Raw genomic sequence first — 57,671 nt, 5'->3', positions numbered from 1 at the left:
TGGTTGAAATACCGTGGTCACCTGGACAACATCTCCAACAACATGCTCATTGGTGCTATCAACGCCTTTAACGGCGAAGCCAACAAGGTGAGAAACCTGGGTGTGCAGGGAGAGGCGTATGACGAAGTTCCAAAAGTAGCCCGTACCTATAAAGCCGCTGGTATTGGAACCGTGGTGGTAGGAGACGAGAACTACGGTGAAGGTTCTTCCCGTGAGCACGCTGCTATGGAGCCCCGTCACTTAGGTGTGAAAGTGGTTCTGGTTAAGTCTTTTGCCCGTATTCACGAAACCAACCTGAAGAAGCAAGGTATGCTGGCGCTTACTTTCGCCAACAAAGAGGACTACGACAAGATTGAGGAGCACGACACCATCGACATCCTTGGCTTGACTTCCTTCACGCCAGGCGTTCCGTTGCAGGTGAGATTAACGCACAAAGACGGTTCTACCTACACCTTTGAGGCGAACCACACCTACAACCAAGGCCAGATTGAGTGGTTCAAGGCTGGTTCAGCGCTTAACCTTATCCGTCTGCAGCAGCAAAACGCATAATTCTATAATTGCCCATAAAACAGAAGCGGCGACCCATTAGGTCGCCGCTTCTGTTTTATGGGGTTTGCGTTTAGGGCCTGTTTTGCTTTAAACAGGCCCTAAACAACTATCTTGAAAGCAAGAGCTTCTGGGTTGAAACGCCCTTAGCCGAAACAAAACGGAGGTAGTATACGCCGGAGGCCAGGTTAGAGAAATCGAAACTGATTTTGTCTTTCCGCTCGTAGCTTCCCTGCGAGGTCACTATCCCTTTGCTGTCCACCAGTTGCACATTCACCAAGGTTTGCTGTAATTCCGAAGGCATTGTAATGGTCACCTGTCCTTGCGATGGGTTAGGAAACAGGGAGATGGCCTGGGCTTTCACTTGACCAGGGGTAGAGGTCACCGTTCCTGAGCCCATGATCTGCTTGTATTTCAACAGGGCCGCACTAGCGTTCTTCCTGATCTCAGTTCTGGTCTGGCCAGCCACCAACGCAAAGGCAACGGTGTCTGATTCCGTAGGCGCTAAGGTTCTGATGGCCGAGGAGATAATATAAGACACATCCTTACCTTCTCCCGCGCCGGCGCTGGCCCGCTGAATGCCGCCAGAAAGAGCCTTGTATTTTTCCTGAGTGGAGAATCCATCGGTCATGTTGATGGTTTCTGGGGCTACGGTGTTATCCAGGGCGTAGAAGCTAGGAGCCCCGGAGGTGAGAATCTGGATGCCGGCCCAGATGCTGGTATCTGTTTTATGCCGAACGATGCCCAACTTAAGGTCTTTGTCCCACTCGGCTACGTTTTTGGAAGCCGAGATAATATCCCAGTCTGCGAACATGCCCGCGTGCGCGGCCGCAATGGTGTCAGCGGAGCGGTTGGTGAGAATGTATTCCAAAACTACGAAATCCCGGTTAGGAGCATCGGCCCAGGCAAAGACGTTCTGCTGAATACGCAGGCTTTTCTTCTTGGTGGTAGTGAGGGAGTCTTCCATCACGTTGGAGGCATAGAAGCTGGCATATGGGGAGTTCATCTTCCGCTGCAGATTGCTGACGGCATAGAAATCATGGTCCGTTAATCCTTTCTCATTCCGGATGTTATCAGATACCTGCATCGCAGAATAACCAATGAGCAAACCTCCTTCGGCCAGCAAGGGAGCGCTGCCACGGTAAATGACTCCTTTGCCCTGGCTGTAATCAAGGCCGTTGTACCCGATATTGCCGGCGCTCATAGCAGAGACAGCCAGGTTGTTGACATCGGTAGTCAGGAAGTCCTGGTTAAGCACCAGGGAGATGTATTGGTAATCTGTATAGGACCCGCTGGTAAATCCTAGTCGTAAAGTGACCTGGGTGTTGGCAGGGGTGTTGGCGGCAATCTTGAACTTAAAGGGATTGCTCTGGTTGTCCGCACTGGCCAAGGTGCCCAAACTTGAAACGGAAAAGCTTTCCTGCACTATCTGGAGGTAGGGACTAGTTGAAGAAATAGAAATTTTCAATCCTGAGACAGGGCTCAGGTAATTGACGAATTTTCCAGAGAGGCTAACCACGGCTCCGGGCTCAAAGGTGTTGGAGCCTTCCATGTTCCAGGAAGTCAGCCTTACGGAGGTGGCATTTTCATCGGTCAGGGCCCGGTAGACATTCAGTCTGCCTTTGCCCAGTTTCTCAAGGTATGCTGCGTTTCCGGGTAATGCATAGATATTATCTGCGGTGGCCCGCAAACGTTCAGCAATCTGCAGAGCGGTAAGTGAAGGAAAATAACTCCGTAGTAAAGCCGCGGCACCTGCTACTATGGGAGAAGCATAGGAAGACCCCGTACCATATCCATAGTGGGAATCATTACCATTGGCAGTGGAATAAACCCCCACTCCCAGAGCACCTAAGTCAATGTTATTACTATAAGTGTGCGCACTGCCTTTGATGTCATTTTTATCTAAAGCAGCCACAGAAACCACGTTCTGATAAGAGGCAGGGTAGAAGTCCAGTTCAGCGTTAGTATTGCCGGCAGCGGCCACTATTACCACATCCCGGTCTAAAACCGCATAGTTAATGACGTCCTGCTCAAAAGCAGAAGGGAAACTTACCCCACCCCAGGACAGGTTGATGACTTTACAGCCATGGTCAGCGGCATAAACAATGGCTTCATAGCCTTTAAAAGAACCGGTAGAAGTGGAGGCGAATACTTTGATAGGTAGAAATTTGGCATGGTAGCCCAAACCTGAGATTCCTAAGCTGTTGTTGGCCTGGGCTGCCGCAATACCTGTAACAAACGTGCCGTGGCCGTTGGCGTCGGCGGTAGGGTCATTGTCACCGTCGGCCAGGTCCCAGCCTCTGAAGTTGTCTACAAAACCATCGCCGTCATTGTCTATCCCGTCAATTGGGTCCTGATAGTTATAATTAAGGTTGTTTTTAAGGTCTTCGTGGGTAAGTCTTACGCCAGTGTCCAGGATACCAATCACTACGCTGGAGTCGCCTTTGGTTACATCCCAGGCCTGGAAAGCGTTTACTGCCTTTAGGTAATTTTGCGCGCCGGAAACGGAATCTGCTTTAGGGTCATTTGGAATATGGAGAGGTTCATGCAAATACAGCGGCTCAACGTACTCTACCAAACCGGTGCGAAGCAGTTCTTTTTTAATTTGCGTGAAAGATTGGCCGGGGTTATACTGTAACTCATATATTAAGGAAAGATCCACTGATTTCTTCTTGCTGCTTTTTGCCGAAGGTCCAGCCGCAGCCGGAAACTTCTGCTGTGCCTTGCCAGAAGCTACCCGTTGTACCACCTGCTGTACGGGTGAAGGGCCCGCACTTTTGTTCATGGCCGTAGGTGCGGCAGATTTCAATTTGAAAATGAGTGTATAAGGTTCTGTTTTGGGCATGTTTTGCGCCCAAGCACATGAACCTGGAGAAACCCAGCTGAGCAACGCAAGCAGGGAAATTAGGTATAACCGGTATTTCATTGTATTAAAGGTATAATTTTTATCAAATTATCTGCAGTTTTTTCGTTTAAATTATTCTTTTACAAGACAAACAATAATCTAGTAGGGTAAGGTATTTTTGATTACGTTACCGTAAAAATTAAGTATATCCAATTTTATGTGTTTTGGTACTTTATAAAAATTATAATACTAATTTGTTGTTATTATTATAATAAGTTTTTCAGCTATGTTTTCATGTAGGATGTAAAATATAATAAAAAGTTATTATTTGCTATTTCTAAGCACTCTTGATTTCTTCATAGATGACTTGCCTTTCACTTTGGGGTAGATTCAACTTGTAAGGTTTAGATATGAGGGTTATTTGTTAGTTTGTGATAGATAAAAGAGAGGGGGAGGTTCATATAAATTCAAAGGTAGAATGATATTTTTTGGACAAGAACATATAACCTGTTAATTTTAAACATGCATTTTTTCTTTGCCTTTACAGAAGCTTGGTTCCATATGGAAGCTTGTTTTGTCTTTTGCATTTTGGTAAGGATTTGAGATGCCTGTCTGGCTCAGATGTCATTTGCTTAGTCTGGCCGAAATGAAATAGTTTGAACGCATGATATCGAATGCTGTGGCAGAAGGATTTTCGCCCCTTCCAGAGGGTGACTACCGCCTGTTTTTTGATTGCAATCCGCTACCTATGTGGGTGTTTGATACCGTTAGCCTGCGATTTCTGATGGTCAATGCTGCTGCTATAAAGCTGTATGGCTATACCGAGGAAGAATTTCTTCGGATGACTATCAATGATATAAGGCCAGAAAGCCAGCGCATGGAGATACTGCAGCTGGTGGCCAGTCCCCGGGCGGCCCTTAACCAATCAGGCGATTGGGTGCACCTAAAAAAAGACGGGACAGAGCTGTACGTAGACATCGTTTCCCATGAGCTTACGCCCATTGCTGGCAAACCCGCCAGGCGTCTGGTGGTGGCCCATGACATTACCGCCCGTAAACAAGCCGAGCAGCAGTTGGTCCAGGCAGAGCAATATGCCCGCTCCATTCTAAATAACATAGTAGAGGTGGTTTTCTCCTTCAATGACAAAATGGAGATGACCTATATCAGTCCCCAGTGCCAGGTAATCCTGGGGTACTCACCAGAGCAATTCTATGCAGACAAGTTCCTTTGGTTTAACCTGGTGCATCCACAGGACCGGGCGCTGTTTGAAGAATCTTTGCCCAAGATAAGGGTCTCAAGTCAGCAGTTTCAGCTGGAGTACAGGATCAAGGCAGTTACTGGGGAGGAAAAGTGGCTGATTACCCGCTGTACCGCCCAGCTCAATGACCAAGGCAAAATGGTTAGGATTGACGGCAGCGCCAATGATATTACCCGCCGAAAACTAATGGAGGAACGTTTACGCTTTGCTGACTTCTCTATTGAACGCGCCTCTGAGGCTTACCTTTGGACCCGCGCAGATGCCAGGATCATGCGGGTGAACCGAATGATCTGCTGCCTGCTGGGCTACCAGGAAAAGGAATTGCTGGCGCTCCGGATGCCGGACATTGTTCCGGGGATGGATGACCAGGAGTGGGAAAAACAGTGGGCCGAGTTTGTGGAGCAGAAGAGCCTGAACTTTGAGACAGTGCTTAGGGCCAGGGACGGACAACTGCATCCGGTAGAGGTGCACCTCAATTATTTCAGTTTTGGGCAGGAAACGTACAGTTTCTCCTCCATCAGGCAGATTGCCGAAAGAAAACAAGCTGAGGCGGAGATAGCCAGCTTTCACCAGGAGATAGCGCGGCAGAACGAGCACCTGCGCCAGTTCGCCTACATTGTATCGCATAACCTGCGCGCCCCGGTTGCCAATATTGTAGGGCTTACCAGACTCTATAACCACAAGAACCCGTCAGATCCCATGAATGCCGTGCTTGTGTCAAAATTAGAGCGAACCACCCATCGGTTAGATACTACCATCAAAGACCTGAACGAGATCCTAACCATCAGAAGTGGGGCTGAGCAGGAAATGGAGAACGTAGACCTGGAGCAGGTTTTCGCTGAGGTGAAGGAAAGCGTATCAGGGCAGCTGGGTAAGTATTCCTCGCGGCTGCTGGTGGATTTCAGCGCCGGAAAAAGGGTACTGGGAGTGAAAGGCTACGTGCACAGCATTTTTTTAAACCTGATCACCAATGCAATAAAGTACCAATCTAAAGACCGGTTCTTGGAAATCCATATTAATACTGTATTTTCAAACGGGTATTTGTGCCTGCAGATCCAGGATAACGGATTGGGGATAGATTTAGAGAAACAAGGGACCAAGATTTTTGGCTTGTACCGTCGGTTCCATCCGCATATTGAGGGTAAAGGATTAGGTTTGCACATGATCAAAACCCAGGTGGAGACCATGGGCGGATGGGTGGAGGTGCAAAGTGCGGAAGCTCAGGGATCCACATTTAAAGTATATTTTCAAGTAGCACCAAAAAATGACGAAATACCAGCGAGTCTTCTTAATTGACGATGACGAAATTCACAATTTTCTGTGTGAAAGTGTGATAAAAAGCCAGCAGTTTGCCCAGAAAGTGAACAGCTTTTTATGGGCAGAGGAAGCTTTAGATGCCTTGAATGGTATGGTGAAAGACGCCCCCCAGGATTTCCCGGAAATCATCTTCCTGGACATCAACATGCCCGGCATGGACGGTTGGGAATTCATTGAGGAGTATAAGAAACTGCCCCTTGAACTCACCGGCAAATGCCTGCTTTTTGTCCTTTCTTCGGCGGTAGATAAGAATGACATCACCCATGCCAGAAACCTCTCTGAGGTGAACGACTTCTTCTCCAAACCGCTTACCACAGATATCCTGCAGATCATATCGGAGCAATACACTGAGTCTTAGATCATCACAGTATAAGACATCAATAAAAAGGAGGCACAGCCCATTGGCTATGTCTCCTTTTTATTTTGAGGGAGGTACCTCGTCGTTTATGTAAGTTGGATTTCCAGGTCAACCATATTGCCAGAGGCGTTTTATGGCCGGTTTTATGAAAACAGGCTAAAAGATCTTTTTGATGCCATCTGTCAGGTCATCCAGGCCGCGTTTAATGTCTTGCCAGGTGCTTTCAGTGGCAGAGGAAGAGTTGTCCAACTTCTGGGCAATCAAGGCGCGTTTGGCTTCTAGGGCCGCAATATGCTCGTGGTAGGTATTCTGCGAATCTACGGTAGTGGCGTGGGCCCGGCCCTGCAGGACCTTTATCTTAGCATCCAACTCCTCTAAACTTTTGCGGATTTCCTTTTCGTTCAGGTGCTCAGGAGCCCGCATGTTCTCAGGTTTTAGGTTATAAGTATCCATAGTGGTAGGGTTAGTTGCTTTTAAGTACTTTGATGAGCCAAAAATGTTTTGTCTTAGCTCTAATTGTGCCTCTAAGATGGGGCAAAATAGAAGTTAAGGGCTTTTCCAGATCATTGAAAGGTTAAACTGGTTCTACCCCGGTTACCTATTGCTGATGAGGGAAGGTAGGTGGATGTGACACGGAAAGGGTAGCCCAACCGGTATGCTGATTTTAGCCTGTTTTTTGTGAAACGGAGGCAAAACACCTGCCATCGGTACACGGCCTGAAATGGGCATGTGCATATCCTTCAGCAGAGGCTTCTGCGTAAGAGGAGGAATCTTACTAATCCATTCCCTGATGAAGAATATGCTTTCCTGCTCTTTGCGGCCTTTAACCAGAAGCCTGGTTCTCTTTGTTTTCCTGCTATTCTGGGGCTGGTCTTACAATGGTCAAGCGCAATTCAGGCCGCATGAAGAACTGGGTGATCTGTTCAAGGAGGTGCAACTGGCGCCCGTTTTCCCCGATTCCAAAACTTTCCCAGATTGCATGCCTTTGGCTACCCCGGAGGTGATTTTGAAGGCGTATGCCCAGGAGAAAGGCAAAGCCGGGTTTGACCTGAAGGCCTTTGTGCAGCGCTATTTTGAGTTGCCGACCGAACCTGCCAATAGATTCAAGTCCAATGCGGCTTTGCCCGTGGAGCAACACATCACCCGTTTGTGGCCGGTGCTCACCCGGCAGCCCCAGGCAGAGCAGAGTTCCCTTATTCCGTTGCCCCACGCCTATGTGGTGCCCGGAGGCCGCTTCCGGGAGATTTATTACTGGGACAGTTATTTCACCATGCTGGGGCTGCAGGAAAGCCACCAGGTAGAACTTATTCAGAGCATGGTAGACAACTTTACCTACCTCATCAATACCCTGGGGCACATCCCCAACGGGAACCGTAGCTACTACGTGAGCCGGTCACAACCGCCTTTCTATGCCTTAATGCTGCGCGTGCTGGCCCAGGAAAAAGGCCCTGAGGTGCTAAAAACCTATGAACCCGCGCTTCAGAAAGAATACGATTTCTGGATGGATGGCCAGGAAACGCTTTCCGCCGTACAGCCAGCGCACAGGAGGGTGGTCAGAATGCCTGACGGAAGCTTGCTCAACCGGTATTGGGACGATGACCCATCTCCCCGCCCCGAAGCCTATAAGGAAGACGTGGAAGTAGCCCGCACCTCGGGCCGGAATCACCAGGAAGTCTACCGCGACATCAGGGCGGCCGCCGAGTCTGGCTGGGATTTCAGTACCCGCTGGTTCCAGGACGGCAAATCTTTGCAGACCATCAGAACCACCCAGCTGATCCCCGTGGACCTGAATGCCCTGCTCTACCACATGGAACTTACCCTGGCCCAGATGGCCCACCTGCAGCAAAACAAAACCCGTGAAAAGCTTTACCGGCAAAAGGCCGGGCAGCGGAAGAAAGCACTCCTTCGCTATTGCTGGAACCCTGAAGACAAGTTCTTCTATGACTATGACCTCACTGGCCAAAAGACAACTGGTATTCCCACCCTGGCTTCCGTTACACCACTGTTCTTTTGCATGGCTACTAAAGCCCAGGCCAAAGCGGTGGCCCAACAGCTGCAACGTGATTTCCTGAAGCAAGGCGGCCTGGCCACCACTTTGACTGCCTCGGGCCAGCAATGGGATGCACCTAACGGATGGGCGCCCCTGCAATGGATGAGCATTCAGGGGTTGCGCGCCTATGGACAGAATAATCTGGCCGATACCATTGCCAACCGGTGGATAAAGCAGAACACCCAGGTCTATGAACTCACGGGTAAGCTCACCGAGAAATATAACGTGGAAAAACCCGGGGCCGAAGGCGGGGGAGGGGAATACCCCAACCAGGACGGATTTGGCTGGACAAACGGCGTCTTACTCAAACTGCTGAAGAAACAACAGTCCACCAAAGGTAAATAGCCATGGAGCCATGAACTGGTTTTAAGCCTGTTTTCAGCAAATCAGGATGAAAGCAGGCCGGTGGTTATTTCTAATGCTCATTTTAGGTATCAGGCTTCTTTATGGGTATGAAAAGCGTGTTCCGGCTTAGCCAGGGTCCCAGATTGTATAGCTTCTTAAAAGTATTGGGCTAAGCAGAAAAGAAGGGAATTGTAGTTTTTTTCTGATTTGGGTTAAATTCTTGCCAAGCGTATAAGTATTTATTCGTGGTTTTGCCGTTATTTTACTCAGACAAAGACCCTACCCTGAAATAGCTTTCAAGTGAAGAGAATTAAATCGATCTTATTAATTGAGGATGATGAGATAACTAATTTCCTTAACCAAACGGTGATAGAGGAAACGGGGGTAGCCGAGGAAATCATAGTTGCCTTGAATGGCTTAGAGGGGTTGTCTTACCTGCAGAGTCTTAATAACCCGGCAGATTTCCCTTCCTTGATATTGCTGGACATCAACATGCCAGTGTTGGATGGCTTTTCCTTTTTGGAAGAGTACCGCAGACTTCCTTTGGTGGAGAAGAGTTCTACTAAAATAGTGGTGCTATCTACCTCCTCCAACGTCTCTGATATGAACCAAATGCGTTCTTTGGGCATCACTACCTGCCTGCAAAAACCCCTGAATGAAGCTGATTTCAGAAAAGTAGTAGCGGAACTGTAATCAAATCTCCAAACATTTTTCCGCTATAAAGCCAGTTTTTGGGTAGAATTTAAAATCATTTAATAGCCCTCTGCACAAGCCGAAGCACACAAAGCGACTCCTTTAACCTTCTCCCGAGGGTTTCTTTTTCGTCACATCACTTAAGCCCTTTGGGCAAATACTTTTAAGTCACCATGAGCAACTCATGGAGGGCCGCTGTTGCGCCATTATGGATGTGAGATAAAGTAGGTTTCGCCTGGCTATCAGGGAATTGAAAGCTTCTGCCCATGTTTCCTGTTTCTCTACTCCCAAGCCATAGAGGCGGAACTGTATAGGCATACAATCTTAAGGTGGAATTTCTGCTTTTAAAAATGCTATTTACTCATAAAGCCTCTGTAGGAGGAGGTTTTGATTTTATCCACTTTACACATCGTGTTAAATAGCATTTAGTGCTTATTTGTAATTTAATTGTATAATTTTCATTAATTCTATTGTTGTTAAGATAATGCTATTTATAGAGTTGAAATAATGTAAATTGCATCTTGGAAATTACTTGAAACTGCAAGCGGTGAGATCAAATAAAGTGGAGTCAACAAAAGTGCAGTGGGACCAAAAAGTCATTGAAAATATAATTGGTGTCTCGCCTGACCTTCTGTGTGTAATTGATGAAGTTGGAAATTTTATTCATGTTAGTGCCAGTAGTGAAGAGGTATTGGGTTATGAGCCTTCGGAATTACTAGATAAACCCTTTGTAGATTTTGTTGCCCCCATTGATAAAGCCACTGCCTGGGAAGAATTTAGACATGCCATCAATGGAACCCCGGTCAGGAACCATTACAACCGATACCTGCATAAGAGCGGCGCCATAGTCCCTTTGTCATGGTCAGCAATCTGGTCAGAAGAAGAACGGGTTGTTTACTGCATGGGCAGAGATGCCGCTGACCTCATCTTAGCGCAGCAGAAACTGGTGCAAAAAGAGGAGTTCCACAGTACTTTGCTGCAACATGGCTCAGATATGTTAGGTCTCCTTAACGAAGCAGGAGAGTACATTTATGTAGGTGGAGCGGTTTCAAGGTTGCTGGACTATGAACCCGGCCAACTGCTGGGGTGCAACGTGTTTGACCTCATCCACCCAGATGATGTGCCCATGGCTAGTGAAGCCTTGGCCCTGATTTTAAGATCAGAAGTGATTCAGGTGCCAGACTTTAGGTTCAGGACCGCTAATGGAGAATGGCGCTGGATTGAGGCCATTGTCAGTAACCAGTTGGAAAACCCCGCAGTCAAGGCACTAGTGGTTAGTTCCCGGGATATCACCGAAAGAAAGGAAGCTCTATTGAAGTTGGAGGAAAGTGAGCGGCGGTTCAGTTCCCTGTTCAATAACAACCCAGACAATGCTACTTATGAAAACCGCGAGGGAATCATTCTGGATGCAAATCCAATGTTCCTATCCTGTGTAGGCCTTCCCCTGGAAGAGGTGGTTTCAAAGAAAATCACTGATTTTCTTCCTCCTGAAGTTGAGCAGCTATGTACAGAGAATCTGGAAAGGTCATTCCAGGGCGAAAAAGTCAACTTCAATATTGAATTCCCTAAACAGAATAAGGGGGTAGTGCGCTTTAACGTAACCAAGATCCCTGTTATGGTTAAGGGAGAGGTGATTGGTGTGCATTCCATTGCCAAGGATTTGACTGAGGTATCCGCTGCCCAGGCCATCATCCAGAAACAAGCCGAGACCCTGCAGACCATATTTGAAAGCATTACAGATGCCTTCTTCATGTTGGGCAATGACTGGCGCTTCAAGTTGGTTAATGGCGAGTTTGAGCGGGTGCTAGGGCTTAGCAGGGATGAATGCCTGGGTAAAACCATCTGGGAGGTTTTCCCAGAGCTGGTGAACGGAAGTTTCTACCATCACTACAAATTAGCCATCTCTACCGGGCAAGCCGTTAAGTTTGAGTCCCTGCTGCAACCCTCCAGTATCTGGCTAGAAGTAAAAGCGTTTCCTTCTGAGGAAGGACTCTCAGTGTACTTCTCAGACATCACGGAGAGCGTGTTGGCCAAACAGGAGCGGGAGAAATTGTCTCTGGTGGCCAGTAAAATCTCCAACGGAGTTATTATCACCGATCCGAAGGGGCAGATTGAGTGGGTGAACAATGCTTTCACCCGCAACACCGGCTATACTTTTGACGAGGCCAAAGGCCAGCATTTGGCTACTTTCCTGGAAGGCCCGGAAACCGATCTGGAAAAAGGAAAGGAGATCACCGAGAAACTGACCACAGGTATCCCTTTCAACATCATGGTGCTGCACTATAAAAAGTCTGGGGAGAAGGTGTGGATTTCCATGGACTTTACGCCCATCATCTCTGAGTTGGGCCAGGTCTCGCAGCACATCGTCATCCAGAAAGACATCACTTTCAGAAAAGCGGCCGAAGAACGCCATCTGCAGATGACCCGCGACCTTTACCGTCAGAACCGAGACCTGCAACAGTTCACCTATATTGTGTCGCACAACCTGCGGGCGCCGGTAGCCAATGCCATGGGCCTCGCCGATTTCCTGACCAAGCTGGACAAGCACTCAGAGATGTATGACAAATCTCTGGCCCATCTCAAAACTAGTGTCTTCAAACTGGATACTGTGCTTCGCGACCTAAACATGATTCTTTCGCTCAGGGACCAGCAGGATATCCTTGAAAGGGAGTTGGTAAGCCTGGCGGATGTCTATGAGCAGGTGCGCCAGTATTTCATGGAGTCTCTGGCACACCACAAGGGAGAGGTTGTCGCATATATATCCCCTGACCTGAAAATCAATACCAATAGGGCGTATATCTACAGCGTGTTCTATAACCTTCTTTCCAATGCCATCAAGTACAGGGCAGAGGCGAGATCACTTAGGGTAGAGATCAAGTGCCAGGTGTGTCCAGCCGGTGGCCTCAGAATAGACTTCTGTGACAATGGTTCTGGTTTTGACATGGAAAAAGCCGGTGATAATGTGTTTAAGCTTTATAAACGCTTCCACAACAATAAGAAGGGAAGGGGCATGGGCCTATTCCTGGTGAAAACACACGTGGAAAGTATGGGAGGCACCATTCAAATGAAAAGCAAGATAAACGAAGGCACCCAGGTGGAGATCCATATACCCGGCGAAGTCTCTGGCAATTGATTCATACCGCTGCGTTTCAGGGCCGATTTCCTTAAAGGAGCCCTGATACGCAGTGGAATCATTTTCTGCCTTCTATTCAATTTAAGTCATTATTTGACCTAGTTTATAACAAATTATAGATAAGTATAGTATTTAGAAAGGTGCATAATAAGTGTACTTCTTTATGGGAAAAGCTGTGCTGCAGCTTGCCTTAAGAAGAGCTTATTCAATCAATTTTTCACCTAATTCTTTGTACTATGAAATTCAAAATTCTACTCCAGTTTGTATTTGTCTTCGTATTAGGGCAATTCCTGTTTTCCTGTAGCTCCGCTGAATATTACCGCTTTGCTTCGGTAAAGCCAGAGACTTACCAGAAGTCAGTTGCGAAAGCTACCCCAACTGAAGCCACCGCTACAGAGGAAACCGCTCCAGCCACTGCCCAGGCCATCACTTCCACAACCGAGGAATCAAGCGTTGCCGTAGAGGCAGAACCAGTACTGGAGGCTTCTACCAAGGCTCCGGTGCCTGTGTTATTTGAAACCCGGAAAGCTGCCTTTGAAAAAAGCTCGGTAAAAGCCACTAAGCCGGCAGTGGTTATGGATGAAAAGGCTGCCCTGGAAACAGTCAAAAGCAAGCTCTCCAGCATGACCAAAGCGGAGAAAAAAGCCTTTAAAAAGGAATTGAAGAATTCCCTGAGAGATGCCAAAGAAGCCTCTGACATAGTGGAGATTTTATTGGCTATTTTCATCCCACCCCTTGGTGTTTTCCTGCACGAAGGCGAGGTGAACAGCAGATTCTGGATCAGCCTTTTACTTACCCTCCTGTTCTTCCTGCCAGGGGTTATTTACGCCCTCCTGGTGGTGACCGACACTATTTAACCTCGCATATTTACCTGTAAATCACCACAAGAAAGGCCCCGGTAATTTGCCGGGGCCTTTCTTGTGGTGATTACTTTTTCAGACCTTGGTTGGCTGAATTTTTTGGTTTCTAAAACCTGTAAATGTGGAGCAAAGATCAAAAAGGAAGCTTAATCACTTGGTCTTACATCACCTTGAGCCAGTTCTCAGCGGAGGCTTTTTCCTCAAAAGTAAGGATGAGAATACCATTAATGGGGTATTTCAAGGTTTCCTGGGCGGAGCGTTGGCTGTAAAGCTCTGGGGAGAGCACCCAGGCAAAGTACTTCACGCCGGCCTTGTGCAAGGCTGGGAGCCAGATTTTCGCGCCCCACTCCGCCAGGCCTGACCAGTTGCCGGAAACCAGCGTGTGGTCATTGATGACTTTGGAGGTTTTGGTACTCACCACATGTTTCAACGTTTTTTCGCAGCCATCTTTCACCGTGTCCTCGGTCTGGTGCCCCGTCCAGGTCACGTGGAGAATGTCTGAAATCATGTCCAGGTGAATGGCTATGTGCGGCTCAGAAAGTAAGGTGCGTTTGTGCATTTCTTACGGAAGGTATCAGGAGATGGCTTTTAGCCAGGTCATGGCCTGGGCACGGTCTGTAAAGTTCTGCATCTCATAGTGCAGGTCCAGGCTGCGCTGGATCTTGTGCAGGTTTTCATCTGCTACCGATTCCCTTCTGAAATCAGTGGATGTGATTCGGGCTACCTTCCGGAGGCGGGTGGCGTTGAATTCCTGGGCTATCTTCAGCATGAGGGTAGTGTTTTCTTCGTCTGAGATAGAAATGGACGCTTTGCTGCCGTCTACCAACAGGTTCTTTACATCATAATCCCTGACGGTTTCTACCAAAGCCTGGAACGCTTGCCTGGCCTCTGGCAGGTATGAGGGCGCCAGGTCTGGCCAGTCCATTTCCAGGATATCCGTGGCCGGATCATACGTAAGCTGAAGAATACTGTCCTGGTAAAGTAGCATAGGCTGCAGCTGTTAAAAAGGACATAGATTTAACCAAATATACTATTTATTTGGCAGCCTTTATACTACTCTCCGATTAATATATAACCCTGAAATTTATTGATTTTGTAAATCACCAGAGGTTATCCGAGGTGCATAACCTAGTATAAGGTTCTGTTTGGAAAGACCTGAACAACTTAGGTTATAAAACTGATAGTTTAACTCACCCTGGTTCCTGGTGTTTGCCGGTGCTCCGACGTAAAGAGGGGGTAATGGCGAGCGTTTCAAAAGTATTTTCAGGAAAACAGACCGAAAATCAGAGTTGATCAACAAAGGCTTAAGCTTTAGGCTTTACCAGCGATTTAAGGAAAATGGATTAAAAACAGCAGCCCCTCCGGGAAAACCGGAAGGGGCTGCTGTGAAGTAAATAAGAAGGCAAAACTAATTCAGAAGAACCGGTTTCCCGAAGCCCAGTTGTTCCAGTTTTTTCAGTTGGGTAGCGGCATCGCCTACCACCAGGTAATACATTTTGTTGGGGTTCACGTACTGCTGCGCCAGCGTTTTGATTCTGTCCAGCGTCATACCCTGCACCTGGGCTTCGCGCTGCTTGGCGTAGTCGTGGGGTAGTCCGTACGCGCTGATGCTGTTCAGGAGACCCAGTTTGGCGGCCATGGTCTCAAAAGCCCGGGCATTGCTTTTCACCAGGAAGCCTTTGGTCACTTCCAAGTCCTGCGCCGAGTAACCCGGACCGTAGTTCTGCAGGATCTGCTTAATCAAATCGGTTGCCTCAAAGGTGATGTTGGATCGCACGCCACTCTGGATCACGAACGGACCCGGCAGGGTAGAGCCCGAGAAAGAAGACCCAATGCCGTAGGTATAACCCTTGCCTTCCCTCAGTTGCTGCGTCAACTGCGAGGCAAAGCCGCCACCGCCTAAGATGTAGTTCATCACCTGCGCCGGGTAGAAGTCTGGGTGCGTCACGGGCAAGGCCAGGTACCCAAAACGCAACACGCTCTGCTTGGCCCCGGGCACATCATAGAAATACACGGTTGATTTAGCAGGCGCTGCCGGAGTGGTGTACTGCGGGAAGCGCACCTCTTTGGCCTTCCAGTTCTGGTCCAGGCCGGCCAAAGAATTAATAACCTCCTGCTGGTCTACGGCTCCTACCACCTGGAAAGCCGCTACTGATGGGGAAAGATTGGCGCGGTAATAGTTCTGCAGGTCAGCCAGGGTAATGGCCTTCAAAGACGCCTCGGTGCCCAGGATGTTGCGAGACAGGATGTGGTCTTTGCCATAGAGTACTTTCCGGAAATTTATATCAGCAATGGAGTTGGGGTTGGCTTTCTGCTGTTTCAACTGGCTTTCCACTTGCTGCTTGGCCAGCTTGAATTCCTGCTCATCCCAACGGGGCTCCAGCAGAATCTCCTGCACCAGAGCCAGGGTAGGAACGAAATTGCGGGCCAGGGTGCGGCCGCTGAGGGTGAAGCTTTCCTCGCCGGCATTGATGCTGATAGAGGCGCCCAAGGCTTCCATGGCTTCTTCCAGTTCCTGGGTGGTCTTGTTTCTGGTGCCTTTCAGCAGCAGCTCAGACAACAGGTTAGAGACGCCCACCTTAGAGGAGTCTTCCAGCAGCAAGCCGCCGTTCATACGCAGGTTGAACATCACTAATGGCACCTCGCGGTCGGTGATGCCCAGCGTTTTCAGGCCGTTTTCCAGTTTTCCCTCCCAAACGTCTGGTACTTTGGTCTCGGGGGTTTTGCCGTAGGCCGGCTCCACGGTGCGGTCAAAGCTAGAGGGCGTGCGCGGGTAAGAGGCTTTGGCCGAGGCATCGAACTTCTCCTCGGCACCTTCCACTATTTTCTCCTCCACCACGCTGGCTTTCTGCGAGCCTTTGAGCACCAGGTTCACCTGTCCTTTGGGCACAAAGCTGGTTACTACGTAAGGCTTGCCTTTGAGGTATTGACGGTACACGCGCATCACATCCTCGCGGGTCACGGCCAGCATGTTCTGGATGTCTTTGCTGATGAACCCTGGGTCACCCGCGAAGATCTGGTACTGGGCCAGCTGGAACCCTTTGCCCTGCACACTGGAAAGCCCGTTGTAGAAACCAACCTCCTGCTGGGTCTTGATGCGGCTAAGATCGGCATCAGAAAAACCTTCCTTTTCAAAGCGCTGGAAAGCTTCTTCCACGGCCGCGTGGATCTGGTTCAGGTCCACTTTTTCATAGCCCCTTATGCTCACCATGAACTGTCCGGCCAGCTCGGCGCTGCTCTGGTACATGTTCACGCGGCCCGCCAGTTGTTTCTCGTCCACGATGAGCTTGTTGAACGGCGCCTTCTTGCCATCCGACAGCAAAGTGGCCAGGGTTCTGAGGGCGTAAGAGTCTTTGTGGTAAATATACACACTGGGCCAGGCCATGGTCAGTTCAGGCAAGCGGGCGAAGTTGTCCTCGTGGTAGAGTTTTTTGGTTTGGGCCAGCACCACTGGTTTCTTTTCCAGCGCCGGAATGTTCTGGCCTTTTTTGATCTCCCCGAAGTACTTCTGCACCCAGGCTTTGGCCTGCGCCGGATCAAAGTCGCCGGAGACCACCAGGGTCACGTTGTTGGGCACGTACCAGCGGCGATAGAATTCCTTCACGTCCTCCAGGGTGGCGTTCTGCAGATCATCCAAAGACCCGATCACCTGCCAGTGGTAGGGATGGTCCTTGGGGTAGAGGTTCTGGTCGATGACGTAAGAGGTGTGGCCGTAAGGAGCGTTGTCATAGCTCTGGCGCTTTTCGTTTTTCACCACCTGCTTTTCCTTTGCCAGCACCTGATCAGTAACCGTGTTGATGAAGAAGCCCAGTTTATCAGCCTCGGCCCAGATCATTTTCTCCAGTGCGTCGTTGGGTACGGTCTGGTAATAGTTTGTGCGATCGCGGTTGGTGGAGCCGTTGGCGCCGGAGCCGCCTATGCGGGCGCTCATTTTGTCCAGGCCGCCTTTGCCCAGGTTCTCAGACTCCAGGAACAGCAGGTGCTCAAACAAGTGGGCAAAACCGGTGCGGCCTTCTTTCTCGCGCGCCGAACCCACGTGGCTCGTAAGCGCCACCGCTACCACCGGATCAGATTTGTCTACGTGGAAGACGACGGTTAGCCCGTTGTCCAGGGTGAACTGGTCATAATCAACTTTAAAGGATTGGTTCTCGGTTTTAGACTTGCTCTGCCGCTGACAGGAGAGCAGCGCCAGGGAAAATAGGAACAGGAAGGAAAGGGACTTGTTAAATCGCATGAAAGGAATGTTTGTCTTTTGGTGGTTTTGTTTGTGAAAAAGAGAAAAATCAGGTGTATCAATCGCCTGATATGGGCAAAGGTAACACTGCAATTAACATGGTGAATACTTCGCTTTTAGAAGAAAACATTTTGGCCAGACAAGAACCGGAATGGGAATCGTATTGCGCCTGATTTTAAGAAAATAGGCTGGAAAAGAAGGCAGGTAAGCCGATGTTAAGGAAAGGCACTATCATGAAAAAGACGGATGTTCTTTCCCCGGTTTCAGAGGAAGAAAACACCCGTCTTGTGTCTTTGAAAGGGGGGATGCCTTACATTCTTTCCGCTATTTTCTGAAGTTCAGGCAGCACCCGCTCCCCAAAAAACGCGATGTATTGTTCCTGCTGAAGGTTTACGTTGTGCAGGTGCAGGTGCGTAAAGCCCAGTTCCAGGTCTTTGGCCAGCCATTCAATGTGTTCCTGGGCGCTATCCGAGATCCTGACGGCGGGTTCCAGTTCATCTGGTTTCACCATGCTGCCGGCAGCATCAAAACCTTTCACCGTAGGGATGTCTGAGAGCAGAGCCGAGGGGAAGACATTGTTTTTCCATTGTTCATGCGCGCCTTGCCGCGCTTTCTCCTTAGAAGTGTCATAAGACAACTGCACCTTCAAATGCATGGGTTTGCCCTCGCCGCCGCCTTTGTGAAAAGCATCAACCACCTTTTTCAGTTCCTCCGGCGAATTGGAGATCGTGATCAGGCCATCGGCCCAGCTGCCTACCCATTCGGCAGTTTCCGGGGTAATCGCGGCCCCGAAAACGGGTGGCATGTAATCAGGTAGGGTGTAAAGTTTGGCGTATTCCACTTCCACCAGGCCTTTGTGGGTCACGGTTTCGCCTCTCCAGAGAGCCCGCATGATGTCCACGCAGAGTTTCAGGCGGTCATTGCGCTCCTGTTTGTTGGGCCACTTCTGCCCGGTGATACGCTCGTTAAGGAACTGCCCGCTGCCGGCGGCAATAAAGAACCGATGGGGGAACATCTCGCACAGGGTAGCCACCTTCTGCGCCGCGATGGCCGGGTGGTAACGCTGCCCCGGCGCCGACACCACCCCGAAAGGCAGAGAGGTGGCCTGCATGGCGGCTCCCAGCCAGCTCCAGGCATATCCGCTCTCGCCCTGGTTCTCGCTCCAGGGATAAAAATGATCCGAGGAAAGCGCGTTCCCAAAACCGGCCTGCTCGGCTTTCTGTACTAAGTTTAGTAAATGGCTTGGCTTGAACTGCTCATGCGAGCAATGATACCCGAAAGAAAAGTCTTTATTTCCCATGTGGCTGCTGTTTCATGTGGTGATAAAGGAAGTGGGGCCTGTAGCCTTTTGTGGTCAAACTTCCATACGGAGCTGATGCGCTGTTCCCATTCTGTGCTGATGGGTTACCCTGGGTAACTACCGGCAGTTCCGGAACAATGCATTACTCATCCCTTTTGATTCCAAAGGTGTACGGCAGAGGTTGTTAGTAGTTCAAGGCTGTTTTCTGAAAAACGCGCTAAAAACAATTGTGCCTCCTTGAGCATCCGGGCAGGACTCTGTTTCAAAGCTGTTTGTCTGGAATAGCCTTGAAACGCCTCGGTTTTGAAAAGGGCCAAGGTTAAGTTTCTGCGGGGTAAGGCGGGAGTAAAGAGCAGGCAGGATACTGGAGAAGGGGTGTGGAAGGATTTTTCAGGCAAATGAGCAGAACTGGAATCCAGAAAGTACCGGCTTTCTCTTATTCTGGCTTTTGGTCCAGATCCTTGATTTCCTTCTTGTAGTCGGAAGGTAAAATGATGCTTTTGAGGAACCAGTCCAATTTGAATTTCCTGCTAGCCTTGTAGCCTTGTAGTAGCGGGGTGATCAAAGAGGTCTTCCGGAATCCCAGCAGCTCTTTCACCCGGTCTGGCACCACCAGAATCTGGGCTTCCAGGAGCAGGCGGTATCTTACCTGGCCCAGGTGTTTTTGGTATTGCTGAAACAGGTCCTGGGTGTAATGACTCATGGCCAGGTCTCGTCTTAAATGCTCTTCCCGGCTCACCAGCCATTCCTGGTAAGTAGCAGGGAGCTCTTTCAGGCCCATGCGGGAGCCTACGCGGTAAAAGACCTCAAACACCTCTGTTTTCTCGGTTAGGGAAAGCGGCCGCTCCAATACTTCAAATGATCTGATGGAGTAGTCAATGAGCATGAACAGAACATCGCGATAGGCCCAGTCTGGGATGGACATGCCGCGCTTGGCTTCTACGCCGGCGTGGATGCTGGCCATCCGGTCAATGGTCTGGTAGGCTGCGTCAAGAGGGGAGAAGACGATTTTCCGGGCGTAGGCGACTGTTGAAAATAGCCGCCCCAAAGGATCGGCTGGAAGCCGGCCCGTAAAGTACAGCCAATCCACGGCTTTGTTCAGGGCAAACTCCGCAGAAGAGCCCGCAAAAATAAAGAGCACGGTATCGCCCTTCCCCCAGATCTCCCGCACCACCGATCCCTTCTCTACAAAATACTGCATGGGTAACTTCTTTAAGTTTAGAAGAATAGGTTGCTAAGTACTTAAACTGCTATGTCCCAATGAAGAACGAAGAAGAACAGATTCAGATTCTTTTTGTGAAAAGCAAAATGTTTTAGCTCTGATAATAAGCCTTTTAAAAGGTGATTTGATGATTTCTGGTTCTTCTAAGGAGATTTAATTGTGAACCAATTTAGGCGGTTTTACCTTTGGAGAAGAAATAAAAGAAAATACCCCAGGCTATTTTATCCCAAAATATTAAATAACAAAATTCAATTACCTGTTTTGGAGCAAAGTACATCTGACGTAAAAGCAACCTTTGATATATGTGCCCTAATCCCTTGCTTTAACAACCGAGAGGGTTTATTAAAGTCATTGGATAGCATCAGGTATGATGTAGGAAAGCTTTTTGTGGTGGTGGTGGATGATGGAAGTCAGGTTCCTGTTAAGGAAGAAGATCTATTTTTATTACATGACTTTGAATTTCCAATTCATGTAATAAGAATTGAACAGAATGCGGGCATAACCAACGCATTAAATGCTGGTCTGCAGTGGATTGAGAAAAATGTTGCTGTCCAATATATAGCAAGATTAGACTGCGGAGATCTGTGCCACCAAGACAGATTCTACAAACAAGCATCCTTTCTCTCGCAGAATCCCGATGTTGGTTTGCTTGGTACCTGGTGTACCTTTCGCAATCCAGTGAACGGATTCAGTTATTCCTATACCACCCCTACAGTGCATGAAGCTATCCTGTCTGCCATGCACTTCCGCAATGTATTTATTCATCCAACGGTGATGTTTAGGTCAGAAATAATAGAGATAACAGGCAGGTATTCTTTAGATTATCCATTTGTAGAGGATTACGCCTTGTTTTTTAATATTTTGAATAAATCTAAGGGGGCTGTTTTAGATGAGTTTTTAGTGACTTGTGAATTAAACCCCAAGGGTATTTCCGTGTCTAACCGAAAACAGCAGTTAATCGGTAGAAAAAGAGTTGTTTCTGAATTCGGCAGCAATCCTGTTAAGAAGTTGTTGTCTGATTGTAAGTTGTTTATTTTGAGATATATACCTTATGGATTGGTGTTATCTCTTAAAAATAAGTGACGAATGCCGCAACGGAATGTGCTTGTTGAAAAATTGTTTAAGTGAATCTGTAATAAATTAGAAAATCTGTTACTAATAGGCGAGGTGCAAGATTAAGGTTGAATTTGGAGCTGCAGAATATTAATATTTAGTTTGTTTTTTAATAATGATAAAAAATACAAATAAAAATAGTTGAATATTTTTTGTTCAAATTTCTTATCAGCATAGGAATAAAATTTTTTAGTGATATTTAACATAAGAATAGTATTTCTTCTAATAATTTATTGTTCCAGAGAATAATAATTATCTTTGGAACATTACTTTTCAAAGTACCTTTAGTTGATTTTAGTTCTGTATCCCCCAGGCTAATGAAAATAGTACACGTAATTGAACCCTTTGCCTCTGGGGTGGCCGTTTTTGTAAAGTCACTTACAGAGACAATGCCTGAGGACTTGCATATCATTATCCACGGGGAGCGCAAGCAGGTCATGTCTGCCAAAGATGTGAAGCGAACTTTTCCTAAACAGAACGTGCGCTTCATCCGGTGGAAATCGGTTCAGCGTTCTATCAATCCCTTCAAAGATTTTCTGGCCCTTTCAGAATTACACAACATCCTTAAAAGACTCTCAAAAAAAGGGTTTGTAGATGCAGTGCACCTGCATTCCTCCAAAAGTGGTTTCCTGGGAAGGGTGGCCTGCAGATTGGCTGGCATAAAGAATGTTGTATACACTCCAAACGGTGCGCCTTTCCTCTCTTCTGGTAACCCGGTAACTAACTTTCTTTTTAAACAGATTGAAAGGTTTGGCAATGGAGTAGGGGGGAAGGTAGTATGTTGCTCAGCCTCGGAATTGGCCGAGTATCAGAAGATTGGGATTAATGCGAGTTTCATCAATAACGGTGTTTCCCTTAAGGAAACCTCAGTGTCAATAGCACCTTTAAACAAGAAGAGTAAGTTTCAGGTAATCACCACCGGCCGGATTGAGGACCAAAAGAACCCAACCTTATTCAATACCATTGCTTCTTTTTTTGAAGACTATGAACAGATAGAATTCATTTGGGTAGGTGACGGGAAGGAAAGAGGTGTTCTGAATTCTAAAAACATTATTGTAACTGGTTGGCAAGAGCCCAACACCATTAAGAAAATGGTGAGTCAAGCCGATGTATTTATTTCCACTTCCTTGTTTGAAGGACTGTCCTTTAGCGTTTTGGAAGCCTTAGCCTTAAAAAAACCGGTTCTTTTGAGTGATTGTGTAGGAAACTCAGACATTATCAAGACTGGCTTGAATGGTGATCTTTTCAAAAATGAAATAGAAGCTATTTCTAAGATTCTCAATTATTTCAACAATAAAGAGATGTTAGAGGTGATGGGAGATTATTCATTTGATATCTGTGGGTCCAAATTTAATGTTGATTTAAACTTCAAAGAATACAGATCAATATACCATGTTTTCGATAAGAAGAAAAAAGAGATTTCCTTGGCTGTTGCAAGTTGAGAGTTAAAAAAAAATTACTGAAAGATTGATATGAGAAATACTTTACTACTACAAGATTATATTACCCCAACCGACCATCTAGAAGAGATAAATAATTCATTAAGGAAGATCCAGACCCAATTACTACAAGAACTTTCCAACAAACAGGAGGTGCTTGAGTCAAAGAATCAAGAGATTCAGGAGTTGAAAGCTGCCCTTGAAAATAAATCTAAACTTGTTGCAGAATTAAAGGATGCTATATCTGCAGTTGAACGGAATAATGAAGGAAATAAGCAACTTAATAAGAAACTGATCAGCGAGATTGTTAGGAAGCAACAAGATATAGAATGGTATAAACGTACTTATGAAAGTAGAAGCCTTTTAGGTACTCTAAAAGAGAAGATACTTTGGAAGATCAAAACTAAATGATACCTAAAACAATCCATTACTGTTGGTTTGGGAATACCCAAATGCCAGCCGAGTATAAAGGCTATGTTGAAGAATGGAAAGCATTTCATCCAAGTTGGAATATAAAACTTTGGAATGAAGATAACTTTCATGATGATTCTATATATTTTAAAAATGCTTATGCTAATGGAAATTGGGCTAATGTAAGTAATTATGTTAGGCTAAAGGTGTTGCTTGAACATGGGGGGATTTATTTGGATACTGATATTAAAGTAGTTAAGGAATTTGATGATTTACTTGCGTATAATTGCTTCTTAGGATTTGAAACTGGAAGCACCTCCGCTTCAGATTTTTGGGTGAACAATGCGGTTATTGGAGCTTGCCCTAATCATTCTTTTGTATTTAAATGTTTAGAAAAGTTTAACACAGTTTTTGATGGCCTTGAAAAAGCAAATGAGTCATCTCCTCAACTTGTTACCAAGATTTTAATAGAAGACTATGGACTTAAATCTTACGGCAGGCAAGTGTTAAGAGATGAAATCCAATTATTGGAAAGTTCATTCTTTTATCCCATTCCATGGAATCATGTTAAGGCGACTCTAAATTATTTAGAATACATTACATCTGATACTTATGCAGTTCACATGTGGGGGAGAACATGGTTTACTAAAGATATGTTACTTGCAATGGTAGATGATCTCCAAGAATGGGTGATTATACAGGAAAAAACCATAAGTAAATTAAAAGAAGAATTAGAAGGTTATAAGAATGGTTTGGATGGGGTAGAAAAAAAATAAGTTAAGTTTTTTAGAAGGGTAACAAAAAGCACAATTGTAAAAAGGTTTGTTGAAAGCCTGATTTTTAATTAAAAATGAATTATTGGATCATTACTACAGAGTTTCCTCCATTCCATGGAGGTGGAATAAGTACTTATAACCTTCATACTGGTCTGATGCTGGTGGAAAAAGGCCACAATGTTAAAGTTATTGTACCAGACCATTCAATTAATGATGATAAGCAGGAAGATCAATATTTGGGTATTGATATTATTAGATTTAAGCCGGGAAATAGAGACTATTACAGTTACCTAGGGTATTCCTCCGCTTTAAGTATGCAATTTTCTGAAATTGTTCTTTCAGAAATGCAAAATTCTTTGTCGCCTGATTTTATAGAGACTCAGGATTACCACGGAATTGGGTATTATTTGATTTTGAAGAAAAGATTGGGTGAAAAACAATTAGTGGATATACCTATTGTTTTAACAGCACATGCACCATCTTATTATTACCTTGATTGCAATCAAGCACCAGTCTTTGCCCTTCCAGATTATTGGACAGGAGAAATGGAGAAATGGGTGATGCAAGCTGCTGATGTTCTTATCTCTCCTAGTCACTATCTGGTTGAAAATGTAAAACAATACTTAAATGGTAATCACAAAAACTATCATATTATAAGGAACCCTTACAAAATACCAACCCCAACAGTTTCAAATACTTTTCCAGAAGTAGAGGACATAGTTTTCTTTGGAAAACTTACATATCAAAAAGGTTGTTTGCAGTTGCTAAAATACTTAAGTGCTTTATGGGATGAAGGACTTGATAAGCGAGTGAGCTTTATAGGCGACGATCACTATTTTGAGCCGAAGCAGATTAACATGAAAGAGTACCTAATCACAAAGTTTAAAAAGCACTTTGAGAATGGTTACTTTACATTTGAGGGAAAATTAAACCCAGAACAATTAGAAAAGCGTCTAAATAAGGCATCTTTGATAATTGTGCCAAGTTTAGTAGATAATTTCCCTTATGCTGTAGTGGAAAGTATGTTGCAGGGGAAAGTTTTACTCATTTCTGACGGAGGTGGCCAAAGTGAAATGATTGAGGATGGTAAATCCGGGTTTGTGTACAAAGCCACGTGTTTTGAGAGTTTTAGACAAAAATTTAAAGTAGCTGCTGGAATTTCTTCTACTGAGGCGTTAATTATATCTGCAAATGCCAAGTCAAGAATCAATTCAATGTGTAATTATGAAAACGTATATGCTCAAAAAATAAAGGTTCTAAATAGTTTTACGAATAACAAAAAGGAGTTTTTTCCATTTGTAAATGTAATAGATAAAGTAGGTTATAAAGTTAAGTCTGAAGGATTGAAAGGAAAGCTTTCTATTGTGGTACCTTATTATAACACAGGTAAGTATATTAAGGAGACAATTGAAAGTATTTACCAAATTACCTATGAGGATTTTGAAGTTATTGTAGTAAATGATGGGAGTGATGATGCTGAGAGCATTTCTATATTAAATGCTTTAGAGAAAAAATACGAATTTAAAGTTATATCACAGAAAAATGCAGGTCTTTCTGCAGCAAGGAATACTGGGGTTACTGGAGCGTCTGGTGAATATATTGCATTTTTAGATGCTGATGATAAAATTCATCCAGAGTTTTATGTTCGAGCTATAAATATTTTAAAAAAATACTCCAACTTAAGCTTTGTTTCCAGTTGGGTAAAATATTTTGATGCAAGTGAAGGTATTTGGCCCGCCCAAAATCCTGAACCCCCATTTTTGCTTCTCCAAAATATGGTAAATGCAGGGTTTCTATGCAGAAAGATTGATTATTTAAACTTCGGTGTAAATGACAGCAAGTTTGAGTATGGAATGGAGGACTATGATGCAAATATGACCCTCCTTGAAAATGGTTGCAGAGGAGTTGTTCTTCCGGAGCCGCTCTATTACTATAGAATTCATTCTGCTTCTATGGCTCGTGGGTTTAACAAATTCAATAGACTATACTTATATCGGATTATGTCAAATAAGCATAAAGCTCTGTATCAGAAGTATGGATATGAAATTTTTAATTTGTTATTAGCTAATGGACCTTCGTATTTGTATGATAATCCTACCTTAAAGCCTGCAACTGATGTAATTGAGTATCAAAAACGAATCAAAGATTTAGAAGAGGCTGTTGGTTGGTATGACAGAACTTTAAAATATCATGAGCATACAATGAAAACGCAGGTTAATAGTAAACCTGAAGATCCATTTCCTACAGCCCATTTAGCACATAACGCTAATAGCTATGAAGATTTAAAGGCCTGGTATCACAAAGAATACGAAGTTTTACCATTATGGTACAAAAGAGCAGGCCATGTTGTAAAAGTTTTACAGGGTAATAGGTCATTAAAATCTTTATTTAAGAAAGACTAGGAAAAGATAGTTTTGAATGCTAAAAAATATCAAAAAACGTTTAGCATAATAAAGTTTAATTAAACAAAGAAGGCTACTGTTTTATAGTAAAAAATTTGAAGTTGCGGATAGTAGAAGAATGAGGTCTTCTCTTCCCTGGTTACAAAGATTAGATTGTGAAGTACTGGATTATAACCACAGAGTATCCTCCCTTTTACGGAGGTGGCATAAGTACATACAGTAAATACACCGCTGATATGTTTCAGGAAAAAGGGCATAAGGTTACAGTGTTCATCCCTGATTTTAGTATAAATAATTTAATTGAGGAGGTTGTAAATGGAGTAAGAGTTGTAAGGTTTTTGCCTCGGAGAACAAAAAGTCACCAATTCTTGGGTTACAATGCACATTTAAGTTATGAATTTGCCGAAATTTTACGCAAGTATTTGGAAGAGGAGGGTGTGCCTGATTTTATTGAGTCTCAGGAGTATGGTGGTATCGCTTACTACATGCAACAGTTCAAGTTGCTAAAATATCCATTATTTAAAGACTTAAACATTATCATTACTTGTCATTCTCCTGGTTTTCTTTGTCTAGAGTATAACCAAGTACCTATCTATCAGTTTCCTGAATATTGGACAGGGCAAATGGAGAAAGCTTGCATCATCTCAGCGGATTTGCTTATCGCTCCCAGCAAGTATTTAGTTGAGACTGCAAAGAAAAGCATGTCTTGGAAAACTAATAAAGAGGTTTACTTAGCAAACCCCATGCAAGTGGAAGATCATGCTGTGGGGATAACAACAGATTTTCTTTATGGTCAAATAATTTGTTTTGGGAAATTAGCGCCATTGAAAGGAACATTTGAGCTACTTTCCTATTTTGAGAAGCTTTGGAACCAAGACTATACATTCCAACTTCATTTGGTTGGTGGAATTGATCTTATATTTCATCCTGAGGGTAGAACTATGGGAGAATTGGTCAAAAAAAAATACTCCCAATTCATCGACAAGGGCTTTCTGAAGTTGCATGGTGAAATGGCGCCTGAACAAGCAAAGGCCTATATAAAGAATGCACATGTAGTAGTGGTGCCAAGTCTCTTTGACAACCTTCCATATACCGTTCTTGAAGCTATGAGTTGGGGAAAGGTGGTTTTAGCCTCAAAACAAGGTGGGCAGAGCGAAGTTATTGAAGATGGAAAAACAGGATTCTTGTTTGATCATAGAATTCCGGAAGAGTTTCAAAAAAAGCTGTTACATATTCTAGGGCTCTCTACCCAAGAGATAAGAGAAATAGGAGAAAAGTCTCAAAAGGCTATCCTTGAGAGGTTCCATCCTGAGGTGATATATCCTAAGAAGATGAAAGCGTTGGAACAATTTCTATCGTCAAAACAACTAACAGAATTTTTCCCTTTTGTTGAACCTGAAATTAAAATAGAAGATTCAACAACCTTTTGTTTTGGTTCTAAGGACTTGCTTTCTGTAGTTATCCCATTTCACAACATGGGATTATACATTGAAGAATGTATTAATTCTATATGGCTATCAGATTACCCCAATAAAGAGATAATAATAATTGATGATGGTAGTACTGACCATTCTAGCAAGGAAGCTCTTCGGCTCCTTCAGGAAAAGTATGCTATTACTGTTTACACTAAAGAGAACGAAGGACTTTCTGCAACCCGGAACTTTGGGGCTTCTAAAGCTAAAGGACAGTACTTGGCATTTTTAGATGCAGATGATGCCGTAGATCAATCATATTACAGCAAGGCAATATCTGTGCTAAGATCCTATCAAAATGTACATTTCGTAGGCTGTTGGGTTCAATATTTTGAGGGGAGTACAGGATGCTGGCCTTCATTTAATCCTGAGCCACCTTACTTGTTAATGCACAATATGATCAATAGCAGCGCTCTTGTTTATAAAAAGGAAGCTTTTATGCAAGGTGGGTTGAATGATTCTGCTTTAGTATATGGAATGGAAGACTGGGATAGCGTAATTAGTTTGGTTGAAAAGGGCTTTGGCGGAGTTGTCTTGCCAGAACTTCTGTTTCGGTATAGAGTCAGAAAAGACTCTATGACTAGGCGTTTTACCAGAACGAAAAAATTGTTCCTTCACAAGCATATCGCTGAAAAACATTCCAAGCTTTATAGACAGTATGGGCTTGAAATTGCCCAACTAAGTACAAATAATGGTAGTGGCCTTGATTTTGATAATCCTACTTTTGGAGGAAATAGTGCGCACTCTTTACAAATTCGTTTAAAAAAGAAATTTGGAGACAAATTAAAGCGAAGTCCCAAAATGCGCAAAATTGCTTATTTTTTTTACAAGAAAATTAATTGAGATTTTATGTTAGGACAAACTGTTAAGGGTTTTCTTTCTGGAACCAACAGGATGGAAAGATTATGGCTTTTAGCCAAAATAGAGTTCAAGCTTAGGTATTATGAAAATAAATTAGGGCTATTATGGGCCTTGCTCAAGCCGTTAATGGATGTTGCTATTTACTATGTAGTATTCAAAACAATTTTAAAATCAGATTTGGAAGCCTTTGCTTCATATTTATTTATCGGTCTAATTCTTTGGAATTTCTTCTTGGAGAGTACTGCAGGTACTACCCAAATTTTACAAACTAAGAAATACCTTTATGAATATAGTAATATGAATAAATTGGAGATTTACTTATCTGCCTTAATGAGTAATAGCATTGGGTTTTTCTTCAATCTTGCAATGTTTATAGTTTTTTTCAATTTTGTTGAGACAGACGTAATGGGGTTAGATGTTTTGAATTTATGGATTCTACCAATTTTCTTAAATCTTTTTATCCTTTCTTTGGCTTTGTCCTTAATTTTGTCATGCATTTTTGTAGTTGCAAAGGACATAACTCAGATCTGGCAAGTTTTTACTGCCGGTTTGTTTTTCCTTTCTCCTATTTTTTACAAGTTGACTTTGTTCAAACAGGCTCTTCCTTCTTTTGAATATGTAAATCCTATTGCTGGTATTATTATCAATGCACGACAAGTAATGATGGGTAAAGTACTTCCAGATTTTGAGCTTATGCTATTTGATTATGGTTATGCTTTATTTTTATTGTTAGTAGGGTTTATTTTATTAAATAAGATTGGCGCAAAGGCTGCGGAGAAACTATAAATAGTTATGGAAGATAAAATTGCAATAAAGGCAAGAAATATAAGTAAAACCTTTCATATTTCTGAAGATAGTCACAATACAGTTAAACATCGGCTTTTTAATTTGTTTAACCCTCCAAAAAGTAGGTATGTACCTGCTGTAAAGAATATGTCTTTGGAGATTATGAAAGGTGAATGTATTGGTTTGTTAGGTAGAAATGGATGTGGCAAATCAACATTGGTAAAGATTTTAGCAGGGGTATATCCTACTGATAGCGGATATGTCAACATAAACGGCTCTACCATGCTAATGAACCTTGGAGTGGGTATGAGTCATGAGTTAACTGCTAGAGAAAACGTCTATGTTTCTGGTTCTGTATTAGGACTTAAGATAAAAGAGGTAGATGTTATTTTTGATGAAATAATTGAATTTGCAGAACTAAGGGAATTTGTAGATACTAAAATAAAATTTTTCTCTTCTGGAATGGTGGCTCGGCTAGCTTTTTCAATCGCTGTAAAGGCTGGAGCTGAAATAATGTTTCTTGATGAAATATTTGCAGTGGGAGACGTAAAATTCCAGGAGAAAGCAGTTAAGGTATTTGAGAGTTCATGGATTGAGGGAAAGACCGTAATTTTGGTGAGTCATAGCATGGAAGTTATTAGAAAATACTGCAACCGTGCTGCTTTTCTAAAAAAGGGAGAACTTGTTTTTATTGGAGATACAGAACAAGCCATTGATCATTACATGCTTGACAACTATTAAATAAGTTTTGTGACTTGTGAAAACAGGCCCTGAAATACCATTCAGGGCCTGTTTTGATTTGATGTTAACACAAATGGAATAAAGAATCCTACCAACATTGTTCCGAAATTTTTGCCAAAGTAAACTTCGGTTATCCAGGCAACTGCAAAAGTGAGTATGATTAGAAATGTGAGGCTATTCTGGTTTTGGAAAGCTGAAAATAGAGGTAGAATCAGCCAAGCTAAAACGAAGAGGAGGAAGCCCACTAATCCTATACTGTAAAGGATATCCAAGTAATTACTGTGTACATTTTTATCTGTTTCAATGGCCATGTAAAACTTCTTTTCTTTGTACTTTTCCAGTAACTCAGCATCTTTGTCCCCTAAATCCACTCCCTTGATTGGGCTTGTTTGGAAAACCTCTAATCCACAGGTCCAGGCAGCTAATCTAAAATTGGCACCATTCCACTGATCTGGGGTAATCTCCATATTATAATGACTCTCTTTTCCACGGCTTTCAAAGTCAAAGCTCTGGTAAGTAAGTTCTTTGTATCGATTAAAAGTAGAAGGCATTAGTTTATATATTACTACTGTTCCTATTAACAGGCCTAAAACCAAAGTAAACCCTTCTAAGATTTTCCTCCTCTGCAGAATATAGTAGAAACTGAATAAAACTGTAGTAAGTAAAAGGAGAGCAAACATAATCCTGCTAGCCAATAGGTAGCTGAATCCAAAAAGGAATATTATGGCCAACAACATACCCAGCTTTTTCTTACTTCTACTAAAGAAAACAGTCTGGGAATAAATGAAGATGGCGAGATTAACAGCTAAAGCTATGTAAATGGATTGTTGTCTTGTGGCTCCTGTTAAAGCATCATTGTACAAGAATTCTGGGCGTTTAAAATATCCTGATGTATGGATGCTGGTTCCCAAACAAACCAAAGCCACCAAAGTAGTGATCACGGCGAAAGATAGCAGCACTTTGTCTTTGAATTCCTTTCTAAGCTGTAACAACCCTAAACTTGCAGGAAACAGTAGCAAGGGAAGCCTGATTTTCAAATGATGGAGCCCTCGGGCAATATCATCTGAGAGCAAGGTGCTGATAACCAGAGCCAGGAAAAATAGCATAATACCCTGAATATAAGGCCTTTGCTTGAGGATTTCCCATTTTTCTTTTAGACTACTCAAGGTGAAACTATAAACTACCAGTAAGCCAGTAACTACAGAATTGACCCCGCTCAGGTGGGCAAAGTAAAGGGTAACGAAGAAGAGAAGGATCAAGGCAAAAAGCCCTTTTTCTTTTTTGGTGAAGTCTTGTAAGCTAAATAACATCTTGGGGGTGTTGGCAGGCATAAGTTTCCGCCTGATTCATGTATTAAATTTGGGATAGAGTATTCACTTCATAAAACGAGTTACATCTTTTATGAAGTGAAGTTAATTACAAAAGTAACCAATCATTTGATTTCAGGCAGGGTATCATTAAGCCTTTGTGAAATGTGGTGGAAAACGGAGATGAGTAGGTTGGGCTACCGCCAGTCTAGATCCTTTATGAATGAGATTTGCAGGTAAGAATGTGAAGTACCTGAATTCCGGCACTTAAAAATGAGGTCCACTTAAGCAATTGGCAGAGTCGTTTGCCAGGGATAAAGAATTTACTAAATCTCTCTTGCTCGGTATAAGCCTGTTTTCTTGGATCTAGCCTGTTTTATAAAAAATGACTCTGAAATAAGAGATTTACATTCCTGGACTAAAACTGAATTTTGCTTTGCCCTTTATGTATTTGAATAGGATGTGGAGCCAAAAAGAATAAAAAAAGGGTGCGGAAGTAGAGTCCGCACCCATCAAATAGTGGATGAAACGTAATTTGGTTGCTTATCCGTTGTTCTGGTTATAATCGCCGCCGTTGTAGTCTCCGCCTACCTGGCCGCTTCCGCCGTAACCGGCGCCAGCACCAGTTGCGGATCCTTGACCGAGGCTAGCCTGGGTTCCACCTTGGTTTTGGCCGCCATTCCGATTCTTTCCTTTTTTTCCGTAACTGCCTTGGCCAGCGCTTGAGCTTTTGCTGGAACGGTTCAGGAAAAAGCCATAGGCAATCAGGCCTAGTCCGGCTGCAAATGCAACGTACTGTTTGTCTTTGTTCCGGAGCTGCTGGTAAAATTTCATTCCGTTATCTGCCGGATTGTTGATGATATTGGAGATTTCCTGCGGATTTTGGATGAGATCAGCTAGTGCTTTAGTTTCTTGGTTATTTTCCATGGTTATAGTGATTTGTGTGGTTGTAGGTACGGGTTTTATAAGGGTAAGATGCTACACTTTCTGATTTATTTTAACAAAGGAGCGCCTGCTGTAACCTTAATCCTGGCTAAGCCAAACAAGTAATCCGTTGGTTTGTAAAATCAATTTATAATTTACCTGAGATAGTGGTATCTAAAATGGTGGGTATTATTAGAGTTTTGGCTTTGTAAAGTTTCATATGCAAAGGCTTATTTTCAGACCTGTAAAGTGGCAAGGCCAGAATTATGAAAGTTCTTAATGCACGGTAAAGAATGCTTTGATTAGTAGAACTTTTACTACTCTATTGAAGATTGCTGAAGCAGGGGGCAAAAGGGTTTGCTGACGCAGAAGTCAAGCGTCATCTTTCTTGTGACTCTGTCTTAACACAGCCTTCTTTGGGTGGTTCATTTTATTCAATGCCAAACAAGCACAGGCTAATAGCATTCCTTTTCTTCCAGGTGACTTAATAACAGTTTTGCCTTTCCTTTGAAAATCTGGTTCAAGAACGCTTCTTGGAGAACCCAATAAGTTTCTGTATTATTATAGGCTTTTTTAAGATTCCAGCATGTATTCGTTTAGACGTACTTCCCTCTTAGGGATAGCCTTTTTAATAGTAGGGGCCTTTGGTTGCCAGAAAGAGAAACAGGATAAGGAAACCGCCACCGGACCTGCGGCCTCTTTTGAACCCACTCTTTTCACACTTCTCTCGCCTGAGGCAACCAACATCAGTTTTAACAATAGCCTCACTGAAACGCCTTATTCCAACATTATTGTCTACCAGTACTTTTACAACGGCGGCGGCGTGGCAATCAGCGATGTAAACCAAGACGGCCTGCAGGACATCTATTTCTCCGGAAATATGGTACCCAACCGGTTGTACCTCAACAAAGGCCAGATGCGGTTTGAGGATATCACTACGGCAGCGGGCGTGGCAGGGAATCAGAATGGCTGGAAGACGGGCACCACCATCGCCGATGTTAACGGTGACGGCCTCCCAGATATTTACCAATGTTACTCGGGAAGCTTGCCCGGGGAAAGACGCGCGAACCAGCTGTTCATCAACCAGGGGCCCGGCAAAAACGGGGTTCCTACCTTCGTAGACAAAGCCCAGAAAATGGGCCTGGCAGATTCTTCCTTCAGCACCCATGCCTCTTTCTTTGACTTCGACCGGGACCATGACCTGGACATGTTCCTACTGAACCACAATCCGCGGCAGTTCACCAACCTGGACGATGTCACTATCAAGGAAATCAAGAAAAAGCCTGAACGCGCCATGCAGGCCAAGCTGTACCAGAACAACAACGGCACTTTCAAAGACATCTCAGACAAGGCTGGGTTAGACAAATCGGCGTTCTCTTATGGTCTGGGAGCCGGTATCGCAGATATAAACCTGGACGGCTGGCCCGATATCTACGTTTCCAACGACTACTCGGCCCCTGATTTCCTGCTCATCAACAACAAGAACGGCACCTTCACAGATAAATCCAAAGCCAGTATCCAGCATACCTCCATCTATTCCATGGGCAATGACATTGGTGACATCAACAACGATGGCCTGCCCGATATCATGACCCTGGACATGCTGCCCGAGGACAACAAACGCCAGAAGCAATTATTCGGGCCGGATAACTATGAGTACTTTGACATGCAGGTACGCGCCGGTTTCAACTACCAGTACATGCGCAACATGCTGCAGGTGAACAACGGAGACGGCACTTTCAGCGAAGTGGGCCAACTCAGCGGCGTGTCCAACACAGACTGGAGCTGGGCACCTCTCTTAGCCGATTATGACAATGATGGCTGGAAAGACCTTTTTGTGAGCAACGGCTTTTTGAAGGATTTCACCAACATGGACTTCATTAAGTTCCGGAGCGCCTATTTCCAGTACCTGCGGGGCAAGGTGACGCCGCAAAGCGTGATGACTCTGCTTTCTAAAATGCCGGCCTCTAACGTGAACAACTATATGTTCAAGAATACCGGGGGACTACAATTCAGCAATGTGGGCAAAAGCTGGGGTTTTAAACTGGCCTCCAACAGCAACGGAGCCGCCTACGCCGATCTGGACAATGATGGTGACCTGGACCTGGTGGCCAACAACGTAAACCAGCCCGCCTTTGTGTACCAGAACCAGGCCCAAAAGCAGCTGAAACATATGTATCTGCAATTGAAACTGGTAGGCTTGGGCAAGAACACCCAGGGCTTAGGCGCCAAAGTGACCCTGTACCAAAAAGGACAACAGCAGCTGCAGGAGCAGATGACCTCGCGCGGCTTCCAGTCCAGCGTCTCGCCGGTAATGCATTTCGGGTTGGGCGGTAACGGTACCATTGATTCTTTGCGCGTGGTTTGGCTGGGCGGCAAGCAGCAGGTCCTCAGAAACGTGAAAGGCAACCAGGTGCTCACTCTGGAAGAGAAAAACGCCACCTCCATCTATAAACCGGCGGCACCAGGCAAGACCTTTTTCTCGGAGACTGCCTCGCCGGTTACGTTTGCCCACCAGAAAACCCCCATCAATGACTTCAAGCGTCAGCCGCTCATGATCAACCCCATGTCCTTTTCGGGGCCGTGTCTGGTAAAAGGGGACGTAAACGCCGATGGCTTGGAAGATATCTTCGCCGGGGGTGCAGCTGGTCAGGCGGGCGCGATCTATTTGCAATCTAAAGGCGGCAAGTTCACCCTCAAGGCCAACCCGGCTTTCTCCGCCGATAAAAGCAGCGAAGACGTGGATGCCCTGTTCTTTGACGCGAACAATGACAAAGCGCTGGACCTGTACGTGGTGAGCGGCGGGTACCACAACTTCATGCCCGATGATGCAGCCCTGCAAGACCGTTTGTACCTGAACGATGGCAAAGGCAATTTCACCAAAGCCGCCAACGCGCTTCCGGCCATGCTCACGAGCAAAAGCTGCGTGCGGGCCTCTGACATCAATGAAGACGGGGCTTTGGACCTTTTCGTGGGCGGTAGGGTAATACCGGGCCGCTACCCCGAGGCGCCCAGAAGCTACGTGCTGCTCAACAACGGCAAAGGCCAGTTTAGTGACGAAACCTCAAAAGTGGCCCCTAAACTCCAGAACATCGGTATGGTCACCGATGCCGCCTGGCACGACCTTAACGGTGACCAGAAAGCAGAACTGGTTGTGGTAGGAGAGTGGATGCCTGTTTCTGTTTTCAGCCTGAAAAACGGAAAACTCAACGAAACTACCGATACCTTCTTCGCCCGGAAGTACAGGGGGTGGTGGAACAAGCTCATGGTAGGTGACTTCAACAAGGACAACCGCCCTGACCTGCTCATCGGGAACCAGGGATTGAATACCCAGTGCAAGGCCTCGGAGAAGGAACCCGCCGAACTGTACTTCAAGGATTTTGATGACAACGGCGCGGTAGAACCCATCCTGTGTTTTTACATGCAGGGCAAAAGCTACCCCTATGTAACCCGTGACGAGCTCCTGGACCAGGTGAGCATGATGCGCACCCGCTTCCAGGACTATAACTCTTATGCCAACGCCTCGCTGCATGAAATCTTCACCCCTACGGAACTTAGTGGGGCCGGTCATCTGTCCTGCAATTATATGCAAACGGCTTATTTTCAGGGAGGTGCGAACGGGAAGTTCACCGAGATGAAATTGCCGCTGCAGGCTCAGTATTCGCCGGTATTTGCCATGACCACCCTGGACTATAACCATGACGGTGCCCCGGATCTGCTTTTAGGCGGCAATGTTAACAAAGCCCGCCTGCGGTTCGGGAAGTCAGATGCGAACTATGGCGTGCTGCTGCAGAACGATGGCAAAGGGAACTTCGCTTACGTCCCGCAGCATAAATCGGGGTTCAAGGTGGTAGGCGATGTGCGCAGCATTCTAAACGTGAATAATACGGTGGTATTCGGGTTGAACCAGATGCCCGTCAAAGCATACAAGCTACAGTAATGAAGAAAGTTTTACCGTTTATCCTGGTTTGGATCGTGCTTGGGGGGTGCTCTTCCCCGGGCCGCGAGCAGAAGCAGAACCTGAAATTCAGCTCTGAGCAGATCAGCCAGGTCATCCATAGAATGACCGACATCATGGTGAACGACGTCACCAATCCGCCGCTGGCCTCGCGTTTTTTCTCCTACGCCACCCTGGCCGGCTACGAGGTGGTTTCCCAGAACGACAGCGCCTATAAAAGCATGCACGGCGTACTGCGGAACTATCCGGCAATCACCAAACCCGATAGCGTTGAAGGGCATTCTCCGGAACTGAGCGCTATTCTGGCCATGATGGAGACCGCCAAGAAAATGCAGCCCTCCGGTGTGCTGCTGGACTCCATGGAAGTCCAGTTCCTGGATTCCTGCCGCCGCGAAGGCCTCGCCGAAGAAACTATCACCTCGTCACTGAACTATGCGAAAAAGGTGAGCAAGCAGATCCTGGCCTACGCCAAAGCCGATAAATACAACCGCATCAGCAACTATCCGCGGTACACGCCCAAGGAAGGAGAGGGTAACTGGTACCCAACCCCGCCCGCGTATTTCGCTCCGGTAGAGCCCTACTTCAACACTGTACGGTCCTTCACCCTGGACACCTGTTCTCAGTTCAAACCGGCGCCGCCTGTGGCTTTTTCCTCAGATAAAAAATCTAAGTTCTTTGAGCTATTGCAACAGAATTACCAGTCCAGTAAAAACCTTTCTCAGGAGCAGCTGGAGATTGCCTCTTTCTGGGACTGTAACCCCTTTGCCCTGCAGGACAACGGGCACTTGCAGGCGGGCCTGAAGAAAATATCTCCGGGTGCGCACTGGCTGGGTATCACGGGCATTGCCTGTAAGCAGGCCAAAGCCGATTTTGCCAAATCCATGAAGGTGCACACCTTGGTGTCCATTGCGCTGATGGATGGCTTTATCTCTTGCTGGGACGAGAAGTTCCGCAGCAACCGCATCCGTCCGGAAACTGCCATCCGCAAGTACATTGACCCCACTTACAAGCCCCTGCTGCAAACACCGCCCTTTCCCGAGTATCTCAGTGGCCACTCCACCATCTCCGCGGCCTCCGCGGTGATCCTGAGCCATTACTTCGGAGACCAGTTCCAGTACACCGATACTGTAGAAGAGCGTTTCGGGCTGCCAGACCGCAAGTTTAAATCCTTCCAGGACGCCGCCATTGAGGCAGGCCTTTCCCGATTTTATGGCGGTATTCACTTCATGGACGCAATTGACAACGGGCGTAAGCAAGGACTCCAGGTAGGGGAGTGGGTGCTGCGTAAAGTAGAGGGAGCACCGCAGGTGCTTGCTTCTGTTCAGAAGGATTAGAATTTTATATTTTGGCTTTAGCGAAGGTGTCAGGTATAATTGTCTGACACCTTTTTTTATGTTCCATTTTTGATCTGTTTGCGTAGTCGGCTTTCGCTGGCGTGGGGCCGCTGATTGCGTGGGTGCATAAACTGTGTTGTTACATCGCTGGGCTCCGAGCGCTCACGGCCGCGGGGCCCCGCCTTCCGGCCTCGCGCTGCGCCAGCTTCCTTTGCTCCTTTCAGTCGCAATGCCTTCGGCACCGGAACCTGACAAGGCGCTCCACCGAAAGGCTGGAAAAGGGAATGCGCAAGCAAGCAAGCCTCACAGGTTTTGAAAACCTGTGAGTTCTTCTATTTATGACATGGTTCAAGTCTGTGACTTGGACCTACTATGGCCGGCAGTTTGCAACTGCCGTGAGGCGGCAGCCTCAAACCAGCCCTGCCATTTAAACCGTTGGCAAAAGCTTCTGGCTACTGTCTTTTATGCATCCATGAAAAAGGAAAGCCGCTCTAACAAAAGTTAGAGCGGCTTTCCTTTACATTAATATTTATAGATTAACCTAACCAGGCATTCCAAGGAATACGGCTCAGGATGAGGATGAGGCCTAATCCGTAGAAAATGGTCATGGTCTTGAAACCGGTGTTGGTGCCTACCTGACGTTTGGCTTTGGAGTACCCGATGGTGATCAGGATAACGGCCAGCACCATCATGAGCGGATGCTCCAGAACGTACAAACGAGTAGTAGCGTCTTTCATAGCAGCACCGGAAGCGTTATTTAACCCCAGAGGAGACACAAAATACAGAATAAGCCCGATCACCCATTGCAGGTGCGTAGGAATAAGCCCCAATAAGCCCAGCTTCCGGTTTTTGTCAGTGAAAGTTTTTCCGCCTAAAAGTCCGGCCAAAGCTGCGATGAATGAGATCGCCACGCCTAAAAGCACCAGATAAGCTAAACCAGAGTGCGCGTGCTGAAGTCCTGTATACATAAATTGAATTATTAGTTGCAGGGGTAAATATAAGGAATACCTATTATACGAGAGGAAAGAATACCCTAATAGCCGCTGTTACTTTTAGAAGATAGGCTGAGGCTGGCGCAGCTCGAAAGCACAAGTAACAATTAGCTTTAAAGCCGTTTTACATAAAACAAGCTTCAAATGACTTGTATGTTATACCTGTGCTCTGAAAGCTTTCGCCCCACGGCAGTTGCAACCTGCCGGCCATTATAGGTCCAAGTCGCAGACTTGAACCATGGTGAATGAACCTACCCCTACCCCTCCGAGGAGGGGAATAAAAACCTGCCATATTTTGGGGTGGTTCGATGTTGCGAGCTGCAAAGGCTTTAACCAAAAGCACCAATTCCAGCCTTTCGGTGGAGCGCCTTGTCAGGTTCCGGTGCCGACAGGCATTGCGACCGCAGGGAGCAAAGGAAGCTGGCGCAGCGCGAGGCCGGAAGGCGGGGCCTCGCGGCCGTGAGCGCACGGAGCTCAGCCATGCAACAACACAGCTTATGCACCCACGCAAACTGCCGCGCCACGCCAGCGAAAGCGGACTAAGCATACATGAACTTTAAACTTTATATAATAACCGGCTAATTTCATTTAGAGCCTGTTTTTACAAAATCAGCTATTAAACACCTAGTCAGACATAAACAAAACTGAATTTCCATCACTGTTCGCCTACAAGACACCTTAAGATAGGCAAATCATAACCCTACCAAAGCTTTGCAGCACCCGCTAATAACCTTACTTCCAGGCTATCTTTGAAAACTTCTTCACCAGCATCGGCTTCAAAGACCGGTATTCTTCCTGCCAGAAACTATGCAGGCTATGTACAACCCGTAGAGGCTTCAAATCTGGGGTGAGCAGGTGAAGGACCACGCTCACGTCTCCGCCGTCCACAGTGGGGTTGTTTTCCCAGTCCAGCACATCCTGCAGCCGGATCTCCAGCAGAGGTGGCTGGCCATTGCCAGGGTAGGCAAGCTCCATTTCGTGGCTATCTGGTAAGACCAGGGTAGCCGGGGCCAGCTCATCCAGGAGAGCAGTTTTTTCCCGGTCCAGCATGCCCTTCAGGATGGGGAGCAGGTCAATCTCGAACAGGTCCTCGCCAATCTCCACATCCTCCAGGTAATAGGCAAGCCAGTCGGCGCTGGTGAGCAGCAGGGTGGGGGTGCTCAGGTCGGGGAAGCCTTCGGTGGGGTGCCATTTTCGCAGGCTGAGTACCCGGTTCTGAAACTGCACCACTTCCGGGGAGAAGTTCAGGAGCGCCTCGCCCTCACGTTTAATGGTCTCGCAGATGGCCTGGATCAGGAAGCGGTCATCCGGTGGGGGCAAAGGCTTGCTTTGAAGCACGATGGAGCCGATGCGCAGGTCGCGGGAGGCGGTAAGTTCGCCCTCTTCAGGGTCCCAGTTGACTACGTCTTTCTGCTTCACCAGGGGCGCCAAGTCTTTGGGGTTGAGCGGCGAGGCCAGGAAAATGCGACCCATCCCTTCGCCACCGGCGTGCAGGTGGGCAATGGCCAGCCACGGATCATGTGCCAGGTCATCGCGGTGGCCGGCACTGGCGTATTTGCCGTTGGCCAGCTGGAACTGGGCATTGTTGCCAGGTCGGGCGTAGGCAATGCGTTCTGGGTAGCAGTTAGCCAATAGCACACCTGTCTCATACGGGTCCACGGCCGAGTTCTCCGGATCTATGCTGAACATGCGGCGGTACTGGGTGGCTATCTTCTCAATTTTTGAGAAACGTTTGTTGTGCATTTGCTCTTTCCGGAAGCGCCGGAGGGCCTCAATGCGGAGGTTCAGGTCAATGCCGGCTTCGCGGGGTAGCGGGTCGCGTTCTTCCAGCAGGGCGGCAATATCGGTAGCCAAAGGCAGTTGATCGCTTTCCTGGGCAGCCAGCAACATGTGGGCCAGGCGCGGGTGCGTGGGCAGGGCGTGCATCTTGCGGCCATGCTCGGTGATGCGGCCGTTCTCCAGGGCATTGAGTTGGTGCAGGGTTTCCTGGGCCTGCAGCAAGGCGGCTTTGGGCGGAGGGGTGAGCCAGGTAAGTTGCCGGATGTCTATAATACCCCAGGCGGCCATGTCCAACACCAGCGGGGATAAATCAGCGTCCAGGATCTCGGGGGTACGATGCGGCGTGAGGCGGGCGTGCAGGTTCTCGGTCCAGAGCCGGTAGCAGGTACCCGGACCCAATCGCCCGGCCCGTCCGGCCCGCTGGTCGGCGGCGTCTTTGGAGATGCGCACGGTCTCCAGGCGGCTCAGGCCGGTGCCGGGGTCAAAGCGCTGGGTTTTGGCAAAGCCGGTATCCACCACTACGCTCACGCCTTCAATGGTCAAACTGGTTTCGGCAATAGAGGTAGCCAGTACCACTTTGCGTTTGCCGTTCCGGTCTGGCATAATGGCGGCGTATTGTTTGCCGGGTGGCAGCATCCCAAACAGCGGGTGGATGGCAATGTTGCGCAAATCTCTCCGCAGGAAAGATTCTACCTTTCTGATGTCGTTCTCGCCGGGGAGGAACACCAGCACATCGCCTTCCTTTTCCCGCAGGGCCTGTTTGATGGTGCGGACGGTCATCTCGTGCAGCAGGTGCGGATCGGTCTCGCCGGCGTAGTGGATGTCAATGGGGTATTGCCGGCCCTGGCTCTGTGCCACCGGCGCTTTGAGCAGGCGGGTGAGTTCGGGCATGTTGAGGGTAGCGCTCATGACCATGATGCGGAGGTCGGGGCGCTGGGTGGCCTGGGCCTCGCGGGAAAGCGCCATAGCTACATCGGCGTGGATGCTGCGCTCATGGAACTCATCAAAAATGACCAAGCCCACACCCTTCAGGGCGTTGTCTGAGTGCAGCATGCGGGTAAGGATTCCCTCAGTGACTACTTCCAGGCGGGTTTTCTCTGAGATGCGGTTCTCAAACCTGATGCGGTAGCCAACGGTCTGGCCTACTTCTTCGCCCAACAGTTGGGCCAGCCGCTCGGCAATGGTGCGGGCCGCGAGCCGACGAGGCTCCAGCATGATGATTTTCTGCCCCTTCAGCCAGGCCTCGTCTAAGATAGCCAGCGGCAGCAAGGTAGATTTTCCTGCCCCTGGAGGCGCGTTCACAATAAGCGTGTTCTCGGCGGTGAGGTGTTCCCGCACCGACGGGATGATCTCCCTAATGGGTAAGTCTATATTGAATGGGTTGAAAGGCAAAGCAATTGAATTAGGTGTGAAAAGTGACGGCCTCATTACTTTCAGGCCAGCCCCCAAAGTTACGGGAAAATAAGCGGTTAGGTACGTGCCACAGTTGTCCTGCCAAACGGGAATAAAAATGAAGAAAAACTCCTTGGCCATCTCGCCAAATCAAACACGGCAGGCCGCGCAGAAATCTTCTCTCAGGGATTAATCTCCTTGGGGAAATCTGGTATTAAGCAAGTGTTGCAGGTCTTCCACTGGCTTTAAGTTTTTGCCTGTTTCTAGGTTGTTTTGCGAAAACCGGTGTTAAGACACCTAACCCTCCCATTCCTCATGAGCATACTTCCAATAAAAAAAAATTGCATAATCCTTGGGCATCTTCCCTAGTCCTGGTAATCCCTGAGGATAATTGAAGCTTACCCGTAGAGGATGCCCTTCAGTTCTATGTTGGTACAATTATGAAATTCATAATTTGATTAGTGTTGCTTAAGGATGGCGTAAAGTGCAAAATTATAAGTAGTTACATGTAAAATTGGCGCAAATAGCCCTTAATGGAGGTTAATTTCACAAGTGTTATATGGACATTAAATGTGGTAAATACTGAAAATTAGATAATAAAATTTATTTATAGTTGAAAATTTGACAAATGAGCATGCGAAAATGTAAATTGTATTACAGATTTTATAATTTATTATTCAACTAAAACAGTAAGCTATTATGAAAAAAAATCTATTCAAATTCAGCATGTTACTTGCTGTGGCTACTGTATTCTATGGTTGTAGTCCAGAGGAGGAAGAACTGGCGCAACCAGATGTACTGGGTAAATCCAGTAAAAACACGACGACTACTGAGAGCTGTGAAACTGTAACCTTTGACAAATTTACCAGAGGACAGAACGGCTTCGTGAATGCAGTGATGAGTGACAAAGCATCTGCTCCCATCTACGTGAGTGCCTATAGAAAAACGGCACCCAATACGTATTCTTCCACAAACGTGGCGAATATCTTCAACTCCAGCCAGCCTACTCCCGTTCCGGATGTGAATCAGATTGATGACATCCTTACTCCGCACCAAAACTTTGGCGGTGGTGGTGTGGGAGCCGGTGGTGCCTCCGGGCCATTCGCCAACAATACATCCCTTGGTAACTTATTAATCATCAACCGCACCAATGACCCCGCACAGGCTTACGATAATAACCAAGGCGGTAAGTTTGTGTTTGATTTCTCTTCTTACGGCACCGTAACCATGAACTCCATTACCGTTATGGACGTGGACGACTATGAAGCAGGTGGTAAAGTGGTTTTGTATGGTATTGGCGGAACTGTGCTTAAAACCGTAATGCTGCAGGTAAGCGGCGACAACGGCAAGCAAAGAGTAGAGCTAGGTAATACCAGCGGCGTGGTTAAAATGGAAGTGTACTTAGGCCCAAGCGGTACCTTAACCGGCTCCGGTGCTATTGACAACATTGTCTTCAACTGCCTGCCACCAACTGAGTGCGAAGTTGTTGACTTTACCAGATATGTGAGAGGTTCAGACGGATTCTTGTCTTACGTGACCAGTAACCAGTCCTGGACTCCAATCTACGTAAGTGCCTTCAGAAGAACCGCTCCAAACACTTACAGCATAACTGATGTGCCTAACGTCTTCAACTCTGGTCAGCCAACCCCAATTCCTGACATCAACCAGATAGATGATATCCTGACGCCTCACCAAAACTTTGGCGGTGGCGGTGTTGGAGAGGGTGGTGCCGCTGGCCCGTACGCCAATAACATGGCACTGGGTAACGTGTTCATCATTAACCGCACAAATGACCCAACCATGGCCTATGACAGCAACACTGGCGGTAAAATGGTGTTTGACTTCTCTGCCTATGGCTCTGTAAGCCTAACTTCCATCACTGTGCTGGATGTTGACTCTTATGAAGCCGGCGGTAAAGTGGTGCTGTACGGTGCCGGTAATACCGTGCTCAAAACCGTAATGCTGCAAGTGAGCGGTGACAATGGTAAACAGATTGTGAACCTGGGTGGTACCACAGGTGTGGTAAGAATGGAAGTGTTCCTGGGCCCTGGTGGAATCTCGCCAAATGGTCAGCTGAGCGGCTCTGGTGCGGTAGACAACATTGTCTTCAACTGTCCTCCTCCGCCACCAGTAGAATACGGCTGTACCTACACCCAAGGCTACTGGAAAAACCACGCTACCGGCAAGAAACGTGATGCTACCTGGGGTAACCTGGCTAACTCTACCTTCTACGGAAGCGGCATGACCTACCTGCAATTGTTCAACACGCCACCAAAAGGAGGCAATGCCTACATCATCCTGGCACACCAATACATGGCTGCCAAACTGAATAGGATGCAGGCCTCTTCTACTCCTCAGGTGGATGCCGCATTTGCCGCTGCCACAGCCTACTTCTCCGCTAAGTCTGGCGGCAGTTACCGGAACACCATTTCGTCTCCATACAATACCGCTACCAGGTCTCAGCTTATCCAATGGGCTGGTATCCTGGGTGCTTACAATGAAGGCAAAATTGGTCCGGGCCACTGCGATGATTAACGTAGAATGCTAGTCTAATCAAATAAAAAACGCCGTTGCAGAAAGCCCTGCAACGGCGTTTTTTATTGCCCAAACTTTGAGTACATGAAAAGGACAGTTGTTTTGAAGGAATGAGGGAGATGTCCTTTTCAAGGGTTTCCCCAAAAGCGACTTCTAAACGCTCAGAAGTTGGCAGGTTAACTTTAGCGAAGCCTCAGTCGATAGTATAAAACCGGAGGTTTGTTCAGTAATATCTGTAAGTACATTGTTTAGTGCAATATGTCATTAGAAAAGATCAATAAAACCTAATTCTCAGCACTTTAGAGGCCAAAATATGGCTTAACCTAAAGAATGGACATAAAAAATTGAAAATTAATAATAACATAATTAGAAACTTTGTAACATTTTTCATAAATAGCAGGTATCAAAGATTAAATATTACTGTGTAACAATCTAAAATTCTATAAACCAATTTTTTCATTTAAACCCTAATAATTATTATGAAAGTAAACCTACTGAGAGGCAGCATGTTACTGGCTGCAGCTACTTTGATCTACGGTTGTAACCCCGAGTCGGAGGAGATGATCCAGCCAGATGCGTTAAGCAACGCAAACCAAAACCCAATGACAGAATCCTGTGAGACCATCTCCTTTGATAAGGTAATCAGAGGAAAAGACGGCTTTGTGACGGCCGTGATGAGTGACCAGGCTAACACACCCATTATGGTGACGGCCAACCGCAGGACCGCTCCCTACACGTTTGCGGCCACCAACTCGGCCAACATCTTCAACTCTGGCCAAACCGGACCTCTGGGCAATGACGTGGACGACATCCTTACGCCGCACAAAGACTTTGGCGGCTGGGGAGTAGGAGATGGCGGCAAGAAAGGTAAAACCTACGCCAACAACACCGCCCTGGGCAACGTCATGATTATTAACCGCACCGACAGCCCAACCCCGGCCTATGACAGCAACAACGGAGGTAAGCTATTCCTTGACTTCTCGGCCTACGGCACTGTTACCATGAACTCCATCACCGTACTGGACGTGGATTCATATGAAAACGGTGGCAAAGTGGAACTGCGTGACATCAAAGGCAATGTGCTGAAAACCGTGAAACTTGCCGTGAGCGGGAACAACGGTAAACAGATTGTGAACCTGGGCGGAACCCCAGGTGTGGTGAAAATGGTGATTACCCTTGGCAACAGCGGCCAATTGGTGGGCTCAGGTGCCATTGATGACATCACGTTCAACTGCACCCCTAAACCAGCCTGCGAAACCGTAGCCTTCACCAGATTCACCAGAGGAGCAGATGGCTTCGTGAACGCCGTAACCAGCGACCAGTCTACTACGCCAATCATGGTGAGCGCCTTCAGAAGAACCGCTACCAACGTGTACAGCAAGGTAAACGCCGCAAACATCTTCAACTCTGCGCAGCCAACTTCCATCGGCAACCAGGTGACAGATATCCTTACCCCTCACCAGAACTTCGGTGGTGGTGGCGTAGGTGATGGTGGTGCCGCCGGTCCTTTCGTGAACAACGTGCCATTGGGTCACACACTCATCGTGAACAGAACCACAGATCCAAACAAAGCCTATGACAACAACCTGGGTGGTAAGTTTGTGTTTGACTTCTCTAAATTCGGATCAGTGAGCCTAAGCTCTATTACCGTGCTGGACGTGGATGACTATGAGGCCGGTACCAAAGTGGTGCTGTACGATGGTGCTTCCAAAGTGCTGAAAGAAGTGATACTGCCTATCAGCGGTAACAACGGTAAGCAAACTGTTGACCTTGGTGGTACTTCAGGCGTGGTGAAAATGGAAGTGATCCTGGGACCAAAAGGTATTTCGCCAAACGGTACCTTCAGCGGATCAGGCGCTATTGACAACATCATGTTCAACTGCCCGCCAACCATGTAATTCAATCCCTGGTTCACAGACTTCTGGTGAAAAGATAAGTTAGCCGTTGAGAAACACCCGTAAAGTCCTTGTCATTCATCACCAAGCCTGATCAGGAATCTTAATCACAAACCAAAACGCCGATGTTAGAACCTTCTAACATCGGCGTTTTTCTTTTGCCTATTAGCTGAATTGCGTTTGTAGTTTATAATACGTTAGATGGGCTTTCTCCAAAGGAAAACCGTTTAGAGGCTGGTTTTGCCAAAACAGCCTCTAAACGGTTTCTGTTCTTATTGCCTTATATTGACCTCTCACTGCCGCAAGTTTGAGCGCAGCGGTAACTTGTGCCTTGCATTGTCGCCAGTTTGTAACTGGCATGGTACGTAATCAGATCCTATGTTTTGCCAGTTGCAAACTGGCGGTCATTTCTACTCCAAGTTACCGCTGCGCTCAAACTTGAAGTATGGGTCTTTGGTTTTTAGTCCGCTCTTGAAAAAGTAGGCTGTAAACAGCTTTTCAGTGAGCTTTTGGTTACCAACGCTGCTTACAGATAACTCAGCCAACGGTTCTCCGGGTGGGCGGCTTTGTAGCGGCCATACCATCTGCAAAGCGGATACAGTGCCAGCACCAGGCAAATCCAGAAAAGGTAAATGAAAGGAATTTCCAGGCCTACGCCGGTTTTGGGTCGGCCAAACTCCAGGGAGCCGAAGGGCAGATCGTTCCAGGAAACACCCTGCAGAAGGACCATCACCAGCATGGACGTGTGGATGGTGTACCAGTGGATAAGGTAGAAAAACATGGGCACCCGCCCGTAGATGGAGAAGAACCGGGTAAAGCCGTTTTGAACCCGGTTCAGGAAACCGAGCAGCAAAAACATGAGTCCCAGAAACAGAGCAGTGTACAGGAGCGAAGGCGGGTATTTGGTGACATTGATAAAGGACAGGAAAGTGAGGAGCGGAGTCTCCTGCGCCGTCCAGGGGTTAGGTTCCCCGTAGGCCTGGGTAAAACGGAGCACTGCAAACAAGGCCAGCGCTACCGCACCAGCCAGGAAAAGCATTTTGCGGCGGGGCCCCTCGGCCCTCTTGAACACCTCGCCAAACCCAAAACCTAGCAACAGCATGCCCAGCCACGGAATCACCGGGTAAGCCACCAACAGCGAAAGATGCTCGCTCGACTGGAAAAAGCCCGGCCTGAAAAGAATGGAGTACGCAAACTTACCCAACATAGACTGAGCCGGTCCCACGGGGGGCAAGAGGTTATGCAACAGAATGATGGCCAGTCCAATGCCCCCAAGAACCCTTGAAGGCAGGCGCAGGAGCAAGCCCAGGACTACAAACCCGAACCCAATGGCAAAAATCACCTGGAACATGATGGTCCGGAAGAAGATGTCAAACCAGATCCCGAAGCCGACGACCGTCACCTCCAGCACCATGAGCCAGAACCCGCGGGAAAGCAGGAACCGCTGCGCCCGCGCATAGTTCCCATCTTTCTGCAGCGACAGGTACGCCGAGGTGCCCGCCAGAAACACGAACGTGGGCGCGCAGAAATGGGTGACCCAGCGCGTGAGAAAAAGGGCAGGGGTAGTGGTGTTCAGATCCAGCGGGTCCTGCACCAAAGCGGTGGTGTGCAACAGATCGCGCACATGATCCAGCGCCATGATTACAATGGCCAGGCCGCGCACTACGTCAATAGAAGATACCCTGGTTTTTTGCTCTAACAGGGGGGGAGAGGTAGTGGTGGCGGCGGTTTGCAACATGGCGTTTGCGTTGGTTGGATGACCCCTGCTTAGTACAGGTAAAACTAAAGTACTTAACTTCTGGCAGATAAACCAGTCAACTCCAGAGGTGCTTCGCAGCCGGACTTTCCCTTTGCTATTTGGAACTTTGGGCTGATTTTCCCTTGTACAACCCATGGCTTAGGAGAGATCTTCAAGACTACGCAGGGCAATTTCAGGCAGAGGCAATTGCCCCATTCACATCCTCGCGCCAGCCATGACCTGGCAATGGCAAGGTTAATCCTACTGGCGCATGGAAACCCACCGGAATATCTTTATTCTTGCAATGTGTAGCCTTATTAAATCTCTATGAAAAACAGATACGCTTACTTAGCCGCCGTGCTTTGTGTTTTGCAGGTGGGCTGTACCGCGGTGCCGGGAACTTCGGAAGGCCAGGTTCAGGAACTGCCCGCTACCGCCTTGCAGCCAGTAGGGCGCTTCCAGGTGAATAAGGTCCAGGGGCTGGAACTGATCAGCTCGGCGGTGCACTTTGGGTTCAGCTTTGAAGGCACCCAGGCCCAGGTGATGACTTCGCTTTTTAACCCAAAAGGCCATAGCTACCTGCAATATGAGTTGGACGGCGTTTACCAGAAGAGAATCAGAATAGACGGTCCACAAGATACGCTGGTCATTACCGCACCCACATCTGGCAAGCACACCGTCTGGGTCTATAAAACCACCGAGGCGCACTCTGGTCCGGTGGTGATCCGGAAAGTGACCGGCCCCAAAGTATCGGCCCTGAAACCTGCTTCTAAACCTTTGATTGAGTTCATCGGGAACAGCATCACGTGCGGGGCGGCCGCTGATCCGTCTGAGGTACCCTGCGGCACCGGCGAGTACCACGACCAGCACAATGCCTACATGGCCTATGGCCCCCAGGTTGCCCGTGCCGTGAAGGCCGATTTTATCTTGAGCAGCGTAAGCGGCTATGGCGCCTACCGCAACTGGAACAGCAACGGCCCCACCTTGCCCGAGGTCTACGAGAAGATAGATTTTCAGGACAAGAACCCGCAGCGCTGGGACTTCAGCCGGTTCTCCCCGCAGATTGTCTCCATCGCCTTGGGCACCAATGATTTCAGCGACGGCGACGGCAAAACCCCACGGCTACCCTTTGACAGCGCCACTTTCGTGAAGGCTTATATCGGGTTTGTGAAGAACGTAAAAGCCATATACCCCAAGGCCCAGATCGCGTTGCTGAGTAGCCCTATGATGAACGGTGCCAAAAAGCAAGCCCTGGAGAACTGCCTCAGTGCCGTGAAGGCCCAGGTGGATGCCACTTATCCCGCCGCTAAACCCGTAGCCCTGCACTTCTTCAAACCCATGCGCGCCACCGGCTGCACCGGCCACCCCAACGTAGAAGAGCACGGCGTCATGGCCGCAGAACTGGAGCCCTTCTTCAAGAAGCTGCTTTAAGTTAGGTTCCTTTTAAGTCAAGGTTAACCCTTAGAAAGACCTCCTGTTTAGGGGCTGTTTTCATTTTAACAGCCCCTAAACAGGAGGTCTTTTTGCTTTGCTTCTATCGCTGGCGCGAGCGTCCCGCTCGTGTCCGCACGCATTCCCGGGTATTATCCATTCACACACTCCTGTCATCTTGGAAAGATCTTGTGGGCGAACTAGAAAAACCTTGGTGAAACGCTATTACCGTTTGCTCACAAGATCCTTTCAGGATGACAATAAAACTATCTGGAATGCGTGCGGACACGAGCGGGACGCTCGCGCCAGCGGGAGGTGGTCATGTGAGATATGCTGGTTGTTTAGTTAAGACCTACTTCATAACATGCTTCAAGTTTGAGGGCAGCGGTAACGTGGAGTAGAAATGACCGCCAGTTTGCAACTGGCGCAAAATAGGATCTGGATACGTACCAAGCCAATTACAAACTGGCATCATGATAAGCCACAAGTTACCGCTGTGCTCAAACTTGCGGCAGGAGTAGGTAGAAACAATCATCCGTTTAGCGCCTGTTTTGATAAAATAGGCGCTAAACGGATGATTGTTTCCCGGGCATGAATTTCAGAAAGGATAGGCAAAGTTCTTAACGGAAAAGCCTATTCCTTTTTCCTGTTCTTCTGGATGAGGCGGTGAATGTAGCGCAGTTTTTCTACGACCGGTTCTGAGAAGGTTTCGGGGAGGAGGTCTGGGAGGCCCAGGGAGCGGTTCACTTCGTTTACTTTCAGGCTTAGGTCTGCGTAGCGGATGAGCATTTCCTCTAGTCGGGTGTCTACCAGGTCGTCGCTGGGGAGTTCCAGAAGGTCGTGGTTGTCGGCGGTGTCCAGGACGGCCATCATGTCCATGTAGGTTCCCCAGGTTTCAGCGAAGTCTTCCCAGGAGTGCATGGTGGCGTACGCACTGATGTAGCTGTTCTGCCAGTTGGGTTTAGGGCCGTTTTTGTAATACAGGTCCATGGCCTCGGAATAAGTGGGGTTTTCATGGTCGCCGAAGACCGCTTTGTAGGCTTCTTCGTCTTTGTTCTGGACCAGCAGTTGCCAATAGTAGTGGCCTACCTCGTGCCGGAAATGGCCAATGAGGGTGCGGTGCGTCTCTCCGAAGGAGACGCGCAGTTTCTCGCGCTCCACAGGATCTGCCTCGCTGAGGTTGATGGTGATCTTGCCATCGGCGTGGCCGGTGAAGACCTTCTCGCCTTTCTCCAGGCCAATCCAGCCCAGGATGGGGGAGGCCTCCACGTCTTCTTTGAAGTCAAAGGAGAGGGGCAGTTCAAAGTTCTCGGCTTTGGAGCCGTAGGGCAGGCCCAGTTCATCCAGGAGGTAGAGCAGGCGGCGTTTGGCCACCTCCAGGTCGTACCATTTCTGGGCATTGCCCTCTATTGATAAATCAGGGATGGTCTCAGTGAGCTGGCAATACTCGCAGAGCTGGTCAAACTTGTGGGGCTGGCCCGCCGGGGTTTCCACCATGCGGTTGCAGACATTGTAGGTAGAGTAGTTGTAGCATTTCACCACATGGGCGCCGCACTCCTTGTTGGTGCAGGTGTAGCCGCCCTTGCCGTCCAGTTCCATGGCGTGCATGCCCTCGCATACCGGGCACCAACCTACCTCGCGGTTACAGGACACACAGAAAGAATTCTCAAAGAATAATTTATTACCGCAACTGCAGTGAAATGTTTTCATGCTAAAGGTTCTTTATTGGCAGCTATTAATAGCCACCCTGGTAATGCAAATCCGCTTACTCCTGAAAGCTGGACTGCGTTTGTTCTTGCAGGGCAAAGGATGTCTCCTGCACCGGATGAACGCTTACGCCGTAACTGGTTTTCTGCTTGCCGTTGGTCTTAATGGTGCCTTTGATGGGGCTGCAATCGGCGTAGTCTGACCCGTGGGTGGCTTTGATGTAGTGTGCGTCTGCCAGCAGGTTATTGGTGGGATCAAAGCCTTGCCACCCGAAGCCGGGTATATACGCCTCAGCCCAGGCATGCATCACGGCAGAGCCTGTCAGGTGCAGGCCCTGGTTCAGGTACCCAGACACATATCGGCACGGAATCCTGTTCAAGCGCGCAATGCCCAGGAACAGGTGCGTGTAATCCTGGCACACACCCCGGCGTAGTTTGAGCACCTCGTTGGCGCTGGTGCACACGTGGGTGGGCTCGGGGTCAAACTCCAGCAGTTCATAAATATGGGAGTTCAGCCTTTGCAGGTAACCATACACTGTTTCGTGGGGCTCCCGCATGGGCAGTTGTGGGCGGTGGTTATCCGCAATGCGGGTATAATGGTCAAAACCCAGGTACAGGTGATTCTCCAGGTAGAACAGGTGGTCCTGCAGCTGGCGTTGCTCTTCCTCCACGGTCAGTGTGCCTTCTACCGGAAACCAGGTCTGGTCTTTTTCCACCACGGCCCGCATCTCAAACTCAAAGGTGTTGAACGGTTCCACCGTGTGCAGGCTGATCACCTCAAAGCCAAAAGGATTAAGGTGCTGAAAGGTATCGGCGCTCAGAGAGTTGCTCAGGGAAACGCTGCGCACCACCTGGCTCTCGTTCTGGCAGGGTAGCACCTGAAAAGAAAAGAAGGCCTCCCTCACATTTTCTTCATACGTGTTGTGGGTGCGGTACACCACCTCGTATTCTGTTTTCATATAGGCAAGGCCATAACTGGCATCAATGGTATTTTAAATATTTTACGTCTAGTAGGTTAGCAATCTCATAGATGTTCTCCAGGGTTCTTTGCAGGAACTGCGAAGCCCGGTCTTCTACTTCCTCTATGGTGAGGTACTGGAAACGGCAGGCCAGTTTCCCGGCCATGAACTCCAGCGATTCTTTCCGGCTTTCTTCCTGCTGAAAAGAGATGCCCTCAATGCATTTCCTGATCCAATCCATGCTATACGCAACAGACTTGGGAAACTGGCTATCAAAAAGCAAAAAATCCAGTACGTGTGACCGGGTAGGGCTGGTTCTGTGGCAGCGCATGAACATGTCAAAGGCCTCGGTGCTCTTGAGGGTGGTGCTCCACTGGTAGTTCTCCAGGGCGTTTCCCTGCTTCAGGAACTCCAGCTTCTCAATGTCATCCAGTTTGGTTTGCAGGATTCTGATAACCTGGATGGCGCGCTCCAGGTGCATGCCCAGGGAAATCAGCATCCAGACATCATTGTGGAGCAAGGTATTTTCAATGTAGCCCTTGGTGATATAGCTGTTCTCCTCAATTCTGCGGGAAAAGAATTCAATCTCTTCTGAGGCCATCTCTGAGGTCATGAGCTCGTTCACCTTGTGGTAAAACCGGTTAATGGCTTCCCATAATTCAATGGAGATATTATCGCGGGAGCCGCGGGCATTCTCCCTGATGCGGCCAATGTAGCTGAGTATGGAGAACTGGTTAGATTCAGAGATGGAGATAAAGTCAATGACCTTGTCATCTTCCAGCTTGTCATGTACCCCAAAATACGCCTCCTTGCTGCCCGCCATGTTCAGGATAGATTCAAGGACTAATTCGCGGTGCGGGCCCAGCGGCGCATCTACTGAGGAGACATACTGTACCCGCGTGTAACGGGCAATGTGCTCGGCCCGCTCAATGTAGCGCCCCATCCAAAACAAGCTGTTTCCAATTCTTGATAGCATATGTGGTTGTGTAGTTCTGAGTCTAGAGTTATGAGTCCTGGGGCAGGAATACTGACCAAGGAGATTGATTTTCTATTCTTATGTTTACTTTATCTGTTGGTCCCCATTGAAGGGGGTAGGGGAATGATCTGCTTCTGCTGGTCACCAATTCCCCAATGGTGTTTCTGTTTATGCCTTGTTTTTCTCAATCCAGTGCTCAACGGTACGCTGCACATTGGAGATGTCTTTCATTACTTCTCCATCCGTGAACCGCAAGACTGTGAATCCCAATTCTGCTAATGCCTGGTCTCTCTCCTGGTCTTCTTCTGTTTTGAAATGGTGGGTGTACCCATCTACTTCAATAATCAATTTCAAATCCGGGCCCATGAAATCAGCGATGAACCTGGCTGCCGGGCGCTGCCTTAAAAACGTGTACCCCATTCGGCCTTTGCTAAACACTTCACACCACAACCTAACCTCCGCTCTGGTAGAATCTGCCCTTTTTACTCTGGCAAATGGCTTCAGGTTCTTGTTGTAATGGTGGTTCAGAGGCATCAGCTTAAAACATTTAGTTTGTTAAAGTTGCTAGGTTCGTTTCATAGCTACTGGTTTCGCTTCTTTCTGCTGCCTTGTCATCCCCCTACCCCCTTCAAAGGGGGACTTATCAGCTGAAGTATTTATGAAGTAATAATTAAATATGGTCGGGAAAGCAGGTGGTCCCCCTTTGAAGGGGGTAGGGGGATGACCCACTCGTGCAGATCAGTTTTGCCCCTACACCTCTTTTACTCCGCCCCGGGCTTGCCCATAGACATGCTGCCCTCCGTACCGATGGACATGCCTTGCGGGCCCATGGTCATGGTCTGGCCGTCCATGGTCATGCTTTGTTCTGTGGAGCCGTTCTGGTGCATGAACATGCCGGCGCCGTCTTCCATCATGACCCAGGTGTCTTTGGAGCCGCCGCCCTGCGAGGAATTCACAATGAGGCTGCCTTTCTTGAGGGCCACGCGGGAGAGACCTCCTTTGAGCACGAACTGGCGGTCTTTGCCCAGAAGCGTGAAGGTGCGCAAGTCTACGTGGCGGGGTTCAAACTGGTCTTCGCCCTCAATGAAAGTGGCGTGCATAGACAGGTTCATGATGGGCTGGGCAATGTATTTGCGCCGGTTCTCGGTTACCAGGGTTTTGAACTCGGCTAGCTGCTCTTTGGTAGCCTTGTTCCCGATGAGGATACCATAGCCGCCGCTTTCATCCACGGGTTTGATCACCAGGTTGGCCATGTTCTCCAGCACGTATTTGAAGTCATCGTCTTTCTCGCAGCGGTAGGTATGCACGTTGTTCAGGATAGGCTCCTGCTGCAGGTAGTACCGGATAATATCGGGCACGTAGGTGTACACGGCCTTGTCATCGGCGAAGCCGGTGCCGGGCGCATTCAAGAGGTTCACGTTGCCTTTCTTGTAAGCCGCCATGATGCCGGGCACGCCCAGCATGGAGTCTGGTTTAAACGCCATCGGGTCCAGGAAGTCATCGTCCAGGCGGCGGTACACCACGTCTACCCGTTTGGGCCCGTTAATGGTCTTCATGTACACGAAGTTCTTCTCTACGTACAGGTCGCGGCCTTCTACCAGCGGTACGCCCATGGTGAGGGCCAGGAAAGCATGCTCAAAGTAAGCCGAGTTGTATACGCCGGGGGTAAGCACCACGCAGGTAGGCGCGTCAATGCCCTTGGGCGCTACACTCTGCATGGTGGCCAGCAGTTCCTGCGGATACTCCTGCACAGTGCTCACGTTAAACTGCCGGAACATCTGGAACAGGATCCGTTTCATGGCCACACGGTTAGAGAGCACGTAGCTGATGCCTGAGGGGCAACGCAGGTTGTCTTCCAGCACATAATACTGGCCGTCTGAGTGCTTGATGAGGTCAGTGCCCGAGATGTGGTTGTAAATGCCGCCAATGGGTTTGAAGTCCAGCATGGCCTTGAGATAGTTCTTAGACGAGAAGATGAGCTCAGCGGGGACTACCTTGTCTCTGAGGATGTGCTGTTTGGAGTAGATGTCCTGCATGAAAAGGTTCAGGGCCAGGCACCGCTGGATAATGCCTTCTTCCAGGTGGGCCCACTCCTGGGCCGGGATGATGCGCGGAAACAGGTCAAAGGGGAAGATGCGCTCCACGCCCTTTGACTTGTCTGAGTACACCGAGAAGGTAATGCCCTGGTTGAAGAAAGACATCTTGGCGTGCTCATTCAACTCCTTGAAATCTTCTTTGGAAAACTCCTGGAACTGCTGGTACACGGCCTGGTAGTGCGGGTGCACCTGGCCCGGGGCCATGAATACTTCGTCTAAAAATTGCGGCGGAATCTGATAGTTCCCTAAAATCCCATTGCTTTGGTTCTGGCGCAAAGCTGCATCCATATCTGTAGGTCTAAACTTGTTTGTCTTGAGAAATAACTTTTTCCTCTTGTTTAACAGGCCTGGTTTCCCGGCCTGTTTTCTGCCCCTTTTCCCGAAAGTAAAGGCCAAACGCCGATCAGTTCTCTCAACCGGTTACCTGAGGATGCCGGTTTAAAAAAGGGACGCGCTGGCCGCGTTGGAAGCACGCGTTCTTAGCCCTGGGGGGCTGGTACCTCTGAAAGTGCACCTTACGCAAAACCCGGGGGACAACGTTGGCTTGTAGAAGCCCTAAAACCCGCCTGTTGGTGAAAATCCGTATTTACTTTTGAGTGTTCTGGTATTTGCCGCAGAAGGTAGAAGAAGCCTTACCGTGCAGTAGGGGTAAATTCGTGCACCGGAAGCCAGAATAATTCTGCAGTTTTGATTAACCATCTGCAGACTGCCAAACGGACTTTCAGGTGCCCAGGCAAAAAGCCGGAAGAGGATGGTTTCAGCTTACCCAGGGGGAGAAGGGAAATAATCATTGCTGAGGGGAAAAGCTTTTGAATGCCCGCCTACATTGAGTTGGTTCTGCGGGGATTTCATAACACATGAACCCAGGAATCGTTTTAAGGCAAGTGGGCCAGAACCGAAGCCGGAAGGTGCCTTGCCTGAAACCAGGCCAGCCTGTACCCTGGTTTTCTGCCTACTGCCTGTGTTATTATTTCACCACAGAGATCCCTTATGATTAAACTATTGCCCGTATTCAGCCCCTTTCCTTTTCTTGAAAAACATACCTGGGCCAGGGGCCTGAGATGCTATTTTTTGCTCTTTGCCCTGACCTTGCTTTCGCTGCCTTCCCTAGCGCAGGAGCAGGCCAAAGACACCACCGCCGCCGAAGCGGTGGAACCCGACTGGCCCATTGATACCCTGGGCCGCCGTACGCCGCGGGGAGCGGTGCAGGGCTTTATCAGGTCCATCGCCCGGGAGAACTATGAAAAGGCCGCCCTGTACCTGAACCTGGACAGCACCCTTGACCAGAAACAGAACGGCGCCAAGCTGGCGCATGCGCTGCAACGGCTCTTAGACCAGAGCGGCGAGATTGTCCCATACTCTTTGTTGAGCGATACCTACGAAGGCCGCGAAGACGATAACCTGGGACCCAACCTGGAACGGGTAGGGGAGGCAACCGTCAACGGCGAGGAGTTTGATCTGTTTCTGGAGAAGATGGAAGACGCGGAAGGCGGCCCCATATGGCTTTTCTCTTCCCAAACCGTGCAGCGCATTCCTCCCATCATTGAGGAGGCAGACAAGCCCCTCGCCGACAAGGTGATGCCGCAAGTTGCCGTGGAAACCAAATGGAACGGCGTGCCGGTGGGGCAGTGGTTTTTCCTGCTGCTCATTGCGGTGCTGGCCTATGCGGCGTCCTGGGTGGTGATCAAGACATCGGTATTTTTCTTGAAGCGCGGCTGGCGCCGGGCCCGCGAAGAGCATATTGCGGCCATCATCCAGGCGTTCTCGCTGCCCATTCAACTGTACCTGGCTTTATGGCTGTTTATTATCACTACGCAGCGGGTGGGTATCTCTATTATTGTGCGCCAGCAGTTTAGCCAGTTAACGGTGCTTATTGGGCTGGCAGTGTTCCTGCTCCTGCTGTGGCGCCTGATTGAGGTGATGTCTCAGTACCTGGAGCGGCGCCTTACCCGCAAACGCAACCAGGCGGCGCTCTCGGCGGTGCTGTTCCTGCGGCGCGGGGCCAAGATCGCGATTGTGGTCTTCGGGGTGATTGCATTTCTGGGCACGCTGGGCTTTGACGTGACTACCGGTCTGGCGGCCCTGGGGATTGGCGGTATTGCCCTGGCGCTGGGCGCGCAGAAAACCGTGGAGAACTTTGTGGGCAGCGTAACGCTCATCGCCGATCAGCCCATCAGGGTAGGGGACTTCTGCAAGGTGGGCGAGACCACCGGCACCGTGGAATCCATTGGCATGCGTTCTACCCGCCTGCGGACGAACGACCGCACGGTGGTCACCATCCCCAACGGCGATTTCTCCTCGCAGCGCATTGAGAACTTCGCGCACCGCGACCGCGTCTGGTTCCACCCCACCTTTGGCGTGCGCTGTGACACCAGCCCCGACCAGATCCGGTACCTGCTGGTGGAACTTCGGAGCATTCTCTACGCCCACCCCAAGATTGACCCTGAGTCGGCCCGCGTGCGGTTTGTGGGCGTGGGGGCCTCCTCG

38 protein-coding genes (2 of these 38 cut by a window edge) are annotated in these 57,671 nt (G+C 47.8%); 21 read left to right on the top strand and 17 right to left on the bottom strand.

Annotated features, from left to right (window positions below):
- On the top strand, window positions 1–549 hold the 3' portion of the coding sequence (locus J3P34_RS21510) for an aconitate hydratase (RefSeq protein WP_210490689.1). Its footprint begins 1,728 nt before the window's first position; the window shows 549 of its 2,277 coding nt (coding positions 1,729–2,277); its start codon lies off the left edge, out of view; it ends in the stop codon at window positions 547–549.
- Between the two features lie 106 nt (window positions 550–655).
- On the opposite strand, the gene J3P34_RS21505 is transcribed toward J3P34_RS21510, so the two are convergent.
- On the bottom strand, window positions 656–3,391 hold the full coding sequence (locus J3P34_RS21505; protein WP_210490688.1) for a S8/S53 family peptidase: 2,736 nt from the start codon (window positions 3,389–3,391) through the stop codon (window positions 656–658).
- 664 nt (window positions 3,392–4,055) lie between these two features.
- On the opposite strand from J3P34_RS21505, the gene J3P34_RS21500 reads away from it, so the two are divergent.
- On the top strand, window positions 4,056–5,945 hold the full coding sequence (locus tag J3P34_RS21500; RefSeq protein WP_210490687.1) for a PAS domain-containing sensor histidine kinase: 1,890 nt from the start codon (window positions 4,056–4,058) through the stop codon (window positions 5,943–5,945).
- Between the two features lie 34 nt (window positions 5,946–5,979).
- Window positions 5,980–6,324: a response regulator gene (locus J3P34_RS21495; RefSeq protein ID WP_345890393.1), complete on the top strand. Its 345-nt coding sequence runs from the start codon at window positions 5,980–5,982 to the stop codon at window positions 6,322–6,324.
- Window positions 6,325–6,480: 156 nt separating this feature from the next.
- On the opposite strand, the gene J3P34_RS21490 is transcribed toward J3P34_RS21495, so the two are convergent.
- The gene (locus tag J3P34_RS21490) at window positions 6,481–6,777 is read right to left on the bottom strand and encodes a sll1863 family stress response protein (RefSeq protein WP_210465453.1); all 297 of its coding nucleotides are present in this window, start codon (window positions 6,775–6,777) and stop codon (window positions 6,481–6,483) included.
- A 337-nt stretch (window positions 6,778–7,114) separates the two neighbouring features.
- On the opposite strand from J3P34_RS21490, the gene treF reads away from it, so the two are divergent.
- From treF to J3P34_RS22195, 4 genes are all read left to right on the top strand, one after another.
- Window positions 7,115–8,719 carry an alpha,alpha-trehalase TreF gene (treF, locus tag J3P34_RS21485; protein WP_246853847.1) on the top strand — a complete coding sequence of 535 codons (1,605 nt, stop codon included), beginning with the start codon at window positions 7,115–7,117 and terminating at the stop codon, window positions 8,717–8,719.
- Window positions 8,720–9,019: 300 nt separating this feature from the next.
- Window positions 9,020–9,412: a response regulator gene (locus tag J3P34_RS21480; protein ID WP_210465452.1), complete on the top strand. Its 393-nt coding sequence runs from the start codon at window positions 9,020–9,022 to the stop codon at window positions 9,410–9,412.
- A gap of 547 nt (window positions 9,413–9,959) precedes the next feature.
- Complete coding sequence (locus tag J3P34_RS21475) at window positions 9,960–12,545, top strand: PAS domain S-box protein (protein ID WP_345890392.1); 2,586 nt, start codon at window positions 9,960–9,962, stop codon at window positions 12,543–12,545.
- A gap of 236 nt (window positions 12,546–12,781) precedes the next feature.
- Window positions 12,782–13,402, top strand: a complete 621-nt coding sequence (locus J3P34_RS22195; protein ID WP_246853845.1) for a YqaE/Pmp3 family membrane protein — start codon at window positions 12,782–12,784, stop codon at window positions 13,400–13,402.
- A gap of 163 nt (window positions 13,403–13,565) precedes the next feature.
- Here J3P34_RS22195 and J3P34_RS21465 read toward each other — a convergent pair whose 3' ends face one another.
- From J3P34_RS21465 to J3P34_RS21445, 5 genes are all read right to left on the bottom strand, one after another.
- The gene (locus J3P34_RS21465) at window positions 13,566–13,964 is read right to left on the bottom strand and encodes a hypothetical protein (protein ID WP_210490684.1); all 399 of its coding nucleotides are present in this window, start codon (window positions 13,962–13,964) and stop codon (window positions 13,566–13,568) included.
- Window positions 13,965–13,979: 15 nt separating this feature from the next.
- Window positions 13,980–14,393, bottom strand: a complete 414-nt coding sequence (locus J3P34_RS21460) for a hypothetical protein (protein WP_210490683.1) — start codon at window positions 14,391–14,393, stop codon at window positions 13,980–13,982.
- 420 nt (window positions 14,394–14,813) lie between these two features.
- Entirely contained in the window at window positions 14,814–17,639 is a 2,826-nt protein-coding gene (locus J3P34_RS21455; protein ID WP_210490681.1) for a M16 family metallopeptidase, read from the bottom strand.
- Window positions 17,640–17,949: 310 nt separating this feature from the next.
- Window positions 17,950–18,939, bottom strand: coding sequence for a TIGR03885 family FMN-dependent LLM class oxidoreductase (locus J3P34_RS21450; RefSeq protein ID WP_210490680.1), 990 nt, complete (start codon window positions 18,937–18,939; stop codon window positions 17,950–17,952).
- A gap of 436 nt (window positions 18,940–19,375) precedes the next feature.
- Window positions 19,376–20,140: an oxygenase MpaB family protein gene (locus tag J3P34_RS21445; protein WP_210490679.1), complete on the bottom strand. Its 765-nt coding sequence runs from the start codon at window positions 20,138–20,140 to the stop codon at window positions 19,376–19,378.
- Window positions 20,141–20,320: 180 nt separating this feature from the next.
- On the opposite strand from J3P34_RS21445, the gene J3P34_RS21440 reads away from it, so the two are divergent.
- The 8 genes from J3P34_RS21440 to J3P34_RS21405 all read left to right on the top strand — a co-directional run bounded on the left by J3P34_RS21440 (window position 20,321) and on the right by J3P34_RS21405 (window position 30,162).
- A complete protein-coding gene (locus J3P34_RS21440) occupies window positions 20,321–21,244 on the top strand; it encodes a glycosyltransferase (RefSeq protein WP_210490678.1) in 924 nt (307 codons plus the stop codon).
- 347 nt (window positions 21,245–21,591) lie between these two features.
- A complete protein-coding gene (locus J3P34_RS21435) occupies window positions 21,592–22,716 on the top strand; it encodes a glycosyltransferase (protein WP_210490677.1) in 1,125 nt (374 codons plus the stop codon).
- Between the two features lie 30 nt (window positions 22,717–22,746).
- Window positions 22,747–23,124: a hypothetical protein gene (locus J3P34_RS21430; protein ID WP_210490676.1), complete on the top strand. Its 378-nt coding sequence runs from the start codon at window positions 22,747–22,749 to the stop codon at window positions 23,122–23,124.
- Window positions 23,121–23,900 carry a glycosyltransferase gene (locus J3P34_RS21425; RefSeq protein ID WP_282597101.1) on the top strand — a complete coding sequence of 260 codons (780 nt, stop codon included), beginning with the start codon at window positions 23,121–23,123 and terminating at the stop codon, window positions 23,898–23,900. The genes J3P34_RS21430 and J3P34_RS21425 overlap by 4 nt, the downstream gene beginning before the upstream one ends.
- 74 nt (window positions 23,901–23,974) lie before the next feature.
- Window positions 23,975–26,302, top strand: a complete 2,328-nt coding sequence (locus J3P34_RS21420) for a glycosyltransferase (protein ID WP_210490674.1) — start codon at window positions 23,975–23,977, stop codon at window positions 26,300–26,302.
- Between the two features lie 155 nt (window positions 26,303–26,457).
- A complete protein-coding gene (locus tag J3P34_RS21415; RefSeq protein ID WP_345890391.1) occupies window positions 26,458–28,617 on the top strand; it encodes a glycosyltransferase in 2,160 nt (719 codons plus the stop codon).
- 6 nt (window positions 28,618–28,623) lie between these two features.
- The gene (locus J3P34_RS21410; RefSeq protein WP_210490672.1) at window positions 28,624–29,421 is read left to right on the top strand and encodes an ABC transporter permease; all 798 of its coding nucleotides are present in this window, start codon (window positions 28,624–28,626) and stop codon (window positions 29,419–29,421) included.
- 6 nt (window positions 29,422–29,427) lie between these two features.
- On the top strand, window positions 29,428–30,162 hold the full coding sequence (locus tag J3P34_RS21405) for an ABC transporter ATP-binding protein (protein WP_210490671.1): 735 nt from the start codon (window positions 29,428–29,430) through the stop codon (window positions 30,160–30,162).
- A gap of 41 nt (window positions 30,163–30,203) precedes the next feature.
- Here J3P34_RS21405 and J3P34_RS21400 read toward each other — a convergent pair whose 3' ends face one another.
- Both J3P34_RS21400 and J3P34_RS21395 read right to left on the bottom strand, forming a co-directional pair.
- A complete protein-coding gene (locus tag J3P34_RS21400) occupies window positions 30,204–31,493 on the bottom strand; it encodes an O-antigen ligase family protein (RefSeq protein WP_210490670.1) in 1,290 nt (429 codons plus the stop codon).
- 519 nt (window positions 31,494–32,012) lie between these two features.
- Window positions 32,013–32,396 carry a hypothetical protein gene (locus J3P34_RS21395; protein WP_210465434.1) on the bottom strand — a complete coding sequence of 128 codons (384 nt, stop codon included), beginning with the start codon at window positions 32,394–32,396 and terminating at the stop codon, window positions 32,013–32,015.
- A gap of 583 nt (window positions 32,397–32,979) precedes the next feature.
- Between J3P34_RS21395 and J3P34_RS21390 the strand changes: the two genes are divergently transcribed.
- Together J3P34_RS21390 and J3P34_RS21385 are read left to right on the top strand one after the other, a co-directional pair.
- Entirely contained in the window at window positions 32,980–36,333 is a 3,354-nt protein-coding gene (locus tag J3P34_RS21390; protein WP_210490669.1) for a VCBS repeat-containing protein, read from the top strand.
- The gene (locus J3P34_RS21385) at window positions 36,333–37,685 is read left to right on the top strand and encodes a vanadium-dependent haloperoxidase (protein WP_210490668.1); all 1,353 of its coding nucleotides are present in this window, start codon (window positions 36,333–36,335) and stop codon (window positions 37,683–37,685) included. Before J3P34_RS21390 ends, J3P34_RS21385 begins: the two co-directional genes overlap by 1 nt.
- 536 nt (window positions 37,686–38,221) lie before the next feature.
- Here the strand turns inward: J3P34_RS21385 and J3P34_RS21380 are convergent.
- Both J3P34_RS21380 and hrpB read right to left on the bottom strand, forming a co-directional pair.
- Window positions 38,222–38,653: a hypothetical protein gene (locus tag J3P34_RS21380; RefSeq protein ID WP_210490667.1), complete on the bottom strand. Its 432-nt coding sequence runs from the start codon at window positions 38,651–38,653 to the stop codon at window positions 38,222–38,224.
- Between the two features lie 756 nt (window positions 38,654–39,409).
- Window positions 39,410–41,884, bottom strand: coding sequence for an ATP-dependent helicase HrpB (gene hrpB / locus J3P34_RS21375; RefSeq protein ID WP_210490666.1), 2,475 nt, complete (start codon window positions 41,882–41,884; stop codon window positions 39,410–39,412).
- A gap of 663 nt (window positions 41,885–42,547) precedes the next feature.
- Between hrpB and J3P34_RS21370 the strand changes: the two genes are divergently transcribed.
- Complete coding sequence (locus J3P34_RS21370) at window positions 42,548–44,383, top strand: hypothetical protein (protein ID WP_210490665.1); 1,836 nt, start codon at window positions 42,548–42,550, stop codon at window positions 44,381–44,383.
- Window positions 44,384–44,862: 479 nt separating this feature from the next.
- Window positions 44,863–46,281 carry a hypothetical protein gene (locus J3P34_RS21365; protein WP_210490664.1) on the top strand — a complete coding sequence of 473 codons (1,419 nt, stop codon included), beginning with the start codon at window positions 44,863–44,865 and terminating at the stop codon, window positions 46,279–46,281.
- Window positions 46,282–46,804: 523 nt separating this feature from the next.
- Here J3P34_RS21365 and J3P34_RS21360 read toward each other — a convergent pair.
- The gene (locus J3P34_RS21360; protein ID WP_210490663.1) at window positions 46,805–48,016 is read right to left on the bottom strand and encodes an acetyltransferase domain-containing protein; all 1,212 of its coding nucleotides are present in this window, start codon (window positions 48,014–48,016) and stop codon (window positions 46,805–46,807) included.
- Window positions 48,017–48,343: 327 nt separating this feature from the next.
- Here J3P34_RS21360 and J3P34_RS21355 point away from each other — a divergent pair, with 327 nt between their 5' ends.
- Window positions 48,344–49,447, top strand: coding sequence for an SGNH/GDSL hydrolase family protein (locus J3P34_RS21355; RefSeq protein ID WP_210490662.1), 1,104 nt, complete (start codon window positions 48,344–48,346; stop codon window positions 49,445–49,447).
- 633 nt (window positions 49,448–50,080) lie between these two features.
- On the opposite strand, the gene J3P34_RS21350 is transcribed toward J3P34_RS21355, so the two are convergent.
- From J3P34_RS21350 to J3P34_RS21330, 5 genes are all read right to left on the bottom strand, one after another.
- Entirely contained in the window at window positions 50,081–51,157 is a 1,077-nt protein-coding gene (locus J3P34_RS21350; RefSeq protein ID WP_210490661.1) for a zinc-binding metallopeptidase family protein, read from the bottom strand.
- A 55-nt stretch (window positions 51,158–51,212) separates the two neighbouring features.
- On the bottom strand, window positions 51,213–52,112 hold the full coding sequence (locus J3P34_RS21345; protein WP_210490660.1) for a transglutaminase domain-containing protein: 900 nt from the start codon (window positions 52,110–52,112) through the stop codon (window positions 51,213–51,215).
- Between the two features lie 22 nt (window positions 52,113–52,134).
- Entirely contained in the window at window positions 52,135–53,088 is a 954-nt protein-coding gene (locus J3P34_RS21340; RefSeq protein WP_210465424.1) for an alpha-E domain-containing protein, read from the bottom strand.
- A gap of 168 nt (window positions 53,089–53,256) precedes the next feature.
- Window positions 53,257–53,622: an endonuclease domain-containing protein gene (locus tag J3P34_RS21335; RefSeq protein WP_210490659.1), complete on the bottom strand. Its 366-nt coding sequence runs from the start codon at window positions 53,620–53,622 to the stop codon at window positions 53,257–53,259.
- A 227-nt stretch (window positions 53,623–53,849) separates the two neighbouring features.
- Window positions 53,850–55,472 carry a circularly permuted type 2 ATP-grasp protein gene (locus J3P34_RS21330; RefSeq protein ID WP_210490658.1) on the bottom strand — a complete coding sequence of 541 codons (1,623 nt, stop codon included), beginning with the start codon at window positions 55,470–55,472 and terminating at the stop codon, window positions 53,850–53,852.
- Window positions 55,473–56,255: 783 nt separating this feature from the next.
- Between J3P34_RS21330 and J3P34_RS21325 the strand changes: the two genes are divergently transcribed.
- Window positions 56,256–57,671, top strand: the 5' portion of a protein-coding gene (locus tag J3P34_RS21325; RefSeq protein ID WP_246853844.1) for a mechanosensitive ion channel family protein. It continues 300 nt past the right edge of the window; the window shows 1,416 of its 1,716 coding nt (coding positions 1–1,416); it begins with the start codon at window positions 56,256–56,258; the stop codon falls past the right edge of the window.

Source organism: Rufibacter aurantiacus, assembly GCF_017916345.1.
Classification (GTDB): Bacteria; Bacteroidota; Bacteroidia; order Cytophagales; family Hymenobacteraceae; genus Nibribacter; species Nibribacter roseolus.
This window is presented reverse-complemented; position numbering and strand designations above follow the sequence as displayed.

What these genes read in the sequence shown, in the direction of transcription:
- J3P34_RS21505 (WP_210490688.1), bottom strand. Translation starts at nt 3,391, where the DNA reads ATGCCCAAAACAGAACCTTATACACTCATTTTCAAATTGAAATCTGCC.
- J3P34_RS21500 (WP_210490687.1), top strand. Translation starts at nt 4,056, where the DNA reads ATGATATCGAATGCTGTGGCAGAAGGATTTTCGCCCCTTCCAGAGGGT.
- J3P34_RS21490 (WP_210465453.1), bottom strand. Translation starts at nt 6,777, where the DNA reads ATGGATACTTATAACCTAAAACCTGAGAACATGCGGGCTCCTGAGCAC.
- treF (WP_246853847.1), top strand. Translation starts at nt 7,115, where the DNA reads ATGAAGAATATGCTTTCCTGCTCTTTGCGGCCTTTAACCAGAAGCCTG.
- J3P34_RS22195 (WP_246853845.1), top strand. Translation starts at nt 12,782, where the DNA reads ATGAAATTCAAAATTCTACTCCAGTTTGTATTTGTCTTCGTATTAGGG.
- J3P34_RS21465 (WP_210490684.1), bottom strand. Translation starts at nt 13,964, where the DNA reads ATGCACAAACGCACCTTACTTTCTGAGCCGCACATAGCCATTCACCTG.
- J3P34_RS21460 (WP_210490683.1), bottom strand. Translation starts at nt 14,393, where the DNA reads ATGCTACTTTACCAGGACAGTATTCTTCAGCTTACGTATGATCCGGCC.
- J3P34_RS21455 (WP_210490681.1), bottom strand. Translation starts at nt 17,639, where the DNA reads ATGCGATTTAACAAGTCCCTTTCCTTCCTGTTCCTATTTTCCCTGGCG.
- J3P34_RS21450 (WP_210490680.1), bottom strand. Translation starts at nt 18,939, where the DNA reads ATGGGAAATAAAGACTTTTCTTTCGGGTATCATTGCTCGCATGAGCAG.
- J3P34_RS21445 (WP_210490679.1), bottom strand. Translation starts at nt 20,140, where the DNA reads ATGCAGTATTTTGTAGAGAAGGGATCGGTGGTGCGGGAGATCTGGGGG.
- J3P34_RS21435 (WP_210490677.1), top strand. Translation starts at nt 21,592, where the DNA reads ATGAAAATAGTACACGTAATTGAACCCTTTGCCTCTGGGGTGGCCGTT.
- J3P34_RS21430 (WP_210490676.1), top strand. Translation starts at nt 22,747, where the DNA reads ATGAGAAATACTTTACTACTACAAGATTATATTACCCCAACCGACCAT.
- J3P34_RS21425 (WP_282597101.1), top strand. Translation starts at nt 23,121, where the DNA reads ATGATACCTAAAACAATCCATTACTGTTGGTTTGGGAATACCCAAATG.
- J3P34_RS21420 (WP_210490674.1), top strand. Translation starts at nt 23,975, where the DNA reads ATGAATTATTGGATCATTACTACAGAGTTTCCTCCATTCCATGGAGGT.
- J3P34_RS21410 (WP_210490672.1), top strand. Translation starts at nt 28,624, where the DNA reads ATGTTAGGACAAACTGTTAAGGGTTTTCTTTCTGGAACCAACAGGATG.
- J3P34_RS21405 (WP_210490671.1), top strand. Translation starts at nt 29,428, where the DNA reads ATGGAAGATAAAATTGCAATAAAGGCAAGAAATATAAGTAAAACCTTT.
- J3P34_RS21400 (WP_210490670.1), bottom strand. Translation starts at nt 31,493, where the DNA reads ATGCCTGCCAACACCCCCAAGATGTTATTTAGCTTACAAGACTTCACC.
- J3P34_RS21395 (WP_210465434.1), bottom strand. Translation starts at nt 32,396, where the DNA reads ATGGAAAATAACCAAGAAACTAAAGCACTAGCTGATCTCATCCAAAAT.
- J3P34_RS21390 (WP_210490669.1), top strand. Translation starts at nt 32,980, where the DNA reads ATGTATTCGTTTAGACGTACTTCCCTCTTAGGGATAGCCTTTTTAATA.
- J3P34_RS21385 (WP_210490668.1), top strand. Translation starts at nt 36,333, where the DNA reads ATGAAGAAAGTTTTACCGTTTATCCTGGTTTGGATCGTGCTTGGGGGG.
- J3P34_RS21380 (WP_210490667.1), bottom strand. Translation starts at nt 38,653, where the DNA reads ATGTATACAGGACTTCAGCACGCGCACTCTGGTTTAGCTTATCTGGTG.
- hrpB (WP_210490666.1), bottom strand. Translation starts at nt 41,884, where the DNA reads ATGAGGCCGTCACTTTTCACACCTAATTCAATTGCTTTGCCTTTCAAC.
- J3P34_RS21370 (WP_210490665.1), top strand. Translation starts at nt 42,548, where the DNA reads ATGAAAAAAAATCTATTCAAATTCAGCATGTTACTTGCTGTGGCTACT.
- J3P34_RS21365 (WP_210490664.1), top strand. Translation starts at nt 44,863, where the DNA reads ATGAAAGTAAACCTACTGAGAGGCAGCATGTTACTGGCTGCAGCTACT.
- J3P34_RS21360 (WP_210490663.1), bottom strand. Translation starts at nt 48,016, where the DNA reads ATGTTGCAAACCGCCGCCACCACTACCTCTCCCCCCCTGTTAGAGCAA.
- J3P34_RS21355 (WP_210490662.1), top strand. Translation starts at nt 48,344, where the DNA reads ATGAAAAACAGATACGCTTACTTAGCCGCCGTGCTTTGTGTTTTGCAG.
- J3P34_RS21350 (WP_210490661.1), bottom strand. Translation starts at nt 51,157, where the DNA reads ATGAAAACATTTCACTGCAGTTGCGGTAATAAATTATTCTTTGAGAAT.
- J3P34_RS21345 (WP_210490660.1), bottom strand. Translation starts at nt 52,112, where the DNA reads ATGAAAACAGAATACGAGGTGGTGTACCGCACCCACAACACGTATGAA.
- J3P34_RS21340 (WP_210465424.1), bottom strand. Translation starts at nt 53,088, where the DNA reads ATGCTATCAAGAATTGGAAACAGCTTGTTTTGGATGGGGCGCTACATT.
- J3P34_RS21335 (WP_210490659.1), bottom strand. Translation starts at nt 53,622, where the DNA reads ATGCCTCTGAACCACCATTACAACAAGAACCTGAAGCCATTTGCCAGA.
- J3P34_RS21330 (WP_210490658.1), bottom strand. Translation starts at nt 55,472, where the DNA reads ATGGATGCAGCTTTGCGCCAGAACCAAAGCAATGGGATTTTAGGGAAC.